The sequence below is a fragment of the Enterococcus malodoratus genome (assembly GCF_027659535.1).
GTDB lineage: Bacteria > Bacillota > Bacilli > Lactobacillales > Enterococcaceae > Enterococcus_A > Enterococcus_A malodoratus.
The window spans coordinates 172,401-230,071 of the sequence record NZ_JAQDPG010000003.1; the positions used below are offsets into that span (position 1 = coordinate 172,401).

General features: G+C 40.8%; 57 protein-coding genes (2 of these 57 cut by a window edge). 14 read left to right on the top strand and 43 right to left on the bottom strand.

Features of this window, described 5'->3' with window-relative positions; genetic code table 11:
• The 8 genes from PGP85_RS06755 to PGP85_RS06790 form a co-directional block, all read right to left on the bottom strand.
• On the bottom strand, nt 1–301 hold the start of the coding sequence (locus PGP85_RS06755) for an ABC transporter permease (protein WP_270326697.1). Its footprint begins 836 nt before the window's first position; 301 of the gene's 1,137 nt are visible here — the first part of the coding sequence; it begins with the start codon at nt 299–301; its stop codon lies off the left edge, out of view.
• A gap of 15 nt (nt 302–316) precedes the next feature.
• Nucleotides 317–1,246, bottom strand: coding sequence for an ABC transporter ATP-binding protein (locus PGP85_RS06760; RefSeq protein WP_010740747.1), 930 nt, complete (start codon nt 1,244–1,246; stop codon nt 317–319).
• A gap of 314 nt (nt 1,247–1,560) precedes the next feature.
• The gene (locus tag PGP85_RS06765; RefSeq protein WP_270326699.1) at nt 1,561–2,253 is read right to left on the bottom strand and encodes a winged helix-turn-helix domain-containing protein; all 693 of its coding nucleotides are present in this window, start codon (nt 2,251–2,253) and stop codon (nt 1,561–1,563) included.
• A gap of 18 nt (nt 2,254–2,271) precedes the next feature.
• Nucleotides 2,272–2,457 carry an LPXTG cell wall anchor domain-containing protein gene (locus PGP85_RS21315; RefSeq protein WP_333490235.1) on the bottom strand — a complete coding sequence of 62 codons (186 nt, stop codon included), beginning with the start codon at nt 2,455–2,457 and terminating at the stop codon, nt 2,272–2,274.
• A complete protein-coding gene (locus PGP85_RS06775) occupies nt 2,405–3,139 on the bottom strand; it encodes a hypothetical protein (RefSeq protein ID WP_270326701.1) in 735 nt (244 codons plus the stop codon). Before PGP85_RS06775 ends, PGP85_RS21315 begins: the two co-directional genes overlap by 53 nt.
• Nucleotides 3,140–3,160: 21 nt before the next feature.
• Nucleotides 3,161–4,330, bottom strand: coding sequence for an ABC transporter permease (locus PGP85_RS06780; protein ID WP_270326703.1), 1,170 nt, complete (start codon nt 4,328–4,330; stop codon nt 3,161–3,163).
• Nucleotides 4,327–5,403 (bottom strand): ABC transporter permease, encoded by a 1,077-nt coding sequence (locus tag PGP85_RS06785; RefSeq protein WP_270326706.1) that lies wholly within the window; start codon nt 5,401–5,403, stop codon nt 4,327–4,329. The genes PGP85_RS06780 and PGP85_RS06785 overlap by 4 nt, the downstream gene beginning before the upstream one ends.
• A 1-nt stretch (nt 5,404) precedes the next feature.
• On the bottom strand, nt 5,405–6,340 hold the full coding sequence (locus PGP85_RS06790; protein ID WP_270326709.1) for an ABC transporter ATP-binding protein: 936 nt from the start codon (nt 6,338–6,340) through the stop codon (nt 5,405–5,407).
• 126 nt (nt 6,341–6,466) lie between these two features.
• Between PGP85_RS06790 and PGP85_RS06795 the strand changes: the two genes are divergently transcribed.
• Nucleotides 6,467–7,561: a sensor histidine kinase gene (locus PGP85_RS06795; RefSeq protein WP_270326710.1), complete on the top strand. Its 1,095-nt coding sequence runs from the start codon at nt 6,467–6,469 to the stop codon at nt 7,559–7,561.
• Entirely contained in the window at nt 7,558–8,196 is a 639-nt protein-coding gene (locus tag PGP85_RS06800; protein WP_270326711.1) for a response regulator transcription factor, read from the top strand. Before PGP85_RS06795 ends, PGP85_RS06800 begins: the two co-directional genes overlap by 4 nt.
• Nucleotides 8,197–8,298: 102 nt before the next feature.
• Here the strand turns inward: PGP85_RS06800 and PGP85_RS06805 are convergent, their stop codons facing one another.
• The 8 genes from PGP85_RS06805 to PGP85_RS06840 all read right to left on the bottom strand — a co-directional run bounded on the left by PGP85_RS06805 (nt 8,299) and on the right by PGP85_RS06840 (nt 17,396).
• A complete protein-coding gene (locus PGP85_RS06805) occupies nt 8,299–9,363 on the bottom strand; it encodes a DUF2922 family protein (RefSeq protein ID WP_270326713.1) in 1,065 nt (354 codons plus the stop codon).
• Nucleotides 9,364–9,716: 353 nt separating this feature from the next.
• Nucleotides 9,717–10,982 carry a D-alanyl-lipoteichoic acid biosynthesis protein DltD gene (gene dltD, locus PGP85_RS06810; RefSeq protein WP_270326715.1) on the bottom strand — a complete coding sequence of 422 codons (1,266 nt, stop codon included), beginning with the start codon at nt 10,980–10,982 and terminating at the stop codon, nt 9,717–9,719.
• Complete coding sequence (dltC, locus tag PGP85_RS06815; RefSeq protein WP_010740760.1) at nt 10,982–11,215, bottom strand: D-alanine--poly(phosphoribitol) ligase subunit DltC; 234 nt, start codon at nt 11,213–11,215, stop codon at nt 10,982–10,984. Before dltC ends, dltD begins: the two co-directional genes overlap by 1 nt.
• Before the next feature lie 188 nt (nt 11,216–11,403).
• Entirely contained in the window at nt 11,404–12,657 is a 1,254-nt protein-coding gene (gene dltB, locus PGP85_RS06820; protein ID WP_270326716.1) for a D-alanyl-lipoteichoic acid biosynthesis protein DltB, read from the bottom strand.
• Nucleotides 12,657–14,168 carry a D-alanine--poly(phosphoribitol) ligase subunit DltA gene (gene dltA, locus PGP85_RS06825; RefSeq protein WP_270326719.1) on the bottom strand — a complete coding sequence of 504 codons (1,512 nt, stop codon included), beginning with the start codon at nt 14,166–14,168 and terminating at the stop codon, nt 12,657–12,659. The genes dltB and dltA overlap by 1 nt, the downstream gene beginning before the upstream one ends.
• Before the next feature lie 45 nt (nt 14,169–14,213).
• Complete coding sequence (locus PGP85_RS06830) at nt 14,214–14,363, bottom strand: teichoic acid D-Ala incorporation-associated protein DltX (RefSeq protein ID WP_010740763.1); 150 nt, start codon at nt 14,361–14,363, stop codon at nt 14,214–14,216.
• 263 nt (nt 14,364–14,626) lie between these two features.
• Nucleotides 14,627–16,639 carry an FtsX-like permease family protein gene (locus tag PGP85_RS06835; protein WP_270326721.1) on the bottom strand — a complete coding sequence of 671 codons (2,013 nt, stop codon included), beginning with the start codon at nt 16,637–16,639 and terminating at the stop codon, nt 14,627–14,629.
• On the bottom strand, nt 16,629–17,396 hold the full coding sequence (locus tag PGP85_RS06840; RefSeq protein ID WP_270326723.1) for an ABC transporter ATP-binding protein: 768 nt from the start codon (nt 17,394–17,396) through the stop codon (nt 16,629–16,631). Before PGP85_RS06840 ends, PGP85_RS06835 begins: the two co-directional genes overlap by 11 nt.
• A gap of 428 nt (nt 17,397–17,824) precedes the next feature.
• Here PGP85_RS06840 and nrdD point away from each other — a divergent pair, with 428 nt between their 5' ends.
• Together nrdD and nrdG are read left to right on the top strand one after the other, a co-directional pair.
• A complete protein-coding gene (gene nrdD, locus PGP85_RS06845) occupies nt 17,825–20,017 on the top strand; it encodes an anaerobic ribonucleoside-triphosphate reductase (protein ID WP_010740766.1) in 2,193 nt (730 codons plus the stop codon).
• Nucleotides 20,018–20,136: 119 nt separating this feature from the next.
• Nucleotides 20,137–20,739, top strand: coding sequence for an anaerobic ribonucleoside-triphosphate reductase activating protein (nrdG, locus tag PGP85_RS06850; RefSeq protein ID WP_251866759.1), 603 nt, complete (start codon nt 20,137–20,139; stop codon nt 20,737–20,739).
• On the opposite strand, the gene dinB is transcribed toward nrdG, so the two are convergent.
• From dinB to PGP85_RS06890, 8 genes are all read right to left on the bottom strand, one after another.
• Complete coding sequence (gene dinB, locus PGP85_RS06855; protein ID WP_270326727.1) at nt 20,731–21,852, bottom strand: DNA polymerase IV; 1,122 nt, start codon at nt 21,850–21,852, stop codon at nt 20,731–20,733. The genes nrdG and dinB overlap by 9 nt on opposite strands.
• A gap of 634 nt (nt 21,853–22,486) precedes the next feature.
• Complete coding sequence (locus PGP85_RS06860) at nt 22,487–23,017, bottom strand: hypothetical protein (RefSeq protein ID WP_010740769.1); 531 nt, start codon at nt 23,015–23,017, stop codon at nt 22,487–22,489.
• A gap of 183 nt (nt 23,018–23,200) precedes the next feature.
• The gene (locus tag PGP85_RS06865; RefSeq protein ID WP_270326730.1) at nt 23,201–24,238 is read right to left on the bottom strand and encodes an HTH domain-containing protein; all 1,038 of its coding nucleotides are present in this window, start codon (nt 24,236–24,238) and stop codon (nt 23,201–23,203) included.
• Nucleotides 24,239–24,349: 111 nt separating this feature from the next.
• Nucleotides 24,350–26,449 carry a heavy metal translocating P-type ATPase gene (locus PGP85_RS06870; protein ID WP_270326732.1) on the bottom strand — a complete coding sequence of 700 codons (2,100 nt, stop codon included), beginning with the start codon at nt 26,447–26,449 and terminating at the stop codon, nt 24,350–24,352.
• A 64-nt stretch (nt 26,450–26,513) separates the two neighbouring features.
• A complete protein-coding gene (locus tag PGP85_RS06875) occupies nt 26,514–28,688 on the bottom strand; it encodes a heavy metal translocating P-type ATPase (RefSeq protein WP_270326733.1) in 2,175 nt (724 codons plus the stop codon).
• Complete coding sequence (gene copZ / locus PGP85_RS06880; RefSeq protein ID WP_010740773.1) at nt 28,689–28,898, bottom strand: copper chaperone CopZ; 210 nt, start codon at nt 28,896–28,898, stop codon at nt 28,689–28,691.
• 23 nt (nt 28,899–28,921) lie between these two features.
• Entirely contained in the window at nt 28,922–29,362 is a 441-nt protein-coding gene (locus tag PGP85_RS06885) for a CopY/TcrY family copper transport repressor (protein ID WP_010740774.1), read from the bottom strand.
• 177 nt (nt 29,363–29,539) lie between these two features.
• Nucleotides 29,540–31,597 (bottom strand): heavy metal translocating P-type ATPase, encoded by a 2,058-nt coding sequence (locus PGP85_RS06890; RefSeq protein ID WP_270326734.1) that lies wholly within the window; start codon nt 31,595–31,597, stop codon nt 29,540–29,542.
• A gap of 248 nt (nt 31,598–31,845) precedes the next feature.
• Between PGP85_RS06890 and PGP85_RS06895 the strand changes: the two genes are divergently transcribed.
• From PGP85_RS06895 to PGP85_RS06910, 4 genes are all read left to right on the top strand, one after another.
• The gene (locus PGP85_RS06895) at nt 31,846–32,484 is read left to right on the top strand and encodes a TetR/AcrR family transcriptional regulator (RefSeq protein ID WP_270326735.1); all 639 of its coding nucleotides are present in this window, start codon (nt 31,846–31,848) and stop codon (nt 32,482–32,484) included.
• Nucleotides 32,485–32,558: 74 nt separating this feature from the next.
• Nucleotides 32,559–32,810, top strand: coding sequence for a hypothetical protein (locus PGP85_RS06900; protein WP_270326736.1), 252 nt, complete (start codon nt 32,559–32,561; stop codon nt 32,808–32,810).
• Between the two features lie 42 nt (nt 32,811–32,852).
• Nucleotides 32,853–33,053 carry a hypothetical protein gene (locus PGP85_RS06905; protein ID WP_010740778.1) on the top strand — a complete coding sequence of 67 codons (201 nt, stop codon included), beginning with the start codon at nt 32,853–32,855 and terminating at the stop codon, nt 33,051–33,053.
• 18 nt (nt 33,054–33,071) lie between these two features.
• The gene (locus PGP85_RS06910) at nt 33,072–33,272 is read left to right on the top strand and encodes a hypothetical protein (RefSeq protein ID WP_270326738.1); all 201 of its coding nucleotides are present in this window, start codon (nt 33,072–33,074) and stop codon (nt 33,270–33,272) included.
• A 49-nt stretch (nt 33,273–33,321) separates the two neighbouring features.
• Here PGP85_RS06910 and asnS read toward each other — a convergent pair whose 3' ends face one another.
• The 6 genes from asnS to PGP85_RS06940 all read right to left on the bottom strand — a co-directional run bounded on the left by asnS (nt 33,322) and on the right by PGP85_RS06940 (nt 40,966).
• Nucleotides 33,322–34,620 carry an asparagine--tRNA ligase gene (asnS, locus tag PGP85_RS06915; protein ID WP_251866775.1) on the bottom strand — a complete coding sequence of 433 codons (1,299 nt, stop codon included), beginning with the start codon at nt 34,618–34,620 and terminating at the stop codon, nt 33,322–33,324.
• A 38-nt stretch (nt 34,621–34,658) separates the two neighbouring features.
• Nucleotides 34,659–35,846, bottom strand: a complete 1,188-nt coding sequence (locus PGP85_RS06920) for a pyridoxal phosphate-dependent aminotransferase (protein WP_270326741.1) — start codon at nt 35,844–35,846, stop codon at nt 34,659–34,661.
• A 27-nt stretch (nt 35,847–35,873) separates the two neighbouring features.
• Nucleotides 35,874–36,377 (bottom strand): cell wall elongation regulator TseB-like domain-containing protein, encoded by a 504-nt coding sequence (locus PGP85_RS06925; RefSeq protein WP_010740782.1) that lies wholly within the window; start codon nt 36,375–36,377, stop codon nt 35,874–35,876.
• Nucleotides 36,378–36,431: 54 nt separating this feature from the next.
• Nucleotides 36,432–39,185, bottom strand: coding sequence for a helicase C-terminal domain-containing protein (locus tag PGP85_RS06930; protein ID WP_270326743.1), 2,754 nt, complete (start codon nt 39,183–39,185; stop codon nt 36,432–36,434).
• A gap of 285 nt (nt 39,186–39,470) precedes the next feature.
• A complete protein-coding gene (locus tag PGP85_RS06935; RefSeq protein ID WP_010740784.1) occupies nt 39,471–39,671 on the bottom strand; it encodes a cold-shock protein in 201 nt (66 codons plus the stop codon).
• A 191-nt stretch (nt 39,672–39,862) separates the two neighbouring features.
• Nucleotides 39,863–40,966, bottom strand: a complete 1,104-nt coding sequence (locus PGP85_RS06940) for a baeRF6 domain-containing protein (protein WP_270326744.1) — start codon at nt 40,964–40,966, stop codon at nt 39,863–39,865.
• Nucleotides 40,967–41,362: 396 nt separating this feature from the next.
• On the opposite strand from PGP85_RS06940, the gene PGP85_RS06945 reads away from it, so the two are divergent.
• Complete coding sequence (locus tag PGP85_RS06945; RefSeq protein ID WP_270326746.1) at nt 41,363–41,902, top strand: PH domain-containing protein; 540 nt, start codon at nt 41,363–41,365, stop codon at nt 41,900–41,902.
• Nucleotides 41,903–41,944: 42 nt separating this feature from the next.
• Here the strand turns inward: PGP85_RS06945 and PGP85_RS06950 are convergent, their stop codons facing one another.
• The 11 genes from PGP85_RS06950 to dnaX all read right to left on the bottom strand — a co-directional run bounded on the left by PGP85_RS06950 (nt 41,945) and on the right by dnaX (nt 50,749).
• Nucleotides 41,945–42,289, bottom strand: coding sequence for a P-II family nitrogen regulator (locus PGP85_RS06950; protein WP_010740787.1), 345 nt, complete (start codon nt 42,287–42,289; stop codon nt 41,945–41,947).
• A 24-nt stretch (nt 42,290–42,313) separates the two neighbouring features.
• Nucleotides 42,314–43,528, bottom strand: coding sequence for an ammonium transporter (locus PGP85_RS06955; RefSeq protein ID WP_090403015.1), 1,215 nt, complete (start codon nt 43,526–43,528; stop codon nt 42,314–42,316).
• A gap of 150 nt (nt 43,529–43,678) precedes the next feature.
• The gene (gene rsmI / locus PGP85_RS06960) at nt 43,679–44,533 is read right to left on the bottom strand and encodes a 16S rRNA (cytidine(1402)-2'-O)-methyltransferase (RefSeq protein WP_270326749.1); all 855 of its coding nucleotides are present in this window, start codon (nt 44,531–44,533) and stop codon (nt 43,679–43,681) included.
• A 201-nt stretch (nt 44,534–44,734) separates the two neighbouring features.
• The gene (locus tag PGP85_RS06965) at nt 44,735–45,082 is read right to left on the bottom strand and encodes a DNA replication initiation control protein YabA (RefSeq protein ID WP_034709502.1); all 348 of its coding nucleotides are present in this window, start codon (nt 45,080–45,082) and stop codon (nt 44,735–44,737) included.
• Nucleotides 45,082–45,894, bottom strand: a complete 813-nt coding sequence (locus PGP85_RS06970; RefSeq protein WP_010740791.1) for a PSP1 domain-containing protein — start codon at nt 45,892–45,894, stop codon at nt 45,082–45,084. The genes PGP85_RS06965 and PGP85_RS06970 overlap by 1 nt, the downstream gene beginning before the upstream one ends.
• A gap of 26 nt (nt 45,895–45,920) precedes the next feature.
• The gene (gene holB, locus PGP85_RS06975) at nt 45,921–46,859 is read right to left on the bottom strand and encodes a DNA polymerase III subunit delta' (RefSeq protein ID WP_090403019.1); all 939 of its coding nucleotides are present in this window, start codon (nt 46,857–46,859) and stop codon (nt 45,921–45,923) included.
• A 1-nt stretch (nt 46,860) separates the two neighbouring features.
• Entirely contained in the window at nt 46,861–47,190 is a 330-nt protein-coding gene (locus PGP85_RS06980; protein WP_010740793.1) for a cyclic-di-AMP receptor, read from the bottom strand.
• Nucleotides 47,191–47,202: 12 nt separating this feature from the next.
• A complete protein-coding gene (gene tmk, locus PGP85_RS06985; RefSeq protein ID WP_251866785.1) occupies nt 47,203–47,847 on the bottom strand; it encodes a dTMP kinase in 645 nt (214 codons plus the stop codon).
• Nucleotides 47,848–47,910: 63 nt separating this feature from the next.
• The gene (recR, locus tag PGP85_RS06990; protein ID WP_010740795.1) at nt 47,911–48,507 is read right to left on the bottom strand and encodes a recombination mediator RecR; all 597 of its coding nucleotides are present in this window, start codon (nt 48,505–48,507) and stop codon (nt 47,911–47,913) included.
• A gap of 162 nt (nt 48,508–48,669) precedes the next feature.
• Nucleotides 48,670–48,984 carry a YbaB/EbfC family nucleoid-associated protein gene (locus PGP85_RS06995; protein WP_251866786.1) on the bottom strand — a complete coding sequence of 105 codons (315 nt, stop codon included), beginning with the start codon at nt 48,982–48,984 and terminating at the stop codon, nt 48,670–48,672.
• A gap of 16 nt (nt 48,985–49,000) precedes the next feature.
• Nucleotides 49,001–50,749, bottom strand: a complete 1,749-nt coding sequence (gene dnaX / locus PGP85_RS07000) for a DNA polymerase III subunit gamma/tau (RefSeq protein WP_270326753.1) — start codon at nt 50,747–50,749, stop codon at nt 49,001–49,003.
• A 182-nt stretch (nt 50,750–50,931) separates the two neighbouring features.
• Here dnaX and PGP85_RS07005 point away from each other — a divergent pair, with 182 nt between their 5' ends.
• The 4 genes from PGP85_RS07005 (at nt 50,932) to PGP85_RS07020 (ending at nt 55,489) form a co-directional block, all read left to right on the top strand.
• On the top strand, nt 50,932–52,167 hold the full coding sequence (locus tag PGP85_RS07005; RefSeq protein WP_270326754.1) for an SPFH domain-containing protein: 1,236 nt from the start codon (nt 50,932–50,934) through the stop codon (nt 52,165–52,167).
• A 27-nt stretch (nt 52,168–52,194) separates the two neighbouring features.
• Nucleotides 52,195–53,265 carry a hypothetical protein gene (locus PGP85_RS07010; RefSeq protein ID WP_010740799.1) on the top strand — a complete coding sequence of 357 codons (1,071 nt, stop codon included), beginning with the start codon at nt 52,195–52,197 and terminating at the stop codon, nt 53,263–53,265.
• On the top strand, nt 53,262–54,053 hold the full coding sequence (locus PGP85_RS07015) for a TPM domain-containing protein (protein WP_270326757.1): 792 nt from the start codon (nt 53,262–53,264) through the stop codon (nt 54,051–54,053). The genes PGP85_RS07010 and PGP85_RS07015 overlap by 4 nt, the downstream gene beginning before the upstream one ends.
• A 143-nt stretch (nt 54,054–54,196) precedes the next feature.
• Nucleotides 54,197–55,489 (top strand): serine hydrolase, encoded by a 1,293-nt coding sequence (locus PGP85_RS07020; RefSeq protein ID WP_270326759.1) that lies wholly within the window; start codon nt 54,197–54,199, stop codon nt 55,487–55,489.
• Nucleotides 55,490–55,553: 64 nt separating this feature from the next.
• Here the strand turns inward: PGP85_RS07020 and PGP85_RS07025 are convergent, their stop codons facing one another.
• Nucleotides 55,554–56,039, bottom strand: a complete 486-nt coding sequence (locus PGP85_RS07025) for a GyrI-like domain-containing protein (RefSeq protein WP_010740802.1) — start codon at nt 56,037–56,039, stop codon at nt 55,554–55,556.
• Between the two features lie 162 nt (nt 56,040–56,201).
• On the opposite strand from PGP85_RS07025, the gene PGP85_RS07030 reads away from it, so the two are divergent.
• A complete protein-coding gene (locus PGP85_RS07030) occupies nt 56,202–57,395 on the top strand; it encodes a YdcF family protein (protein WP_010740803.1) in 1,194 nt (397 codons plus the stop codon).
• A 70-nt stretch (nt 57,396–57,465) separates the two neighbouring features.
• On the opposite strand, the gene PGP85_RS07035 is transcribed toward PGP85_RS07030, so the two are convergent.
• Nucleotides 57,466–57,671 carry the end of an ABC transporter ATP-binding protein/permease gene (locus PGP85_RS07035; protein ID WP_010740804.1) on the bottom strand. The gene runs 2,143 nt beyond the window's last position, so only the last 206 of its 2,349 coding nucleotides appear in the window; its start codon lies off the right edge, out of view; it ends in the stop codon at nt 57,466–57,468.

Below are 57,671 nucleotides of genomic sequence, written 5' to 3' on the forward strand. Positions count from 1 at the left end.
CAGAAATCTTATCATCCGCCAACTGCGCTTTCGCTTCTTGCTCAGTCATTTTTTTACTTTTAAAAATGACTTTCCCATCATCTTTGATTTCTTTTAATACCGTTTCAAATTGATCGGATTTAGTTTGGTCGGTGGAAACAATCCCTACTTTAGATGTCTCCAACCCCATGATCTCATCCAAATTTCCAAAGGCCAAATTGAACAGCAATCCTAAAACGATTGGGAAAGCGAATGTCCAAAAAAGCAGACTCCGATTTCTCAGCAAGACACGAAGCCGGTAAATAAATAAACGAATAAACATGTCGCGTCCTCCCTCCTAGTCTCTCAATTCTTTCCCGGTGATCTCCAAGAAGACATCGTTCAGCGTGGCTTCAAGGGTATGGATATTGGTGTAAGAAATCTTTTCTATTTCAAAATAATTTAGGATCGGCAGCAGCGTTTCCTTCATCGCTTTGGTCGTTACCGTCAGATAAGTCTCGTCATAAACGGCTTCGATCACATTAGACATCTTGCCGATCAGCTGAATCTGTTCCTCACGTAGTCCTGGTGCTTCGATCACCAGCTTCTCATTCTCACGAACCCGATTCTTCAGCTGTTCCTTGGTTCCTTCGGCAATGACCTTGCCCTGATCAATAATCACGATATTGTTGCAAAGGATCTCTACTTCTTCCATATAATGCGTTGTATAAACGATCGTCGCACCTTGGCGATTCAATTCTTTGATACTATCCAAAATCTTATTCCGACTTTGCGGGTCAACGGCAACTGTCGGTTCGTCTAAGAAAATCAATTCCGGTTTATGCACGATCCCGCAGGCAATATTTAGACGCCGTTTTAATCCCCCACTCAGCTGTTTAGGATAAAATTTGCGAAACTCTTCTAAACCAACTAATTGAATCACTTCTTCCACATATTGCTCCCGCTTGGCCTTTTCTTGAATGTAGAGTCCACAAAAATACTGAATATTATCCGTCACATTCAGCTCTTCGAAAAGGGCGATCTCCTGTGGGACGACGCCGATTTTTTGTTTGATATTGTACTTTTCTGGGCCCATCTCTTCCCCAAAAATCTTGATACTGCCGCTATCATAGGACAGCAGCGAAAGAACACAGTTGATCGTGGTGGATTTCCCACTCCCGTTGGGTCCTAACAATCCTAAGATGTCTCCTTTTTCTACTTGTAAATCCAAATGATCTAGTGCCTTAAATTTCCCGTAATGCTTGACCAAATTTTCGATTTTAATCATTTTCTACACTCCTCCTGCTATCAACCTCACACTTTTTAATAAAACTCTTTTGTTTTTTGATTCTTTCTTATACCTGCGTTTATGCTGATTTCCCAGCATAAACACGGTCTCATCTTAAAGATATAGTATAGCCTAATTACTACGACAGATAAAGTAAAATTAAAACAAATTGTCACTATCCTTCAAAAAAAATACATTTTATAAATACAAAACAAATAAAAAAGGAAATAAAAAGAATATCCAGTCATCAGACAACGCCCATCGATCAAAGATGTAGTTGAGAGATTCCTAGATATTCTTATGACTAGCTGCCGTTAATTGGCTTTTTCGAAAAAATGTCTTTCCGCTAAAAACGAAGAAAACTGACGATCAATAGTGTAGCCTTGACCCCAAATTGTTTTGATAGCATTCTCGCTAATGTCTGCCCGTTTGCATTTTTCTTTGATTTTATTAATCAATACAGACATTTGAGACAAATTGGAGTTGGTCGCTCCTGCTCGCCATAAATATTCGCACAGCGTATTGCGAGCGACACATTTGCCGGGAGATTCGTAAAGCGCTTCGATTACTTTTCGTTCATTTTTTGAGAAATTCAGGCGTTCAAACTCGACATTGCTGAAAAATAATTTTTCCGCCTGTTCAAAGTCTTGGCCGACTCGCTGCCGCTCTTGAAATTTTTCTCTTAATTCCTCAATCGTCGCTTCCGTGTGCAGGCTCTCAACCTCCTCAGCTTCTAACTCTTCATGAAGCTGCTCGACTTTTCTTAAAATCGTTATATCATATTTTTTTTGATTGAAAAAGCGGATGGTCTCGACACTTTCCCGCTGCGAAATTGTTTCGCTGATGACCACCGATTCAAAGATATTAAACAGCACCTTTGTATAGAGCGGATTAGTAAAATCGGCGACACTCTGCTGGGTACAAAAAACCTCGTGTCCTAAATACTGCAGCCGTTCCTGCAACTTTTGCTCCGCCGTGATATTCTTTGTTAAAATCAACACTTTCATACAGTCATTCACCTCTTTCTAGCTAGCCTGCTTCTTTCTTTTTCTGCGATACAAAAGAAAGAGCAGTAATACGATTAAAACAGCAGCCCCCACAATCAAATACATCTTTTGGTTTTGTTTTTGCTTGTTTTGTGCTTTCTTCGCTTTACTTTCAACGTATGGCACACGATGTCCGCGGACCAATAAACGATGCGAGTTCACCATATAGGGTGTGCAAGTAATCAACGTCGCGTAATGATTTCAAATTCAGATTTTTACTAACATCCAGAACTGAAACATTGGTGTTATCAAGATTGACTGCTTCCAACTTGGTATTCTTAGTAATGTCAATGCTATTAATACTCGTAGCTGGTGCTTCCAAGGTAATTAAGTTAGTCGCATATTCGATTCCTTTCAGACTGTCCATTCCTGTAAAACGATAATCGAATTTAATCAGAGTAAGCTCGGCCATCATTTCATCGGTTAGTTGATCTTGAGCCTTTCCATACCCGCTCCAACCGCCGCCCTTATCTTGAACGGACATATTGGTTCGCAGATAATGTGCAAATTTCGCATCGATATCCGTCCCTTCGATCAAGAACTTAGCTGCTCTTGGTTTAGGTGATAGCGTATCTGCCTCTTTTTTCGGTTCTTCTTCCGAATCGCTGGTGCTTTGCTCGGATTGTTCCGTTGCTTCGCTTGTCTTTTTGATTTTTTCTTCGCTGCTTATTTTCTCTGGCGGAATTGTCTCACTGCTTGCTGCCGTCTCTTTTTCGACCTTTTTTGTTGAACTAGCTGTCGTTTGATCAGATGACGTAGTTGTTTCCGCAGTAGCGATCAATGGTGCGATGTTTGCCAATACCATCAGCAATAAACACAGCAGTGTTGATAGTTTCCTCTTTTTCATAGTTTCCTCCTTTAGCAAAACTCATTCCTTTACTCCCATCCTTTTTAGTGATTGTTCTATGATTAAGACCCCTTTTTCTTTCAAAGTAATTAAGTAGATCACTCCAAAAAGAATTGAAAAAGCGGCCACAACCCCCAGATTGCTTAAAAAAGCTTTGTAAAATGTTTCATCAAATATTGAGACGGATTCGATCAATCGATTGTTTCTCGCAAACCAATAGACGGGCGTTAAGGATGCAATGTCCTGCACCCCTTTGGATAGGTAATCGATCGGTATTAACAGACCGCTGATAAAACAAATACCGGTAATATAGACATCCTTGATTCCATTCAAAATTTTGGCTTTAGAAAAAATACCGCAGATCATCATCGAGAAGCTGACGATACTGAAATAGAAAAACAAGGTATTTAACAAGTACAAAGGAAGTGATTGCCCATACTGAGAGTAATTAAGAAATAGCGTCAGCAGCGTGAAAACGATCAATAAGAAAAAGGAATAGAGAAAGACTCCTAATGAAAGTTTTGTAAAAAGCTGCTTAGCTGTCAGCCGTCCCTGTAAAATTCTTGCCTGCAGCTCGCGCTGATTAAAGGAAATACTGACGATGCAATAGCCAGAAAAGATCGTGAAGAACAAGCAATAGCCCAGAACATTCACATAGTTGCTGACCTCTACTTTTTTTGGCTTAGTCATTTTTTGTAACCCATCTGTTTTGCTTAACTCATTCACCGTCTGAGTCAATATGCTTTTTGAGTCACTCGCTGTTGTTTGATTTCGCTGATAAACCTGAATAAATTGCCCAACAGCTTTTTCGACATATTCTTTTGCCAGCCGGTTCGCCGTTGCTGTATACGTCAGCTCGATTTCCCGCTGCTGTTTCAAGCTCGCGGAAAAGTTCTGCGGAATCGTTAAGTAGTAATCGATTTCTTCAAAATAGTTCGCTTCGATTGTTTGAGCTTTTCTTGGAATTACTTTGATGTTGGCGTTTTCTTGCAAATAGTCTGTTAATGCAGCACTTTCAGCCGATTGGTCTTGATCCTGAAGACCAAGGCGCATGACCTCTTGCTGCGTTGAGTCACTATCAGGCAGTTCGAAGTGATAGAAAACAGTGACACCCAGCATAATCAGAATGCTGACGATCAATCGATATTTATTTCGGCTGAAGACTTTAAAAATCGCTTGATAAATCGTCATATCATCACTCTTTTCTGACAAAAGTAAGTACTCAGACTAAAAACAATAGTGAGTCCTAACAGATAGACTATATTTTTATAAAAAATGTCAGCCGTAAGAGAATAATTTAGATAAAAGAGACTTTCGCTGACTACGTTGACTAGATTGATCTTGCCTAAAATCTCAGCATTCTGATCAATCCAATTCTTTGCTCCCATTGAATTGAACATCCCGGCTAAACAGCCCATCCAAGTACTCAATGAGATTCCTAGAAAGATCGCCGCCTCCGTTTTGAATCGCCTCATGACTGTTCCTAACAGAGCGCCCAATGACAGGCTCGCGGCTATTGCTGTTATGCAAAGCAGTAATAGCTTTGTAAGAGACATCGTGAATTCGATTTGAAAGATGATCCTGAAGAAACCAATTAATAGTAGAACTTCCGTAAATAAAATAATGAAGGCTGCCGCTATTCGAGTGATCATCGCTTCGGTGTTTGATAAGCGCGAAGCTCTCAGTCTGCTTTGGAGACCCTTTTGTTTCAGATCATTGACCAAGTAGACACCCCAGACCATGCCGTATCCGATCGCCATTCCGATTAAAGTAAAAAAATAAAAATTGCGGTAATTGATTGTTCCTCTGGTTTCTTTTTTTGCCGTAAATGTCAGATTGGCACTTGTTTCATTCGATTGTTTCTCTTGCAGATACTGATCTCTTTCTAGCTTTAATTTTCTTTGGATCATGCCTTGAGCCTTTGTAACAAGTTGGATTGTCTGCGGACCTTCGATCTCAAAGTAACTGATCATTTTTCCCTGCCGCAGATTTTCCTCTGCTTCTTTTCTAGAAACAAACTGAAAATCATAAACAAAATTGGCGGACGTTTCCTTCGCTAGTGCCGTCGTAAAATCATTCGCGGTCATGGAATCTTCGCTCACAATCCCAATCGCATATTCATTGGAGATATCGCCCTGATACGTATTGGTTAGTCCCAAATAGAAAAGCAACCCTAGAAAAATGGGAAAGGCCAATGTCCAAAAGATCAATTCCTTTTGTCTGATCAGCAGCTTTAGACGGGCAGCTAATAAATAGTTAAACAATCTACCCCTCCTTAATCGAAATACCAGTCAATTCAAACAAGATTTCGCTTAATGAACTTTCCTGTATCTCTGGGTTAGAATAATAAATCTCTGCCTGTTCAAAATAATCCATAATTTGAAACAAGCTTTTATTCTTACTATTGACAGTAAACGTAATTTTTTCGGCTTCGTAATGACTGTCTAAAACACCGGGAAGAGCAGATAAGTTTTTAAGATCTTCTTCCGTTAACAATGAGACTTCAAAGAAAATTTTCTCCTTCTCCGTTACCATCCCCCGCAATTGTTTTTGTGTTCCTTCAGCAATCAGATTTCCCTGATTGATAATAATGATGCGATCACAGATTTGTTCAATATTGTCTGCGATGCTGGATGTACATAAAACAGCCTGCTTGCGTTGCTTAAACTGCTTGATCAGATGAATCACTTGTTTTTTATTTTCCATATCTAAACCTAGAAACGGTTCATCGAACAAGATCACCTCTGGTTTATGGACGATACCGCAAGCGATGTTCAGTAATTTCTGCTGATTCTTATCTAGCTTGGCCGCTTGACGATCCTTAATACTTTCCAGACCGGTCAGCTGCAATACGTCGTCTACGTTTTCTTTGCATTTATTTTTGTCATGAATATATAACCGGCAGAAGAAAGCTAAATTTTCCGCGACGGAGAATTCATAAAAGAAAGCCGATTCTTGGGGAATGAGTCCAATTTTATTTTTTAAACTCTTTTCCTGCGAAATTTTTTTATTAAAAAGTTTAATTTCGCCGCGATCGTATTTTTCATTTTCCAAAATGCATTCCAGCAAAGTTGTTTTGCCGCTTCCGCTAGGACCTAATAAAACCACTGTTTCTCCAGCATTTAGGCTCATTTCAAAATGATTCAGCACCATTTTATTGCTGATGCGTTTCGTTAAATTTACAACCTCAATAATTTTCATCTTAAAAACCTTTTGTTTTTCTTTTATTTTTTTAATATAATATGAATATAATGAAATTAATTGTTAATATTTAGCGAAAAAAGTCTAAATCGCCATGACATTTGTCACTTTTTTGGAGGATGTACTGTGAATTACAAACAGATTTTTTATTTCGAATACTCATTTTTGTTAATAACAGGTCTTATTCTGTTAGTTATAAAAGAATCCTTAGTCAGCTCTATCATTTTCTTATTGATCAGTCTGATCGTGATCGCTCCTAGTATCTTTTTCGAAAATGAGCGGAGTCGTTTTATTTCGCTAGTCTCGCTGCTTTTACTTAGCAGTATCTGGCCCAGCTTTTTATTCTTTCTGCCGGGAACACTAAAAATCGCTTTTCAAAGGAAATCAACACTTCTATTGATTGTTTGTTTCCTATTCATTGTTCCGCTATTTATTAGAGAGAGTTTCTCTCCGCTTTTTCAACTGATCATTTTCAGTCTCTCGATGATCGCCATTTTGTTGAACCTTAAGGAACAAAGCAATCGAACGTTAGAAAAGTCTTTGCTTGAGATGCAGGATGAGAGTTGGGAGAAACAAAAATTGCTCGAAAAGAAAAATGCGGAGTTGTTGGATTCTCAGGAAAGCCTGCTTAACCTGCAAATTTCTGAAGAGCGCAATCGCATCGCGCGAGATGTCCATGACAATGTCGGTCATTTCTTATCCAGTGCGATCATCCAAGTCAGTGCGATCGAAACGATTAATCAAAAACAGCAGCTGATTCATCCATTGAGTCAATTGAAATCGACGATCAACGATGGCATGAGCAACATTCGCGAGAGTGTTCATAACCTTCATCACGAGTCGGTCAATTTGGATGAGATCAGCAAGCTGTTGATTCAAGACTTTCATTTTTGTCCGGTAGAATTTACGGGAGAAATTCCTCGTGATCTCTCAAATCAGCAAAACAAAGTATTATTGATGGTGCTGAAAGAAGCACTCTCAAATATCATGAAACACAGTCAGGCGAGCTTTGTTTCAATCAGCTTTGAGCGCTTAACTGCTTTTTACCGCATTGAAATAAAGAATGATGGGGTGATCGCAACTAATAATCAGACAGGTTCGGGGATTGGTATTATGAATATGCGGCAACGAATGAATGAAGTGGGCGGAAAATTAAGTATAAATACACATGAAGATACTTTTTCATTGATTATCTTTTTATCGAAGGAGGAAAATATATGATTCGAGTCGCTGTCGTAGACGATGACCGTTTAGTAACGGAATCATTGTCAACGATTTTAGAATCAACGGGGGAAATAAAAGTGGTGGGCAGTGCTTACTCTGCGAATGAGGCGGTTTCTCTTTACCTAAAAGAAAAACCGGATGTCTTACTAACCGATATTCGAATGGGGGAAAACACCGGGATCGACGCCGCCAAAGAAATTTTTAAGCACCATCCAGAGTCAGCAATTCTTTTATTGACGACCTTTTCTGATGATAATTATATTCGCGAAGCCTTATCGATCGGGATCAAGGGGTATCTGATCAAGCAAGATTTGGCCTCGATCTTACCGGCAATCAAGGCCGTAAATAATGGACAATCGGTTTTTGGAACAGAAATCGTTGGCAAGCTAAATACCTTTTTGAGAGAAGGCCGTTCTGCCTTCAATGAACATGAATACCCGCTCTCAGAAAGAGAACGATCCATCCTGCTGCAAGTTGCCAATGGCAAGAACAACAAGGAAATCGCCAAAGAATTATTTCTAAGTGAAGGAACCGTACGAAACAATATCAGTCAGCTGCTGGAGAAATTGGAAGTTCGCGACCGCACCCAGCTGGCGATCTTCTACTACAAAAACTACCAGCAGCCAGTTTGACAGCAAAAATAACCTAGGGAGACAGCTCTCCTTAGGTTATTTTGTTTGTAAGTAATTAACACGAGCCAAAAATTAGTCACTTAAATGGAAAATGGTCTGCTATCACTGTTTCCATTTATTAATCAGATCTTGTACATAGGCTTGTTTATTCGTAAGCGGCCTATGCCGTTGCTTGGTACTTTTCGGCGGATCGGCAAGCCCGATAGTATTGGATTCTTTTGGTAGTTGTCCTTGAATTCGGGTCTGTGGGTGCGGGACAACAGAACTGGACGTAATTCCAGCGAGTCGACGTTGAATTTCTGCCTGCTCGATTGGCGGCTCCTCCTCTTCCTCCACAAAGACCACACGAATATCCGCTAAACTCCTCACTTCTGGTCGGACCACTTGAACCAATGCCAATACTTCCGCTTCACTCAATTTACTTGGATCAACACCTGCTGGCGCAATGATCTTTAATGTCTCAACAGTTGTTTCCTCCGCTTCAGAAATTTGAGCAGACTCCTTCACTGTTTCTTCTTGCTGTGCAACTTCCTGCAAGACTTCTTCCTCAAACGTATCCTTCGTTCCTGGGCGAGCGACTTTGACAAATTTTACAAAGCGGCGTACGCCATCCGCTTTTTTGAAAATGCTCAACATCGTTAGAATTTCTAAGATTTCAGCGACTTCGGCTTTTGTGCGTGTTTCGTCCGCATCTCGGATCGTCAGTGTATGTTTTTTGCCAGTGGCATCTTCAAAAACGGATACTAAACGCAGATCAAGCTCAGAATGCTTGCATGCTCTCGTTCCTGGCGTATCCAAAAGCTTTTTATATAAACGAGTTTCCTCAGAAAAACGATAGTATTCCTTCTTATTGCTAAATAGACGTTCAATGACTTTCTCCCATTGTCCGCCTTTTTCAAAATAATCTTTGAAATAACTACAATACTTGCGCAGCACATCGCTTGGCGCCGCGGTCATGAACAAATCACAAACTAACTCTCTGCATAAGAACGAATAGTCACCGCAAATTAACGCATTCCGCAACATGACCACAACCAGATACTCAATTACCGATGCCGTATCTTTTGTGTGTTGGAAATAGCTGATGATTTTTTGCTCTAATGTAGTGCTTTTCATACTGAATAGCTGTCTTTGAGTTAATGGTTCTGTCTGCGCTTTTACTTTCATGTCGTCCGCTCCTTTTATTTATGCACACGCTTTCTTTTATTCACAAAAACAGCATACCGTTAAACCTTAAAAATGGCGAGTTTTATATTTAACGTTGGAGATCACTAAATGTTCATGTACCCATTTTATGTGTTTTTCTTAATAATAATGAGTAAATTAAAATAACTAACAAAAATAATACAAGCTCAACTAATAATTATTCTATCTGACTCTTGCTATAAAAAAAAGAACAGTATTCGATCATTAAAAATCGAAATACTGTTCCTTTTCGTGTTTGTGAAACGTCACTTTCACGCTTCTTATTTTAGTTAAAAATCCAAGGTAAAAGACAAGATTTTGTTTCTATCGACTACTTACTTAATCTCACCCGGATTCATTTCTTGCCATTCTTTGCTTAAGAAATATTGGTTGTTGATTTGGTAATTTTCTGCTTGAGATTTGCGATCCTTCAAGAATGGGGCAACTTTTTGATCAGCCGCTAACCAGCCTTTCCAACCTAAGTGGATCGTATCTTGCATAAAGTATGGTGTATTCTGCTGATTGGTATAATCAGCAATATTCGTAAAGCCTTGAGACGTTAATTGATACTTGATCTTGTTAGAGAACTGTTGCAGCATCTCGTCTGAAAGTCCGGTAAATTTCGCCCAACGACCATTCACTGGCGGAATAATAAAGAGCGCATCCGTATGTTCTTTGGCTAGTTGATCCAGTGCCAATTGGAAATCAGAAAATTCTGGTGAATAACGATAATCCCAATTTTTTTGTGAATCAGCTAAAAGATTCATATGCGGTTTGATCCGTTGTTTGTAGAATCGTTGTTGTATCCCAAACTCATTTCCTTCGGTCGCCCGCTTGCCTGAGCGATTGGCCAACGTATTCAACTCATGCTGATCGTAGTTTTCAGGTAAAGCCGACACGTTTTTATCGATCGCATCTTGTTTACTGATCATACCGATCGTACTGAATAATTCGTCTTCTCGTTCCAGCATATTCAATTTCAATTTGCTGAAGGTGATATCGGTTTTGTCTGGCAATTGACCATCCATTACTGCATCCAGCATTCGTTCTAAACGTTCATCTTTTTTTACTACACCATAATGAGTCAAGCGATGCGCCAAATACTGATCACTTGCTTGAACTTTTTTCAAATTTAACAGCCAATTCAAGGTTTGTTCGGGAGAATAATACGCGTCAAAGTAATCTCGTTTGATCCCCTGTTTAACGAACCATTGCGGAGAAATGATGAAAACTACTTTCCGATCTTTCAGCTCATTTCCCAACGACTGCATCATCATAAATTGAGTCAGTGATTGCGTTCCTGGCGCCCCCATCAAGAAGGGAGTATAGCCGCGGTCATATTTTTCTGCTAAGACCGATGGATGAAACGGACTGATCCGGCTCAATTCAGAAGAGCCAAAGAACGGTACATAGTTGTCGGTACTTAGAGCTTCCTTTGTAATACTGTTTCCTCGTAAAACGTTTCCCGCCATCGAACTTGAAGCAGCTTTGATCAGCTTCGGATCATTGCTGTTGATTTTGAATGGTGAGAAAAACAGAAGAACCAATAAGACCGTCGCCAAAAGAATCGGCCCAAAGATACCGAAAAGTTTCTTTTTCATTAAGCTTGCAAAGCCTTCACTTGTTCAATGATTTTATTGGGTGTATTCCATTGAGCACGGTCAAACTCTGAAACTGGAACTTGTACGCCTAATTGTCCTTCGATCTCAACTAATAGTTGAACCGTTGCTAAAGAGTCCATCAATCCTTCTTCAAACAAATCTACATCGGGATTGTCTCTTACTTCATCTGTACCTGTGATATCTTCTAAAATACTAAATAATGTGTCTTCCATGTTAATCGCTCCATTTCGTTTTTTGTTTAATTTATTAGTTGATAAAAGCTAAATCATTTTTCTTGTTTTAGTGCGTAAAGGCTAGCTCATTTTATAGTATTCATTTTTTCAAAAACCTAAAAAATGAGTTTTTTTTCGTACGCATACCATCCAGCTAAACGGTTCACGCCTCGTACTTTTTTAAAGCATTACATCAGCTTGAACTTTAGCAAACTGTGAAAAGCTGGACTGGCAAATATATTATGGAACCATAATTTATCCAAGAAGCCTGAGAAGATCAAAAAGCTCAAGCAGACAGCGTTGAAGGTTAAGAAGATCGCCAACGCATGGGTAAATTTATTTGATGGCAGTTGTTTCTTATGTTTTTTCTTGAAGCGCAGCCACGCGTCGGTCAAACAAATCAAAGCCGCGTGGTAGAAACCGTACAAGATATAATACCAAGTCAACCCGTGCCAAACGCCCATGATCAGGAATAAGGCGAAGTAGCCGACATTTGAGGCCACGATCCGGCTCTTGAAGGTTTTCTTTTTGATCAAAGTGAACATCAAACGCATATAGATGTAATCACGGAACCAGAAAGACAAGGTCATGTGCCAGCGATTCCAGAATTCTTTGATGTTCCAGGATAAGAACGGCTTGTTGAAGTTTGGCGGTGTTTCGTACCCCATCAACTTGCTGGTACCAACAGCGAACAAACTATACCCGGCAAAGTCGAAGAACAAATACATGCTGTAAACATACATGTAGCCGACTAGCCCCCATGAGAGACCGCCGTTATGCATCGCAATGCGATCCACAATTGGCAGCAGGACTTGACCAAAATAATAGCCGATCACGAATTTGTATAAGAAACCGACGAAAATATCGTGAACACCAGAACCTAGCAGATCTACATATTTTTCTGGGGTTGGCGGTTCATTCAAGTCTTTTTCAAAGCGGCGGTAACGATCGATCGGACCAGATGAGATCGTTGGGAAGAACAGCAGGAACTTAATGTAATTCAACGGGCTGTATTCCTTGATCATACCGTCGCGCATTTCCATGATGATCTGAACGGATTTGAAGGTCAAATATGAAATTCCTAAAAAGCCGACGATCGAGTTTTGTCCATCGAGAAACGGTGTTACCTTCACAAGAATCAGCGGTACGATACTTAAGAAAACCGCGAGGTAAAAAATGTTCGCTTGATTCTTGTTTTGACGATAGTGGTGATAGCACCAAACCAAAATACTTTGGAAAATCACGTAGCCGATCAATGCTAATCCTTGGCGATAATCTTTCCCGCCAAAGGAGATAAATAGAAAGAACAGTGTGATCAGTGATTGATACCAATTGATTCGTTTGCCGCGAATCAGCAAACTCAAAATCAATGGCACCAATGTCACGAATAGAATGACAAAGTAAATTGGCGATGCATAAGGTACCATATGAGGGATCAGCATCAACTATTCACCTCATTGATTAGTCTCTTGCGATCGATCTTGCCATTCGCGGTCAGCGGCAATTGATCTACATAAACAAATTTTTGCGGAATCATGTAATCCATGACGCCTTCTGACAGCTCTTCCTTAATGGCCTTTGTCAGTTGATAAGCCTTTTCAAAGTCATTTTCATTAGCAACGACATACGCAACTAATTGTTGGACCTTGTGCTCTTGATACTTCGGAACAACAGTCGCTTGTTTCACATAAGATACCTTTTCCAAATGGTGATCGATATCTTCCAATTCGATCCGGAAGCCATGTAATTTGACTTGGAAATCGATTCGTCCTTCATAAAGCAGCAACCCATCCGCTTGTAAACGGCCAGCGTCTCCGGTGTGATAGGCAGGAACCCCATCGATCTCGAAGAAAGCCGCGGCAGTTTTCTCTGGATTGTTCATATAGCCTTTTGAAACACTTGGACCCTTGATGATGATTTCGCCGGCTTCACCGGCCGCTGCTTCTTGGTCTTCATCGTAAATCAAGACTTCAGTGTCTTCTTTGATATAACCGATTGGTACCCGATCATATTTTGCTAAGACATCTTGTGTTACTTCGATTTGTGTCATCGCAACCGTTGCTTCGGTTGGGCCATAAGTATTGAAGACTTTGGCATTTGGGAAGCGTCGCAATAATTCCTCCGCCGTTTTGCGCGGAAGCTCTTCCCCGCAGAATTGGAAAATCTTTAGTGACGGAACATGTTCGCCGTCGAATGTTTTTTCCATCAAACAGATGTCCATGAAAGAAGGAGTCGAAACCCAGACTTCCAACGCTAGATTCGGCAAGAAGCTGAATAATTTCTTGAAATCATTGATTACCGCTTTTTCCATCGGAACCAACGTCCCGCCGCTGCACAATGCGGGATAAACACTCATTACTGATAGATCGAATGAATACGGTGCTTGCGATAAGAATCGCATCCCTGATTCGATTCCAAAATCCTTCAAATCCCAATTAGTGAAGCTTAATAGATTTTTGTGGCTGATTTGAACACCCTTTGGTACGCCGGTCGTCCCAGAAGTAAAGATAATATAGAACGTCTCATCATCTGTAACTGGCTGCAAGTCTTTTTGTGCTTGCTGCGTAGTAAAGATTTGTGCTAATTCTGTCGGTGCCACGACTGGAATCTCTGCCGTAATTTCTTCCGGCCAAGGCAAAACACTCAAAATCATCGCCGGTTTTGCCACCTCTAAGATCAATTGAATCCGATCTAACGGTGTATTCGATTCAATCGGAATATACGCATGCCCGCTTTTAGCTGCCCCGATGAAGCTGGCGATCATTTCAAATTCCAGCTCGCCGAAGACTACGATCGGTGTTTTGGCTGTCGTATTTTGGTTTAAGTACTGTGCTAAATTATCTGACCACTGACGCAGTGTTTGATAATTGAATTGTTCTGTTTCTGATTGATACGCAATGGCATCAGGCTTGTCACTGGCCCATTGATCAATTGCTGTAATGATATTTTGCATAACTAACTATCCCCCGTTCAGTACAAGAACGTACCCTTAATTTCACTAAAATTCGTTATAGATAAAATTGCCGCCTTGAATGCTCTTATAATGGTATAAGTAAATCAGAATCAAAAGAACAGCAAAGTAGAACACCGTCTTTCCAATAAAACTTAACCAATAACGAGTAGCGGGACGCTTAAAAAAATCTTTCATCTTAGTGCCCTCTCCCTTTTATTTAGTGCAATTATAGTTCGTTGTAAAAAAATTTACCATTTTATACCCTTACATATAACGTTTTCAAACGAACAGTTTTGTCACATCTAATAATCCTAACCGTGAAAAAGCCCTCAATGCTATGAGACGCAAGCGTTACAAGGTTCGACCAGCTTTTTTGCCTAATTATTCCATTCGGAAAAAATCGTCAAAAAATGTAAAAAGGAGCGGCATGGATTTTTAAACCATGCCGCTCCTCTTACCTATAATATTTTCTTCTGATACACACATGTTACCCAATAGAATAGCGCATAGACGATCAGCATCAAGCCGCAGAAGAGATAAACAAAACCATAATTGGCATTTTTTGCGATGTGAGAGAATACCGAGATTGCCAGCATACTGTGAATCAACGCTAAAATCGCTGGGATGAAGAACACCACTCGATTCTCATGATTGATTTCGCGGTAAATGGCTTTATCGGGAATTCCCATTTGCCGCAGCAACCCATATTTTTTCCGTTTCTGCTTGAATTCCGAAAGCTGCCGCAACGTAACCATACTGGCCGTCGTAATGATGAAAGTGGTCGTTACGAAGGTCACTACGAATAGGATCAAACCGAGACTGCTGCGTGTCGATCGATAATTTTCCTGATGCGACGTATATTCTGATCGATAAATCGTCGATCCATCCTTTTTAGGTCCTTCTCCTGCTGTGATCTCCCCGACGATCTGTTTATTCTTCCATGATAGATCATAATGAATCGGATAATCCCAATCCCCCTTAAGATTTTGACGAATCAGATGATTCAATTTGTTCTCATTCTGAGGGGCAACGTCAATCGCTTCGATCGTATAGGAAAGCCCAGGTGTTTCATTAAAAATTTCATCCGAAACAACGATCATTCCGGTTCCATACCGCAGGCTCATATCACCAAAGAAGTTCGGATGCGTTCTTTGCACCGTCAGCTTGCCTTGTTTTAAATAAATACTCTTGCTGTAACGGGTGTAATCATTAAAGTAGCGCTGGTACGAACTCAAAACAACGGCCGAACGAGCAGACTTTAATTGAATATCCTCCAATGTAGGATTTATCTTTTGAAAGGCACGATAATCCGAGATAGAAACCATGTCCATAATTTCCGGTTGCGAATTCGTCCCTTCACCCGAAATTTCGACATTTTGTTTTCCCGGTACTGCTTTGAAGTGAAGTGATTGCCGCTGATACGGTGCCACGCTTTGCAATTTTGGTGCAAGCTTTTCATAACTTTGCCGTGTGATCATTAATGAAGTCGGGGCAATCTCGTTTACCGAACGCATTTCCAGCGAGGCGACCGCTGCCATCCCACCTAAAAATGCTAAAGCCAACCCTAAGGCGACTGTAATGGACCCGAAGAAGCGCCATTCACTAAAAAGCCGCAGCTGCCATTCACTTCTTGATAATATACCAAGATTTTTGTTTAAGCGTTTGGGGCGGTAAGAATTGTACCAGCGTAATGTAAAGGCAAAGAACAAATAGCTGCCGATCACACATAGCACAAAAATGAGACCCATCAGCAACGCATTTCCTTGAAACAGGCCAAAATAATCACTGGCTTTGCGGGCAAGAATAATATAGGTGATCGCCATTAGCCAACCGCTCAGTAAAAATAGTGCACCAATCGAGCCAAAAACCTTCTGCCACAATGGAATCTTCATAGCCTGAATCTTACGCAGTCGAAGTTTTTTTAAATGTGAGAACTTAGAACCCGATACCAGCCATAAAATCTGAAAAGAAACTACCGCCAGAATAAACAGAATAACTAACCCGGTTGCCAGGATCGCATCTGTTGAGAAAAAGAAGTGAACCTTCAGCGGCAGATCCATTGCTTTGACAAGAATCATACTAAAGAGCTTTGACAGCAAAACACCCAAACTAATGCCTACCGCAAAAGAAAAAATCCCAATGAACAGAATCTCTAAAATAAACCACAGACAGATCTGATAGTAATTTAAGCCATATAAATGAAAGATGCTGATGTCCTTGCGGCGATTTTCAATAAAAAAGCGGTTCGTATTGACCATAAAAAACAGCAAGATCACGACCACCGCAAAACTGCCGAAGCCCAACATCCCAACCAACTGAGTATTCTTGCCGGCACTGCGGATCAGCGGCTGCTCATAGGTCATCGCTGTGAAGGAATAATAAACCATTACCGCAAAAATCAGACTGAAGAAAAAGATCAAATAGTTCGACAGTTGTTTTTTAAAGCCGCGCCAAATGATGCTAATCAGCATTGGCCTTCCCTCCTCCGCCGATCGTTGCCTGCATATCGATAACTTTTTCAAAGAAATCTTTACGAGAAGAACGCCGCACGATTTCAGAGAAGAAACGTCCGTCTTTAATAAACAAGACCCGATTACAATAACTGGCAGTGTATGGATCATGCGTTACCATCAGAATCGTCGTCTCTTCATGCAGATTGACTTCGTCCAAGTAATTCAAAAACTCCGTTGCCGCCTTCGAATCCAATGACCCCGTCGGTTCGTCCGCAAAAAGAACCTTGGGCCGGCTGATCAATGCCCGCGCAGCCGCGGTACGCTGCTGCTGTCCAATCGATATTTCTTCCGGATAGCGATCCAAAATCCGATCGATTTTTAAAATTCTCGTCAAACGAGCTACCCGTTCTGCAATCTCGTCATTTGAAAGCTTGCTGACTGCCAGCGGCAAAATAATGTTGTCCTTCACAGTCAAACTATCGACCAGATTGAAATCTTGAAAAATGAAACCCAGATTTTCTCGTCGGAAATCAGTCAGCCTATTTTCACGCATCTGAGTAATATCCGATCCGGCAATTTTTACAGACCCCATCGTGGGTAACAAGATCGTCGAAAGAATATTCATCAAAGTCGTTTTTCCGGCTCCGCTCGGCCCCATGATACCGACAAACTCGCCCTTTTCTACAGAGAAGTTCAGATCGTTCAGGACCTTCACTTTATTGTTTCGCGAACCATAACTTTTACTTAGATGCTGGACGTTGATAATTTTCTCCATGTGGTCCTCCTATCTCGGATTCAAAGATTTATTTTTGATACTCCGCACATGCTGCAAATTCCGGCAGATATTCTTAAGTGAACGCCTGCGCAAAGAATGAATTTTTCTGAGTTAAAAATTTAAAGGAAATCCTTTTTTTGTATCCAAATTTTTTTCTTTTATGGTATCATAGTTGAGTCGGATTCTTATGTGAAACGACCTTCAATAATCTTACATTTTTTTCACTTTTCTGGAAAAATATTTTTAAGTTATTTTATCTTATTTGGAAGCTTGCCCTTATCAGCTTTCTTTTATCTTTCAGTAAACCAGCACACTATATATAGTGTGTTTTTCTTTTTTGCCGAAAAATAAGTACCATATATCGTTGCAACCACATCAGAAATACTATATGATTGATAATGAACTTTAAAGGAAATGGAGTGTTTGTAATGATGGAAATCCATACTAAGGATTCGTTAATTAACGAATATCAGCCGTCGCTAAAAAATATTAAGGTCGTAAAACGTGATGGTCGTCACACAGCGTTTGATGATCAAAAAATTTATGATGCCTTGATCAAAGCAGAAACTAAAATTAAGGGATCAATCGACCCATTGGCTCATGAACGTATCCAATCAATCGTTGAACGGGTAGATGCAGAAATTTCAGAACGTTTCACCAGCGACATTAAAATTTATGAAATCCAAAACATCGTGGAGCATATCCTATTAGAACACAATGAATATGGATTGGCTGAGGAATATATCAATTACCGGACACGTCGTGATTTCCAACGCAGCAAAGCAACTGATATCAACTTTACGATTGGGAAATTGATCAATAAGGATCAAACCGTCGTTAATGAAAATGCGAATAAGGATAGTGATGTTTTTAACACACAGCGTGATTTGACCGCCGGAATCGTCGGTAAATCCATCGGGTTAAAAATGTTGCCGCCGCATGTCGCAAATGCCCATCAAAAAGGCGACATCCATTATCATGATTTGGACTACCATCCATATACACCAATGACTAACTGCTGTTTGATCGATTTCAAAGGGATGCTAAACGACGGTTTTAAAATCGGGAATGCCGAAGTAGAAAGCCCTAAATCAATTCAAACTGCGACTGCACAGATTTCTCAGATCATCGCGAATGTGGCATCAAGCCAATACGGCGGCTGTTCTGCGGATCGTACGGACGAACTATTAGCTCCTTTTGCGCGCCTAAATTACGATAAACACTTAAAGGACGCTGAAGAATGGATCGATAATCCTGAAAAACAAAAAGCTTTCGCTAAACAAAAAACACGTAAAGATATTTACGATGCGATGCAAAGTTTAGAATACGAAATCAACACATTGTTCACTTCAAATGGTCAAACACCGTTCACCTCTTTAGGTTTCGGTCTTGGCACGGATTGGTTCGAACGTGAAATCCAAAAAGCGATTTTACAAATTCGGATTGAAGGACTAGGCAGTGAAAAACGGACAGCGATCTTCCCTAAACTAATCTTTACCTTACGTCGCGGTACAAACCTAGAACCAACAGATCCAAACTACGACATCAAAGAATTAGCGTTAGAATGTGCAACTAAACGGATGTATCCGGATATTTTGAATTACGATAAATTGATTGATTTAACTGGAAGCTTCAAAGTACCAATGGGCTGTCGCTCATTCCTACAAGGCTGGAAAGATGAAAATGGCGAAGAAGTTAACGCGGGCCGTATGAACCTTGGGGTTGTTACCTTGAACTTACCGCGGATCGCTTTAGAAGCAGCCGGGAACAAAGAAAAATTCTGGTCATTGTTGGAAGAACGCCTGCAAATCGCTAAAGACGCGTTGGTTTTCCGGATCGATCGTTGTAAAGAAGCAACTCCGGCGAATGCGCCGATCCTTTATCAATACGGGGCTTTCGGCAAACGTTTGAATCGGACGGATTCAGTCAACGAACTATTCAAAAACAAACGGGCAACGATTTCTTTAGGCTATATCGGTCTTTACGAAGTGGCTAGTGCCTTTTACGGCGGCGAATGGGAGAATAACCCAGAAGCCAAAGAATTTACTATCGACATCATGAAAGACTTAAAGGAACATGCGGATACTTGGGGCAACGAATACGGCTATCACTTCAGTGTTTATTCAACACCAAGCGAAAGTTTGACTGACCGTTTCTGCCGTTTAGATACAGAACGTTTTGGGATTGTTGAAAACATTACGGACAAAGACTACTATACAAATAGTTTCCATTACGATGTTCGTAAAAACCCAACACCGTTTGAAAAATTGGACTTCGAAAAAGATTATCCTAAATATTGTTCCGGCGGTTTCATTCATTACTGCGAATACCCTGTCCTTCAACAAAATCCAAAATCATTGGAAGCTGTTTGGGATTACGGCTATGACCGCATCGGTTACTTAGGCACCAATACACCGATCGATCACTGTTATGAATGCGGCTTTGAAGGAGATTTCAAACCAACTAAACTTGGCTTTGAATGTCCGCAATGCGGCAACCACGATCCAAAAACGTGTGACGTTGTTAAACGGACTTGCGGCTACTTAGGAAATCCTCAAGCACGTCCAATGGTTCATGGTCGTCACGAAGAAATCGCTTCGCGCGTAAAACACATGAAATAAAAAAGACTTCACGAATCCGCTCAACTTTTTGTAAAGCGTGTTGGTAAAGCCAAACAGAAATACGATTGACAGGGACGGCGCTCTTTGCCGCTCCCTGTTTTACTTGAAAGGTGAAAAATATGCGTAATCCTAAACCAAAAGAATGGCTGGCAAGTGATTTGAGCCAGCAATATATCGCCGACTATAAACCCTTTAACTTTGTCGATGGTGAAGGTGTCCGCAATAGTTTATATGTCAGCGGCTGCCCCTTTGCTTGCGAAGGCTGCTTCAACGCCGCGGCGCAAAACTTCCATTACGGCAAACCTTTTACTCAAGAAATAGAAGATCAGCTGATTGCTGATACTGCCCACGATTATGTCCAAGGAATCACCCTCTTGGGCGGCGAACCCTTTTTGAATACCCAAGTCTGCTTACGAGTGATCGATCGGATTCATGCGGAGTTCGGCGACAGCAAAGACATCTGGTCTTGGAGCGGCTACACCTTCGAAGAGCTGCTGCAGGACAGCGAAGATAAGCTTGAAATGTTGAGTAAGATCGACATTCTCGTTGATGGCCGCTTTGAAATTAGCCAAAAGAACCTGATGCTGCAATTCCGCGGCAGTGCCAACCAACGGATCATTGATGTTAAAAAATCTTTAGCCCAAGGTGAAGTCGTCATCTGGGAAAACCTGCATGATTCAGAAAAAGCTTTTGAACAAATCAAAAAGAGCGATCTAATTTGATCGCTCTTCCCATAATGGCAGTACAATATTTTCATAGGCAACGGGATCTAGATTGGTCAAGGTAATACCTACCAAGCGGATCCCTTTTTCTACGCCGCCGATCTCCTCCCAAATCAAACTCGCTTGAGAAAACATTTCTTCCTTCTTTTCTATGTAATAAGGCAACGTCACACGCCGAGTTACCGTCGTGTAATCAGCATAACGAATCTTGACCACAACAGTCTTACCATGCTTCTGCACCCGCTTCAACGAACCTTCAACTTTCTCCGCCAACTGCCGCAGCTGACTCAATACCTCATCCTCTGTCGATAACGGCCGGCCATACGTATGTTCTTTGCCGACAGATTTCCGCTCACGCGTGATATTCACTGGTGAATCATGAATCCCGCGAACCTTTCGGTATAAAGAATACCCCATCTTGCCAAACTCTTGAATCAAAAACATTTCACTTTTATCATACAGATCCGCTCCGGTAAAAATCCCCAAATCATTCATTTTCGGTACGGTCTTCTTTCCGATACCATGAAATTTTTCAATGGGCAGACGCTTCAAGAAAATGACGGCTTCATCTGGTGAAATCAATGTCATCCCCTGCGGCTTTTGATAATCCGAGGCTAGTTTAGCTAAAAATTTATTGTAGCTGACACCAGCGGAACACGTCAGCTGCAGCTCTTGCCAAATATCCTGTTGGATCAAGCGAGCGATTTTTATTGCTGAACGAGCATCAATTTTATTTTGCGTCACATCAAGATACGCCTCATCAATAGAGACCGGCTCGATAATATCCGTATAGCGATGAAAAATTTCACGCACCTGCTTTGAGACCGCGCTATATTTTTCATGATCGCCAGGTTTAAAAATTGCCTGGGGACACAATTCATAGGCCTTTTGCGCACTCATCGCCGAATGAATCCCATAGATTCGCGCTTTGTAATTGGCCGTTGTCACCACGCCTTTGCCGCCAGTATCTGAAGGGTGGCGAGCAATCACTAAAGGATGCTTCGCCAGCTCTGGATCATCACGTTCTTCGACTGATGCAAAAAAAGCATCCATATCAATATGAATAATTTTTCTAGACGTATCATTTTTCAAAGGAAAAACCAACTCAGCCATCCTGCTCTCTCCCCTCTAACTAGTAGTCATTTCTCTCTTTCATTATAACCGAACATCTGTTCACAGACAATTATTCATGCCGAAAGTAAGAGGATTTTAAGAAGGCTGAAGCAATTATAAAGATCTTGCGATTTGAGCAGCTCGCAGCTAGCTCGCTAGTAGTGTGAGAATTTTTCTAGTCACGCTAATTGAGGTAAGTTCGACAGCTAGTTCATCTTAAGGGATTCATTTTTCTAACGAAAAATGAGTTCTATCTTCACTGCGCATACGATTCAACTATATATCTTGTAAATTTAATATATCTGAATAACTAAGATATCTTCTCATACATGAGCAAACTGCAAAAAGTTGAACTCGCAGCTAACTCACTAGCAATGTGAGAATTTTGCTTCGACAAAATTCTTATAGTTTTCGTACGCATATCATTTTTCTAATCACGCGAATTGTAGAGCTATTTAAAGCTAGTTCAGTTTAAGGGATTCATTTTTCTACCGAAAAATGAGTTCTATCTTCACTGCGCATACGATTCAACTATACATCTTGTAAATTTAATATATCTGAATAACTAAGATATCTTCTCATACATGAGCAAACTGCGAAAGTTGAACTCGCAAAAATAGACAGTTTGCACTGTCTATCGTTCGATCAGATTCACTTTTCGGATCATTAGCTTGTCGGCGGAGCCGCGTTGGAATTCTTGCGGTTCGCCATGGATTTCTGCATAAATGACTTTGTTGTGTTCGCGGCGACGTAGTTGATAGATAATTTTTCCAGTATCCTCCAACTCTTTCATCATTTCTGTGACACCGCCGAATCCGGTTTTTTTAGTGATAAAGCCGGTCGCAACCATGCGTTCATCTAAGTACCGCGCAGAAATAACTGACCCTTTGGCTAGTGTCGTTCTTAATGCGGTTGCTAGTTCTTCCAACTCTTCGGGAACTGGTAATTCTCGTTCCACTGGCTGGTACAAGGTGTCTCGCAATGTATTTAGTTCTTCCACCAATGCTTCATATTGTTCTTTTGTCAGCATCACACCGGCAATTTTTTCACGGTTGAAAATATAAACCCCGGTCTCGGCTTTACGAGCTTGAGCAAAAACATCCATAGGTGATTTTTTTACTTCTGTAATCGAAGATGTCGGAACATCTAATTTTCGTAATCCCACTCTGCTCTCCTCCTACTTCATATTAATGTAATTCAGTTTTTTCATTGGAAAAAACCAAATTCTGTTTTTATCCACATACCTTTTTACTAATCAACAAAAGTAGAAAGTGAAACTAGTAAACTGGCATCCCCAATGTAGTCTTCACCATTATAGCATAACCTTTCTTGAAGCAAAATCTACACCTTAGATTCCTTCATGAGAAGAAAAATATGCCTGATAGCCTTCTTGAATCACTAAAGAAGTTTTTAAATTAGGATTCAACGATAACGCTGTTTTGTAGCTGACATGAAGAATATTTTTCAATGCAACCGCCAAATCATCTACCCGGCAATTACTTAGTACAGGCAGTCTTCGTTTCAGTTCCTTGCCTAGAAAATAAAAGTGGGGTGGAATGGCGTCCTGCTTCCATTTTAGATTGAAGAATGTAACTGGAAGACCTTGATGAATTCCAAAAAATAATTCGAATAATTGAGCCGTCGCTATTTTTTTCATCAGATGTATTTCCCACGATCGTGTCTCTTCTATAATCGAAATCACCTGTTGAATCTCTTGATAAATAATCGTTTGATGCTTTTGATGTGAATGATAAAAATCTGAGCGGGCACGAAAATGATAACGAATATAGTCGGAGAAAAAGAATTCAACAAACTCCGTCTGCAGACCAAATTCATTCGTAAATGCCGTTACCATCTCCTGATCGGGAAATAGATTCTCTGTTACTGGAAAAGCTGCCCGTTCTGCGTAGTACTCATCCAACTGCTGATAAAGCTCCTGTTCATCAAAATAGTAGAAATCTCTCAAATAGCGCAATTGTAACAGGAAAATTATCGTTGGCTCTCCTCTCAAACTGCCTGTTCGCCGATTGGCTGAAAGGTTTAAACAAATCAACTGCCTGTTCAATTGCCTCAACTTTGTATAATTTATTTTTTCAGGTCCCAAATCCCAAAGATATCGACGAAAAAGCTGAAAATGCGGGTCCTCAAATAAAATTTTTCGACAAAGTTCTAGATAACTTGTTTCATAACGCCAATCGATTCGCCAATAGTTGTCCTTTGTCACATATTTCTTTCGCTGCAATTCATCTAGATATCGTAAAATGGTTCTTCTGCTCACCTTGGTCTGTTTGGCCAACTCAGCTACCGTGTAGCGTTCCTTTTTTAATAATTCAATCAACTGCAAATGCCGTTGACACTTTTTCATTGTTATAAATCGCCAGATCATACGTGGAATCCTCTTTTCTGCTCATCGCAATTTCCTCTAATTCAAAAATAGCACAAGTTAACAGAAAGTTTTTTCTCAATTTTTTACCGAAAAAAAAAACGTCTGAATATATCAGACGTTTAAAGTCATCGCATTGATCGCTACAATGATCGTACTTAAGGACATTAAAATCGCGCCAACTGCTGGGCTTAAAAGGATTCCAATCGGTGCTAAGACGCCGGCAGCTAATGGAATTGCCAAAATATTATAGCCTGCTCCCCACCATAGATTTTGAATCATTTTACGGTGCGTTCTTTTCGCTAACCGAACAAATTTCAAAATATCCTGCAAGTTGCTGTTGGTTAAGACGACATCGGCCGAATCAATCGCGATATCCGTTCCAGCACCAATCGCCATTCCGATAGACGCTCTGGCTAACGCTGGTGCATCGTTGATTCCATCGCCGACCATCATTACCTTTTTCCCTTTATCGGTATAGTCTTTGATGATTTTTTCTTTATCATCCGGCAATAGTTCGCTGTAAAACTCCGTGATATTCAAATAATTTGCGACTGCTTTTGCCGCCTCTTGATTGTCCCCGGTCAGCATCACAGGTTCAATCCCAGCATCACGCAAGTTCTTGATAAAGTCTTGGGCTTGATCCTTTAACGTATCACCCATTGCGAAGAAGGCAATTAATTGATCATCAACTAATAGGAAGGAAATCGTATTGCCTTGTGCTTGATAATCCTTTAATTTTTCTTGATCAAAGTTTAATCCACGTTTTTCGATCTCTTTTTGATTGGCTAAAATCACTGTATGACCTTCAACTGTTCCGCTTACACCGATTCCCTTTAAGGTCGAAACATCTTGGGCTTGATAAGCATCGATCGCTTCAGTTTTTAAGTAGTTCATGACGCCGACAGCCAATGGATGATTGGTTTGTGCTTCCAAACCACCAATATATTTCAAGGCATCAGCTTTGTCCATGTCAGCCAAAACTTCCACACCAGTCACGGTAAACTTGCCTTCAGTCAATGTTCCGGTCTTATCAAGGAACACATAATCCAATTGATTTCCTTGTTCCAATGCTTGGCGGCTCTTCAACAGCAAACCATTTTTAGCCGCTAAAGAAGTAGAACGCGCGATAACTAATGGAATCGCTAGTCCCAAGGCATGCGGACAAGCAATCACGAAGACTGTTACCATTCGATCCAATGCTTGCGGCAGATCCGCCACGATCAGCCAAGCGATAAAGGTTAAAATACCGGCAGCCAATGCAATATAGAACAGCCATTTCGCTACTTTATCCGAAATTGATTCTAATTTTGATTTTTCCTGTTGGGCTTCTTTTACCATCGTCATAACTTTGGCTAAATAGCCGTCTTCACCAGTGCCTGTAACCTTTAACTGAATAGTGCCATCACCATTGACGGAACCTCCGATGACAGAATCACCAACCGCTTTCTGGACACCTTTTGATTCGCCAGTCACCGCTGATTCGTCTACGATCGTCGAACCATCGGTAATCTCGCCATCCGTCGGCATCTTATCGCCTGCACGAACGAGTAATAAATCGCCACGATGGATTTCCTGCAATTTGACTTGTTTAGTAGAACCATCTGCTTCAATCTTATTAACTTCATCAGGCAATAATTCGGCCAGCTTCTTCAATGCGTTACTAGCATTTGAAACGGCGTTCATTTCCACCCAATGTCCCAGCAGCATGATCACAATCAAGGTTGCCAATTCCCAGAAGAAATCCATCACATGTTCATGGGGATTCACTTTGTTAGCAATAAATGAATACAAACTATAAATATAGGCGACCGAGATCCCCATTGCGATTAAGGTCATCATCGCCGGGCTCTTCATTTTCAATTCCATTTTGGCGCCGCTCAAAAATGGCTGACCACCATAGATGAAAAGAATCGTCGCTAAAACCAATACGAGCCATTCAGAACCCGGAAAAGTAAATTGGAAAGGCAGTTGCATCCCCATCATCGGTGAAAGAACGATGATCGGGATCGACAAAACAAGCGAGAGCCAAAACTTCTGTTTGAAATTTCCCATATGCATCGAATGATCCATACCTCCATGATCCATCTCATGATGATCATGCCCGTTCATTCCGTGATTCATATCGTGATGGTCGTGTCCGCTCATTTCATGATGTTCATGCTGAGAGTGATCCATCTCCATCGATTCATCCATTTGTTCTCCTTGCTTCATTACAAACGCCTCCTAATTCATTTTGATACAATTCACTTTTCTTCCGTAAAAGAAAAGAGTGAGCTTACAATTTTTTCTGATTTAAGCTGAGCGAGTTCAGCAATACACTGACCGAACTAAAAGCCATCGCGCCACCGGCAATGATTGGATTCAAGAAACCGAATGCGGCAAATGGAATTCCGATCACATTGTATAAAAATGCCCAGAATAAATTTTGTTTGATTTTTCTTAGTGTGAGTTTGGATAAACGAATACTTTTTTCAACCGACAAGAGATCGCTGTTCATCAACGTAATGTCCGCTGTCTCCATCGCAATATCCGTTCCACTGCCCATCGCGATGCCGATATCCGCTAAAGCTAGTGCTGGTGCATCATTGATTCCGTCACCAACCATACCTACGGATTCGCCGTTGGCTTGTAGCTCTTTAACAACTTGTGCTTTATCCTCAGGTAAGACTTCCGCAACAATATCTGATGCTTGCAGTCCAACTTGTGCGCCTATATAACGGGCAGTCTGGGGATTGTCGCCAGTCAGCATCTTCACCTTAAGCCCTAACTGATGCAAGGCTTCGATTGCCGCTTTAGAAGATTGCTTGACTTGATCCGTTACCGAGATCAATGCAAGAACATTTACTTGGTCGGTCAAAAACATCACTGTTTTCCCCTCTGCTTCTAACGCTAACACACGTTCCTCAGCAAATGAAATTTTTCGCTCTTTCAAGCCGCGCTTTGAGCCAACAAAGTATTGCTTGCCTTCAATCATCCCGGTGACACCTTGTCCGGTTAAACTTTCAAAATTTTCAACAGGCAAAATATCGGCCTGATCTTTCCCATATTGATAGATCGCTTTGGCCAAAGGATGTTCTGAATGCTGTTCCAAACTCGTCAAGTAAGCCAAAGCCTGCGGATCAAATGCCTCAAAATCCGCCACCACTGGTTTTCCTTCTGTGATCGTGCCGGTTTTATCCAATACGACCGTTGTCAAATGAGCAATTTTTTCTAACGCTCCGCCGCCTTTGATCAAAATACCCGACTTAGCACCCAAACCAGTTCCTACCATAATAGCTGTTGGTGTCGCTAAACCTAATGCGCACGGACAGGCAATCACTAGAACAGAAACACTATGAACGATCGCTTGCTGCCAGTCGCCGGTCAATAACCCGGTCGCGATCAAGGTAATCAAAGCGATCCCTAAAACCGTCGGTACAAAGATCTTTGAGATTTTATCCGCGATTTGTTGAATCGGTGCCTTTTCTCCTTGCGCATCTTCTACCATTCGAATGATCCGTGAAAGAACCGTCATGCTGCCGACTTGTGTCGCGTTGAATTGAATACTGCCGGTCGTGTTGACCGTTCCGCCAAAAACTTGATCCTCGACATTTTTGTCTACTGGCAAACTCTCGCCTGTCAACATACTCTCGTCAATCGTCGTCTGTCCACTAAAAATCTTTCCGTCGACAGGAATCTGTTCTCCTGGACGAACCCGCAAAAGATCGCCAACCTGCACGTCTTCGATTGGTACTTGCTTTTCTTCACCCGCAAGAATAACTGTCGCTGTTTTGGCTTGCAGACTCATCAATTGTTTGATAGCATCACTGGTTTTTGTTTTAGCCTTTTGCTCTAAATACTTGCCCAACAAAATCAACGTAATGATCATGCCGCTGCTTTCAAAATATAAGTCCGAATTGTGAGGATTGAAAAAGCCGTTATAAACACTTAATGCGAAAGCCGCTGATGTTCCCATTGCTACCAAAACATCCATATTCGGTGCTTTCGTTTTCAATGCATGATAGGCACCACGATAGAACCGCAGCCCGACACCAAACTGCACAGGTGTAACTAGAATCAGTTGTACAAGCGGTATGTGAATGAAGTGAACCCAGCCCGCATGACTGCCTAACAACATCGCAATCATGGCGATCATCAATGGTGCGGTTAAAATAGCACTCAAAATCAAGTCGCGTTTCATCCTTTTAAGATAGGCTGCTTTTTCTTGTTCGATTTTTTGCTTATGTTCCTCATCAAAGAGAATCGCACCATAACCGATTGCTTCGACCCGTTGGATCAAATTATCCGCAGTAAGAGACTCATCAAACTGAACCGTAGCCTTTTCTGTCGCTAAGTTGACATTGGCTTCCAACACGCCGTCAGTCGCTTTGAGTTCCTTTTCCACCCGCGCTGAACAGTTGGCACAGGTCATGCCGGTGATCGCGAATGTTTCTACTGTTGCCTCTGCCAATTAAATCACCTCAGTTTCATACCCTGCTTCGGTCACTGCCGCTGCAATTTGGTCTGCTGATACTTTTGCTTCATCGAATTTCACGACACCATTGTTTTTCTTCAAATTGATTTTCACTTTATCGATTCCGTCCAATTGACCGATCGCTTTCTCTACGTTTGCCACACAGTGGTTACAGCTCATTCCGTTGATTGCAAATTGTTTTTTCATGTTATTCCGCCCCTTAATATTTTTTATTTATGATGATTGCATTCACATTGACCGGGAATACAATTACATTCGATTGTTTCAACTGTCTTCTTATTAACTAGTTGCTCTTTGATCAATTCCACATCTGCATCCGTCAACGCTGCTTCAGCTACCAACTCCGCGATTGTTTCTCCGATCCGTTTGGCACAAATGTGAGAAAATAAATTCTCCGTTGCACTTTTGACTGTTTCGCCTTCACTGATCGCAGGATAATAAATATATTTTTTCCCGGACTGCTCTGTTCGAACGGCTTCCTTTTTTACCAAGCGGCCCAACAGTGTTTTGATCGTCGCCGGTTTCCAGTCCATCGTTTGTCCCAAAATATTGATAATTTCTTGTGCGGTAGTGGACTCTTGTGTCCAGATTACCCGCATGACTTCCCATTCCGAATCACTGATCTTGATTGGCGTAATTGTCATCGACATCTTCTTCACCTCTTTCGTTTACATTTGTAATCTACATTTTTAAGTTTACAGTTGTAATCATCATTCGTCAACCAATATGGTCAATAAATTGTCTATTTCTTTTAAAAGGTCATTTTTCCATAGGCGGTGAAACAAAAAAGGACCTGCGGCAAGCCTTGCCGCAAATCCTTTTCATTACTATTTTATTCTTAAGCAACGCATCGCATTCAAGACTGCGATCACTGTCACGCCGACATCAGCAAAGACAGCCGCGTACATCGTAGCAAATCCTAATGCACCTAGAATCAATACTAAAACTTTCACACCGATTGCAAAGACGATATTTTGTTTAACGATCCCCATTGTTTTACGAGCAATTCCAATCGCTACTGGAATTTTAGCAGGCTGGTCGTCCATAATCACCACGTCAGCCGCTTCAATCGCAGCATCGGAACCAAGTCCGCCCATAGCGATTCCGACATCTGCTCGTGCCAATACTGGGGCATCGTTCATGCCATCGCCAACAAATGCGGTTTTCTGTCCGCCTTTTAATTCATCCTCTAAATGAGTGACCTTATCCTCCGGCAGCAATTCACTGTACACTTGATCGATCCCGATTTTCTTGCCTATGGCATCGGCGATTCCGCGATTGTCTCCTGTCAGCATCACTGTTCGTTTGACACCAAGATTTTTCACCTCCGTCAAAGCATCAGCGACATGATCTTTCAACTCGTCAGCGATCACTAAATGGCCGATATATTTTCCATCCATTGCCACATAGACGATCGTTCCTATCTCATTGACCGCTTGGAATGGAATGTCATATTTAGCTAACAGTTTTTCATTTCCGACTAAGAAATGATGCCCTTCAATTTCAACAGAAATCCCAAATCCAGCAATTTCTTCTAGTTGACTGACTGCCGACAACGGTTGATCTACATAGTTAACGATCGATTGCGCGATCGGATGACTGGAACTTTGTTCTGCACTAGCTACATAACGTAGAAAATCATTTTGGTCGATTGTTGTTTCAACCTTCTGAACTTCAAAGACGCCCTTTGTCAACGTTCCTGTTTTATCGAAGACCAAGGTTTCCACATTGGCTAAGGTTTCAATATAGTTGCTTCCTTTAATCAACACACCTGCTTTGCTTGCACCGCCGATCCCGCCGAAGAAGCTCAACGGAACAGAAATAACCAAGGCACAAGGGCATGAGATCACTAAGAAAGTCAAAGCCCGGTAGACCCAATCATAGAATGGTTCGCCAGTTACAAGCGGCGGAACAACTGCTAACAAGACGGCCAACCCAACAACGATCGGCGTATAGTAACGAGCAAAACTAGTGATAAAGTTTTCAGCCGGCGCTTTCTTACTGCTGGCATTTTCGACTAAATCTAAAATCTTGCTGACGGTTGATTCACCAAAAGTGGTTGTGACTTCAACGGTTAATTGACCGCTTTGATTAATGAAGCCGCTAAGAATCTGCTCATCTGGATGAATACTGCGAGGAACGGATTCACCAGTTAATGCCGAGGTATCCAGCATCGAGTTTCCTTCTTTAACGATTCCGTCCAACGGAACCTTCTCACCTGGCTTAATCAAAATGCGATCGCCGACGTTGATCGTTTCCGGCGCAACCTTCTTAACTTCGCCGTTTTGAATCAAGTTGGCTGAATCGGGCCGAATGGCTAATAAGGAACTAATAGATTTTCTCGATTTCGCCACTGCGTAATCTTGGAAGAATTCACCAACTTGATAAAACAGCATCACGGCTACGGCCTCTGGATATTCCCCAATCGCAATCGCTCCTACCGTCGCAATCGCCATCAAAAAGTTTTCATCGAAGATCTCCCCATGAAAAATATTGGTAATGGCGGTCTTCAATACGTCGTAACCAATCCATAAGTACAAAATCAAATACGCGATCATTTTCCATGGCATTGCCGGTGTAAAGATAGCCAGCAGCCCTAACGCGATAATTGCCACTGCAATCTGAATGATCTTGCCTTTCGAGCTTTCTTCCACTTTCTCTGTCTGGACACTATTGACTTCAACATCTGGTTCCAATTTATTCACGATCTCTTTCGCTTCGCCGCTGATTCGTTCAATTTCCTTTTCTGGTGCGACGATCGTGAGCTTGGTGCTCATAAAATCGACCTGTGCTTGCTCCACACCTTTGATTTGTTGGACCGAACGTTCAATTTTGGCTGCGCAATTCGCGCAATCTAACCCATCTAACCGATATACTTTTTCCATGAGATACCCTTCTCTCTAAATTACATATGAATGTTTCTTCATGTATATTATATATGAATGGTCACTCATGTGTCAAGTATAAAAAGAAAGCTTTTTCAAAAAAATATGGTCGGGAAAACGTTGATTTAAAAGGCTTCGCTAAATAATATAAAATTTAATTCAAAAAAGTGTTGACAACTAGACCGCCGGTCGGTAATATAAGGGTATAGAAAGCGACCGACAGTCGGTTTAGAGAAAGGAGAGAAGATATGCGCATCGTAAAAGAGCATGATGAACGAAGAAATGAAATTATCACTACTGCCGAAGAATTTTTTTTAACCAAGGGATTCAATAAAACGACCATCAATGATATTTTGAAACGAGTCGGCATCGCCAAAGGGACCTTCTATCATTATTTCGTTTCTAAAGAAGAAGTGCTAGACGCGGTCATCGGTCAAATCATCGATCAAGAAATCTTACGAGTGAAAGAAATTCAAAAATCAGATGTCCCAGCATTAGAGAAACTGATTGTCTTCCTTTCCCAAGATAATTCAAAAGATGAACGCAAAGAAGAAATCGTCGACAAATTTCAAATGCCAGAAAACGCCTTAATGAAACAGCGAGCGTTGGAAGGAACGATCAACCAAGTTTGTCCCCTCCTAGCAGAAATTATTGAAGAAGGAAAACACCAAGGCGAATTTAGAACCGAGTATCCGCTTGAAAGCATTCAGTTCTTGATTGCAGGGATTCAAACAATGTTTGATACAACTGAAAATTTATCCGCTGAAACAATTCAAAACAGAGTTCTTGCTGCTACCGACCTGATTTTTAAAGTGCTCGACATTAATCCAAGCGTCCATCCCTATGACCAAACAAGATCACAATTACAAACAATTTTTAACTCATAACTCAACTGCATCTGTTGAGTTTAACTATTAAACTAAAATAGACCGACAGTCGGTCAAGAAAAGAGGAAAACATCATGAACAACACACAAACAATCAAAACTTTAGTCGGACAAACAAACGAAAGCATTCAAACAGTAGAAAGCATCTTACAAAGCTATGAAAACTATTGCGATAAGAACATTACCCGCTACTCGAAAAAACATTTAGCAGCAATCACAGATTTTATCGCCAACGAAACACGTTTACCTGAAGAAACCTGTACAAAAGTAATGACCCAGTTCTTTGGCTTAGTGAAAAGTGAAATCGAAGGAAAATTTTTTAACTAATCGAACCTAAAAAAAATACAAACTCTAAAGGAGAAATTTAAAATGAAAAAAATTACTATTATCGCATTGGCACTAATCACTCTAGGTGCAACTTCTCAAATCGTCGAAAAGAATATCGACAAAGAAGAAGTAAAAACTGTTGTTACTACCAACCTCAAAGAACATGACGAAAAAGACAACGACATTGATTTTGGCCATGACAACGATGACGAACATACTTTAGCCGAAAAAATCGGATTTTAATTTAGGAGGATATTTAAAATGAAAAAACTTACTATTATCGCATTGGCATTAATCACTCTGGGAGCAACTTCTCAAATCGTCGAAAAGAATATCGACAAAGAAGAAGTAAAAACTGTTGTTACTACTAATCTCAAGGAAACTGACGAAGGCAATGAACAGATTTATTTTCAACATGATGACGACAAGCACAGTTCTTTAATAGAGAAAATTGGATTTTAAAAGCAAAAAAACGCCGAGACGATGCTCGGCGTTTTTGAATTCATTGCAATTATGGATAAATACGGTTTAACAAACGTGGGAATGGAATAGCCTCACGGACATGATCGATCCCTGAGATAAAGGTAATCGTCCGTTCAAGTCCTAAACCAAAGCCTGAATGCGGCACAGTCCCATATTTACGCAAGTCTAAGTACCACGAATATTCTTCTTCATTCAAGCCTGCTTCACGAATTTGTTCCAACAAGTAATCATAATCCGTCGCACGTTCTGACCCGCCAATGATTTCACCATAACCTTCAGGTGCGATCAAATCGGCACAGATCACTACATCCTCACGGGTTGGATGTGGTTTCATGTAGAATGGTTTGATTGCTTTTGGATAATTCAAGATGAAGACTGGACGATCAAATGAGTTAGCGATAAAGGTTTCATGCGGCGAACCAAAATCATCGCCCCATTCAATGTCGTCAAAATCGTTTTTCTTCAACAGTTCGATCGCGTCATCATAAGAGATTCGCGGATAAGGAAGTTTTGTATAGTTTTTCAAAATTTCTTTATCACGACCTAATACATCTAAGGCGTAATCGCAATTATCAAGAACACTTTGCACTAAATAAGCAACATATTGTTCCTGAACTTCCAAACTATCCTCCTGATGCATGAAGGCCATTTCTGGTTCAATCATCCAAAACTCGATCAAATGACGACGTGTCTTTGATTTTTCAGCTCGGAAAGTTGGCCCAAAGGAGAAAACTTTGCCTAAAGCCATAGCTGCCGCTTCCATATATAATTGACCACTTTGAGAAAGATAAGCTTTTTGATCGAAATAATTTGTTTCAAATAAATCACTTGTTCCTTCAGGTGCTGAACCTGTTAGAATCGGCGGATCAATTTTCACAAAGCCATTATTATTGAAGAATTCGTAAGTCGCACGAATCACTTCGTTACGAATCAACATAATCGCGTGTTGTTGAGAAGAACGCAACCATAAATGGCGATGATCCATCAAGAAATCAACCCCGTGTTCCTTCGGTGTAATTGGATAATCATGACTTTCACCGATTACTTCAATGTCGGTTACACCCAACTCATAACCGAATTTTGAACGTGTGTCTTCACGGATTTCTCCAGTTACGATGATTGATGTTTCTTGTGTCAATTCTTTTGCTAAATGAAAGATTTCTTCTGATACTTCACTTTTGACAACAACTGCTTGGAAATAAGCTGTTCCATCACGTAATTGTAAAAATGAGATCTTTCCGCTTGAACGCTTATTAGCCACCCAAGCACCGATTTTTACTGTTTCGCCAACATGATTCTTGGCATCAATGATTTGAATTTGTTCCACAAATGTCTCTCCTAACTTATTTATCCCGAATTGATGTCTTACTTCTTACTATTTTCAATAAAGCGGCGAATCCGCACGACTGCTTCTTCCAAGTCTTCCATGCTGGCTGAATAACTCATCCGCACACTATCAGCTGATCCGAACCCTTCGCCTGTTACTAAAGCAACATGTTCCTGAGCTAACAAATCGTTCACCCAAGTCGTCACATTGTCGTACCCGCCCATTTCCATCGCTTCCGCGATATTTGGAAACAGGTAGAAGGCGCCCTGAGGTTTTTTCAATTTGAAACCAGGTAAATCAGCAACTTTTGGATAGATTGTATTCAGCCGTTCTTCAAAGGCCTGACGCATTTTTTCCGCAGTCTCTTGTTCACCAGCTAAAGCTTCCACAGCCGCTACTTGGCTGACCGACGTCGGATTGCTTGTCGCTTGAGAAGCGATCGATGTCATTCCGCCAATAATCTCAGCATTCCCAATCGCATAACCGATTCGCCAACCGGTCATAGAATAGGTTTTTGATACTCCGTTGATGATCACTGTTTGATGGAAAATCTCGTCAGATAAAGAAGCAATATGCGGCGCTTCGTTCCCATTATAAACAAGATGATCATAAATATCATCTGAGACAATCAGCAAATCATGACGAACCGCCCATTCACCAATTTCCCGCAATTCATTTTCTGTATAAATCATTCCCGTTGGATTTGATGGTGAATTAATGATGATTGCTTTTGTTTTTTCTGTTCGTGCATCTTCCAACTGGTCAACCGTGATCTTATAGTCGTTGCTTTGAGCCCCCGTAATGAAGACGGGATTGCCTTGTGCTAATTTGACTTGCTCTCCGTAGCTGACCCAATAAGGAACAGGAATGATCACTTCATCCCCCGCATCCAAAATCGTTTGGAATAACGTATACAACGCAAATTTCGCACCGCTGGTCACGATGATGTTTTTGGGTTCAACCGTTAGATCATAGTTTTTCTTGGTAAAATCAACGATCGCTGTCTTCAATTCTGGTGTACCGCCAGAAGCAGTATAAAAGCTGACCTTGCCGCTCTTGATCCCATCAATCGCTGCCTGCTCGATATTTTCCGGCGTAGTAAAATCCGGTTCTCCGACAGTCAAACTGATGACATCTAATCCTTGGGCTTTCAACTCTTTGGCTTTGGCGGTCGCTGCTAAAGTGACGGACGGTTCTAAGTTTGTTACACGCTCTGATAATTTCATAACTGATAACTCCCCTACCAAGATTTTTTAGATTTTTTTGATGACCTTAATCGTCTTGCCGTCATTAAATGCCAGCAAGTAATAATAAATCGTCCCTTGATCGTCTTTTGCGGTAATCTCCCATGTTGTTTGATCACGGTAAATTCCTAAATTCGCTTTTTCAAAAATAAGATCTGGGTTGTCGCTTTCAAAACGTTTTTCTGCCTGCTGTTCAGTCAGACCATCTTTTTGGTTTAAAACACGGATTTTCTCTCCCGATTTTGGAACAATTACAATAATTTGTTCGCCAGTGTTATTTTCACCAGTGACGGTAAAGTAAGTCTTTTCACGATTGAACCAATAAAACTGATCCACCGTTTTTAAATCGGCATATTTCTCTGCCATTTGAACAGCTTCTCTTTTGGCTTGATGCATCGGACGATTCGAACGGATGAAAATCATGGTCGCTGCCACGATAATAATCAGTAGAAAAGCCACGATTCCTAATAGCCAACGATTGAGTTTCTGTTGTCTTGCACTATTCGTATCCAAAATCATACTCCTCTCAGACAAGCTACATTATACCAAAAGAAGGGACTTCCCTCATTAATTCTCTACACTTTTGTCAGAATTTAAAAATTGATCCGTCTCCGCTAAAATTTCTTCCAGCGGCAATTGTTTGATCGGCAATTCTTTTGGCAATGCCTTACGCAGCTTTTCACCATATTTAGCAGTGATAAAGCGTTGATCTAATAGGAGCATGACGCCCTTATCCTTTTCTGAACGAATCAAACGGCCCAACGCTTGGCGCAAACGCAGCGCGGCATGGGGAACAGCTTCTTGGAAAAAGGGATTAATCCCTTCAGATGCCAAAAAGTCATTCCGTGCTTTCACCTGCAGCCGTTGCGGATTTTCAAACGGAAGTCGAGTGACAATCAAAATCTGCAAGATCTCACCCGGCAAATCGATCCCTTCCCAAAAACTGTCAGCCCCAAATAAAAGTGCATCTTTGGATAATAAGAATCGTTTCAGCAATTTCTCACGACTGCCGCCGATTCCCTGTGCCAAGACTTCTCTTCCTTGATTTAACAAGGGGACACGTACCCGTTGGTAGACACGATTCAAAATATCATGGGACGTAAACAAGACTAAAATCGGTCGTTGCTGCTTCTCCGCCATTTTTTGAACAACGTTTGCAACATATTGCGCATAATGGTCCGGCGAAGTCGACTGAATGCTGATACTGTTCGTCGGCAAATACAAACGCGCTTGCTCCGCGTAATCATACGGACTGCTGATGATCTTCAAAGCCGTTTCCGGAATTCCCCAGCGTTTCGCAAAATAGTGTCGGTCGCTGCCGATCTTTAACGTTCCGCCTAAATAAAGAATCTGTTGATAGCGTTCGTACCACGTCGTTTCACGAATTAGCGAAGCCTCTAAATCCTGGACTTGGAATGTTTTACGTTTCGCATTGAACCAGTGAATATAACGCGCATCCCAACGCTCACTAAACAGTTCAAACGCGGTTTGCTGCTGAGCCAAATTATCTAATAATGCTTGCAGATTGCCCCATTCGGCTTGCTCCTTAATACCGAATGTTTCTTTATAAATCGTAAAGTACGTTTGCAGCTGTTCACCTAACGTCAAGGCATCTTGATACAATCGTCCGATCCGCTGTAAAACCTGTTCACCAGCTAATGACAATTGATCAATCATCTCTTTTGTAATCAAACGATCCTCTTCAGCAGGATATTCTTCCTTGAAAATTTGATAAAAATCAGTCAAATCTTCATCCAACTCTTGCAACACATCTTGTAAAATTTCAAGAACATGTACCGTCTGCTGGTCTTTTTGAACCAAAACCTGCCAATCTGCAAACTTTTGATTATCCTGCAGCTGATGAAAAGCTCGTTGAACTGCTAGAAGATTAAACTGTTGCGTACTGATTTTTTCTAATACTCGATTTAAGTGATGCGCCTCATCAATAATCAAGTAAGGACTTTTCGGCAATTGCGGAAATTTCCGTTGATCCTCTTGTGCCAAATAAGCATGATTCGTGACGATCAAATTACTCTGTGCCAATTTTTCTTGACGATGCCGAATAAAATCTACGCTAAAAAAGGGACTCTTAGGATTCAACGTATGCGTGCCTAAATGAGCCACTTCATGCCAAAAAGCATGCTTCAAGCTTGTCATATTCAACTCATCGAAGTCGCCGGTCTCGGTCTGAGTTAACCAAACAAGTACCGCCATCTGATAAAAAGTATATTGCTTTTGTTCAGACTGCTTTTCAAAACTTTGATAGAAACGCTCCAAATCAATATAATGCCGACTGCTTTTCATCACTACAGCTTGCAGCGGATGATCCAATAAACGATTGATTAACGGCAAATCGTGATTCAAAATCTGTTCTTGCAGCAGCAGTGAAACCGTACTGACCACCAACGGCTTTTCCGGTGTCGCCAGAAAACTCATTGGCAGCAAATACCCCAGCGTCTTGCCAATGCCTGTCGCAGCCTCTACCAAAACATTTTTGTCATCCTTCTTGTTGAAAAAATCATAGACTAGATTCATCAATCGAGCTTGCTCTTTACGAAAGTCTAATTCGTTATGGTAGACCTTTTCCTTTGCTTTGCGAGAACGCGGATAAGCCTTCGTCCCAAAATAATTCTCAGAAAAGAGCGGAACATTTTTTTTGCGCAAAGCCAAGCCATGTATAATAACTAGACCTTTTGATAATGGCTGGGGATCGGCTTGCATCTCTACCAAACAGTCTTGCAAATACTCTTTCGTTTGAAAAGCCATTTGATCAGCTACACCAATAATTTTTTTCAGTGTAATGATTGGCAACTCTTTTATCTTTGATTCTAAGTGCAATAGCAGCTGCGCCGTCACATCCGCATCACTATCAGCTTGATGCGGATTTTCATGTACCAAATTCAATTCCTCCGCCAAATCTCTCAAACGAAAACTCAAGGAGGTTGGCATGAACACTTGTGCCAGTTCTACTGTATCAATACCAGGAATAGTTAGCGGAGGCATGCCGCAACGCTCCAGCTCATTACTCAAAAAGGGATAGTCAAAGTGTATATTGTGGGCCACAAAGATCGTGTCTGCCAATAAATTAGAGATCGTCTGAGCCACATCTTCAAAATAAGGGGCCTTTCGAATTCGCTGATTGCTAATCCCAGTCAGCGTCTGAATCTGCGCCGGAATATTTTGATCGGGGTTGATATCTGTCGAAAAATGCGTCACAATTCTGCCTTCTTCGATCAGTACACAGCCAAATTGAATGATTCGATCCGTCTTCGGATCTGTACCAGTCGTTTCGATATCAACAACCGCATAATTTTTCTTCACATTCGCCCCTCCTTCCTCTAGTTTTGCAAAAAAATTTGCACCTAACTCATAGAGTACGGATTTCCTTTTCCACAAGTCGCGCCTTCATTTTCGAGAATACTATTTCAATCAAAATGTATACCTGACAAAGCGTGAGGAGAAATCAGAAAACTCGCATCCTTCCTCACGCATTATATCTGAATAATACCACTTTCTACAAGGAAGTTCTTAGTTTAAAACGTTTCCAATAAAACTTGAACAACAAAAAAGCCAGATGCTTTCGCACCTGGCTGAAAATTCGACTAATTAAGCTTTGTTAACGTTTGTAGCTTGAGGTCCACGTTGACCGTCTTCTACGTCGAAAGTCACTGCTTGACCTTCTTCTAAAGTTTTGAAGCCGTCGCCTTGGATTGCTGAGAAATGTACGAATACGTCGTTTCCGTTTTCAGCAGTGATAAATCCATAACCTTTTTCTGAGTTAAACCATTTTACTGTACCTTGTTCCATGTTAAACATCCTCCTAGGATAAAAATTAATTTGTAATTACTTGAATGGTGAAATAGGAAAGATGTTGTCTGAAACAAACTTGCCAATATTACCGTACAAAAACTACAATTAGAAGTATAACATAGATAAAGCGATAACACTAGGTTATCGCTCAAAAAGTTTTTTCTTAATATATTTGAAATATTTAGTCGCTAATACCGTAAAATAGCCAATAAGCTTTTCTCATCCGGCGCATCCTTTTGGTCTAGAACAAAGACTTGTCCGCCATTTTTGATAACATTGTCGGCAATTTCATTGAGTACCTGACGACGATCGTATTCAATATCCGGGTCTTCCCCATAACCGTCTACAAGGTTGGACGTTGCAATAAACAAATGAGAAATTTTTCCTTCCTTTGTAGCCGGTACGATATCGACTAATTGATCAACAAATTTTCTATCGATTAATTTTTTATACGTCTGAGTTTCGACCGCAGCAAGTTGATCAAAGATTTTTTGTGTCTCTTGTTTGATCTCATTTATCCCCGCTTGTGCCGGTGATCCGCTAATCGCCGCTTTATCCGAATAATAAGGATTTTTCGCGATCTTTTTAAATTGTGTTTGGTTTTCTGGCAATGCAAAAAGATACAAAGGCAAATGCTCTGGATTATCTAATTCTTTTAAGAAGTTATCAACGGCCTGATAATAATTTACCCAGTCAATCTCGACTTCTTCATCCTTCGTATTTACACCATGGAAACTGCCGACTTCGCCGCCGCGGGCTGAGACATTCAAGTTTCCACCAGTCAATTCATCACCAAGTGCCGTCACAATATCCTTTGGTGCACCTTCTGGAAGTTCGATCGCTTGGACTTCTTTATTACGGACAAGATAAAGTTTCATAGAATCTCTATTCAAAGCCATCAAATAATAAGGATAGTTGAATTGCATATTCTTGATGATCGCCAATAAGTAAGGCAAATCACTCACGTAGTATTGATCATCCACTGCAATGCTTAAGCGATGGATATGAGTTTCATTCGCGCTCAAAATTACCGCAACACTTTTTGTTCCGCTACGCCAAAAGTCTCCATCTGCTAATAAGTGATCGATTTTTTCTTGGAATGGTTCAAAGCTGTGATCAGTGTATTTCTTCTCAAAGCGTGTTTTCGCTTCTTTAGCAAAGTTTTTAAACATGATTTGATCTTTTTCAACATCTTGATGCGCATGGTGTGTGTTCAACATAAACGTGATAAACGGACCTGTTGCTTCTTCTGAAGTCAATTCAGTTAGTAACTTTTTACTGATATTTGCCATAAATGTACCCTCCTATTTAAATCTTCCAACCCAAGTGTAACATAGCTCTTAAATTCCTTAAAATGAAATGCAACCCTTACATTTTGAAATATGCTGTAAAATTTCACCGAAATTTGCATAAGTCTTTTCTAATTCATTTCTTATTGATTAACAAACAGCTATTCATGAATTCATTGACTGTTTGCTTTATCATGAAATCATACCAATTATCCCGAATTGGTTTTTCATACTTACTCCTACCAAGAGTAAATAACAACCTTCATTTCCACCATAGTGACGGCTATGGTGGTTTTTTGTGCCTTTACTCGCAAATGAGACACGAGCTCTGTTAGAAAACTATTTGTTTGCGTTTCCATGTTTTGCTAAACTAAGACTAACAAATAAAAGGAGCATACCATGAAGACTGCCGAAGAAATGTATCAATTTTGCCAAGACACCGGATTCTTTTCAGGTTCCGATCGCCAGTGGAGCGTAAAACTTTTTTCAGTATTAGAAAAGCATTTAGGGCCCGATGAAGAAATTTTAGTTTGCTTTATCGGGCTGCATAACCGAACATCTGCCACTAAAAATGATGGCTTTTATGCCTACGGTTTAACCAATCAGCGTTTTGTCATGGGGCAAAAGAAAATGATCGGCGATGATTTCAAAGTCATTCCTTTAGCAAATATGCAGGACCTGCGTTTAATAAAAGAAACAAGTTTAGATCTATTGGAAATAACCTCTCTACAAGGAACTACTAAGATCGTCTTAACCGAAGAGGAAGCGCCAAAAGTTCTGGCAAGATTAAAAGAAACTATTCAACTAGTTACAGAAGAGAGCAAGTCTGAAGAACCATTAAGCAAAGCAGAACAGCTCTTAAAGATGAAGGACCTATTAGATCAGGGTATCTTAAATGAGGAAGAATTCGCCAAAATAAAAGAAGATATTCTTAAATAGAAAAAAGATTCTGCCTAAGAAATAATCTTAGGCAGAATCTTTTTATTGGATTGCTGCTTTGCCTGTTTCCCGTGTACGAATACGAATCGCTTCTTCAATCGGATAAACAAATATTTTTCCTGTTCCACATTCTTCCGACTGACAAGTCTCCAAAATCAAATCAACCACCCGCTCGACATCCTCATCAGCTAAAATAAAGCTAACCGATACTTTGGGCAATAATGTGGTAATAATTTCCTGCCCTCGAACATGGGTTTTCTGACCTTTTTGTAATCCGCAACCTAATACTTGACTAACCGTCATACCATTGACTTCTATTTCTTGATCAATTGCTGCTTTGATCGCCTCTAATTTTTCTTGTCTAATAATCGCTTCAACTTTTTTCATTGCGTCCTCCTCTTGCTGTCGGTTTTAAGAATCCATTCCCATAAATGTCGGATAAGCACTTTCATCATGCTCAATCTGATCTAAACCTAATGCTTCTTCTTGCTGCGACACTCGAATTGGCATGAAGACTCTAATCAAGGAAATGATTAAGTAACTAGCTACCCCGGCAAATACCAGAGTAAATAGTACGCTTTCGATTTGAGCGATAAATAGATGCGTTTCACCATAAATCAAGCCCGTTCTTCCACCGACTGAAGGATCGGCAAAAATCCCCGTCACGATACCGCCAAAAATTCCGCCAACTCCATGACAGCCAAACGCATCTAACGCATCATCAAAACCGAGCTTCTGTTTGATTACTGAAATAAAGAAGTAACAAAACGGACTCACTAAAGCGCCGATCAGCAAACTCGACCAAATCGATACAAAGCCCGCCCCTGGTGTTATGGCAACTAGTCCTACAACTGCTCCTGTACAAGCACCAACAACAGTAGGTTTGCCATTTAGAACTTTCTCAATCAACATCCAAGACAGCATCGCACAAGCCGCTGCTGTATTTGTAGTAATCATCGCGTGAATTGCCAAGCCATCGGCCGCTAATGCTGATCCCCCATTAAAGCCAAACCAGCCAAACCATAAAAGCCCAGTTCCCAAAACTACAAAGGGAACATTATGTGGCCGATAGTCTCCAAGGTGATACTCGCGACGACGTCCTAATACGATTGCTAATACTAAACCAGAGATTCCTGAACTGATATGAACAACGTTTCCTCCAGCAAAATCAATCGAACCGATTTTATCCAGAAAACCGCCGCCCCAAACCATATGCGCCATAGGGAAGTAAACTACGACTAGCCATATTGCAATGAATAGAAAAATTGCTGAAAAACGCATTCTGCCAGCAACTGATCCCGTCAAAATTGCCGTCGTGATCAAGGCGAACATCATTTGAAAGAAAGCGAAGAGCCCCTCAGGAATCCCATCTCCTTTACTCATGGACACACCATTGAAAAAGAGCTTATCTAAGTTGCCAATAAAATCTCCGCCGCCGCTGAATGATAAAGAGTACCCAATCGCCACCCAGATAAAGGAAGCCAAACCCATTGTACAGATTACCATCATCATCGTGTTCAAAATATTTTTCCGTCGTTCCAGCCCGCCGTAGAAAAAAGCTAATGCGGGGGTCATAAGAAAAACCAATCCTGAACAAATCAAAATAAATGCAATATTTGCTGCCATCGAACCACTCCATTTCTCTTTATGTTAAGTATTCTAACATCAAATTCAAATAAAAAAAGAGTTTTTACTCATTTTTTTCATCTTTCTCTAATTTAGTAACTTTTTATGTAAGAAAACATCACGCAAAAAGAGCAGGAACAATTCCTGCTCTTATAACTCGTGGTATTCTTTATAAACATCTTGTTTCTTTAAATTATGTCGTTTAGCAACAGATTTAATCGCTTCTTTTGAGGTTTGTCCCTCTGATATCAATGCTTCGACCTGTTCCTTTAAAGTCCCTTCGAAAACTTCCTCTTCTGCTATCTCTGTTGCCCCCGAAACTAGCAAACAACATTCGCCTTTCAATGAATGCTCCGATAAGTATTCTATTAACTCTTCTGCAGTCCCTCGCAGATACTCTTCATAAAGTTTAGTCAGCTCACGACAAATTACCACTTCACGATTACCAAAGACTTCTGCAACGTTTTTCACTGTCTCCTTAACTCGATGAGGTGACTCATAAAAAATCAAAGTCGCCGTTTGATTTCTTAAATCTTCCAATTCTTTCTTTTGAGAACTTTTCTTCCGTTGCAAGAATCCATAAAAATAAAACGGCTGTGGAAGTAAACCAGAAGCAATCAGCGCTGTCATGCCAGCAGTGGCTCCCGGCAAAGCAACAACTGGGATATCCGCTGCAATGCAGGCTACAACCAACTCATGGCCAGGATCACTAATCGATGGCATTCCAGCATCGCTAACTTGAGCAATTGACTTTCCATCTCTTAGAAAATCAAGTAATTCCGGAATACGCTCATTATAATTATGTTCATGCAAACTTTTTTGCGGCACTTTCACTTCAAAATGGTTCAATAACTTTTGTGTATTTCTGGTATCCTCACTAGCGATCAAATCAACCGTTTGCAATGTCTTTACTGCACGAAACGTCATGTCTTCCAAGTTTCCGATCGGTGTAGGTACTAAATACAGTGTTCCAACTGATTGCGCGAAGCTTTTCTGAATTTTCACAGTTATTCTCCTAACTTAATTTTAGGCTATGTTTTTTCACTAAAAATACAACACATTCAAGGTATCTTTGGCAATATTCGCTGCATACTTTAACAAACTCCCAATGGAATTCACAAAAAAAGCGGGTGTGACCATAAGCAGCGTCATACCCACTAGTTCTGAATAATCAGTCTTACAAAAGCAGCGGCTTCTGGAGAGACTTTACTTTTGTTTGCTTTCTCGATAAATGACATCTAAGCAAAAAGCACAGGGCTCATCTTGTTCACGCCTTGATCCATAGAGCAGATTGCAGACATGGAACCCGTCTTCATAGATTTTTTCAAGATTTAAACGAGATTCTGACAGTTCTTGTCGTTCATCTAAAATTGGTGATTTTTTTTCATCAATTTCACGAATTCGTTCCCGTAAACGTTCATTCTCCATCTCTAATGTAGCATTTTTTTCAACGAGCTCTAACAGCGTCTCTTTCATCGAAACCAAGTCATCAAGATTTTTATGCATGTCTTGCTCCAATTGATTCAAGCCATCATATAAAGAACGCCGATCCATCATGATAAATCACCCGCTTCAACTAGTTCTTGATAATCAAAATCAATCGTTGCATCACGACCAAACAAGCGGACCTTCACTACCTTACTCAGCAGATTCAAGCCAATCACTTTACCGCGTCCTTCTGGCGTATTGATTTCTTTGCCATAATCCGGCATCTCTTTTTTGGCTGCTTCATATTCGCCATTTTCGTATTTCAGGCAGCACATCAAGCGACCGCAAAGTCCAGAGATTTTTGTTGGATTTAGTGACAGTCCTTGGTCTTTTGCCATCTTAATGGAGACAGGAATAAAATCACCTAAGAAAGTCGAACAGCATAATGGCCGTCCACATGGACCAATCCCGCCAAGAATCTTCGCTTCATCACGAACACCAATTTGACGCAATTCGATCCTTGTTCGAAAACAACCTGCAAGGTCTTTGACTAATTCTCGGAAATCAATTCGGCCATCCGCAGTGAAATAGAAAATCATTTTGCTGCGATCAAAGGTATATTCTACTTGGATTAATTTCATTTCCAACTCATGTGCGCGAATTTTTTCTTTTGCGGTCTTGAAGGCCGCTTCTGCATCCGCTTCATTTTGAGCCACTTTCTTCAGTTCTTTGTCTGATGCCTTATGTAAAATCACTTTTAAATCATCGGACAAATCTTTCTTTGCTATTTCAATTTTTGGAATTGCCACTGTCGCAATCTGGTGCGCCTGTTGTGACTCGACCAAGACTTTATCATTATAAAAATATTCGTTTTTACCTGGTGCATAATAATAAACATGCCCAGCGTCCCGAAAACGAACACCCACAACTTCAACCATGGTTTTCCCTACTCTCTTAAATAACGTTAAGCAAAAACGATATGTAACGTTATTTGTTCTGCGATATTTTGAAATGATACGTTCGCTTCTAGTTTCTGACTGGCTGATAAAACTTCTTCTAACAGGTAATTGTATTTTCCTAAACCCGTTTGATTTTGTTTCATCACTTGATCACGTTTTTCTTTAACAAAATACGCCAACATTTCAAAAGCAAATTGTTGTTGTGTTTTGTCCTTAAACGTCTTCACCAATTTTTTCTGAACATAGATAAACGCTTGTGAATCATTTTTTTCGAGATAATTAAACCATTGAATAACAACATCTCTAGCTTCATTAAACCATTCATCTTTTGAGATTTCAACAGCTTTTCCATAACTATTTGTTAAATTCGCTAAGAGTTTTGCAGTTTTTGTAGGGATTTGATCCGCTTCTAAACGGGACTGCAAGCGTCCTGTAGACAACGCTTGGAAGTGAATGATCTGACACCGAGAGCGAATTGTTGGCAAAATTTTTCCCAACGATTGGCTTTCTAAAATGATCATAAAGTTGGCTGGTGGTTCTTCCAAAAATTTCAATAAACTATTGGCCGAGTTCAAATTCATCTTTTCTGCTTGGTGAATAATCACGACTTTTTTCGCAGATTCAAAGCCGCTCTTCGTTAATTCACTTTGAAGCGCCCGAATTTGATCAACCTTGATGGATTGTCCATCTGGCTCGATTTCAACGACATCGGGATGATCTTTGCTGGTTATCCGCAGACAATTGTTGCACTTTTCGCAAGGCATCCCCTCTTGCAGATCTAAACAAAACAGATGCTTCACGAACCACAAAGCTAATTCGGCTTTTCCGGTCCCTTGATCTCCCTCAAAAAGATAAGCATGGGCCATTCGCCCATGCTCAAAACTGTTTTGTAATTGACGAAAAACAATAGGTTGAATTGTCTGAAGCTTTTTTGCCTCTTCCATCTTAATACTGGTGGAAGCCTTCGACTGGCAAGACAAAGACTGTCGCACCGCCGACTTCAACTTCAACTGGATAAGGGACTTGTCCATCTAATGAAATATCTAAGGTCACTGGTGTCGTGACATATTGCGTACGTGCTTGGCAGGTTTCCTTAATCAAAGCCAAAGCATCCTCCACGCGTTCGTCTTCGATCCCGATGATAAAGGTACTGTTCCCAGCCTTCAAAAAGCCCCCGGTAGAAGAAAGTTTCGTTGCTCGAATGTTCGCATCAATAAATTCATTGGCCAAACGATTAGAGTCTTTGTCTTGAACGATCGCTAAAATAAGTTTCATAGTTTACACCTCTCATGATTGGAAATAGTCTGGATAACGCGTCAACAACTCGTAAAAACAATCATTTACGACTTCATCTAAACGTTTCCGAGCATCAATTTTTATGATTCGATCTGGATTTGCATCCGCCAATTTTAGATAGGCGTGTCGAACCCTTTGATGAAATTGTAACCCTTCTGAGTCCAAACGGTCAATTTGATTGGTTCGGTTCTTCATGATTCGCTGCAGTCCAGTATCTGAATCTACGTCTAAATACAGCGTGACATCAGGCGTTGTGCCTTCAATCGCAAATTCATTGATCTTTGCAACTTCCTCCATGCCGATCCCTCTGCCAGCTCCTTGATAAGCCAATGAACTATCGACAAAACGATCGCACAGAACAATCTTATCTTCATCAAGCGCGGGCCATACTTTTTCAATCAAATGCTGACGACGCGCTGCCGCATATAGCAAAGCCTCTGTTCGATCATCCATTCGATCATTGCTAGGGTCGAGGATCACGTGACGAATTTTTTCAGCGATCGGAATGCCTCCAGGTTCTCTTGTCTTGACGATGGATCGTTTCGCCGTTAATTGTAATCTTGGATAAAGCTCATTTAGCACACTGGTTTTCCCAGCACCGTCTGGCCCTTCAATCGTAATAAATAATCCGTTCACGTTCTTGTCCCCCAAAATAATTTTGATCTTATGGATCTTTTTCAAAAAGACACCGCGAAATTCTTATAATTCACGGCGTCCTTCCACTGCTTTTAACAAAGTGATTTCATCGGCGTACTCGATGTCGCTGCCGACTGATAAGCCATGAGCTAATCGTGTAACTTTAATACCTGCTGGTTTTATTAACCGCGATAGATACATTGCGGTTGCTTCGCCTTCTGTCGTAGCGTTTGTCGCGATAATGACTTCTTTGATTTCATCATCATGCAGACGTTTAATCAATGGTGCGATATTGATATCTTCCGGCCCCGTACCTTCCATCGGTGATAACACACCGTGAAGCACATGATACAAGCCATGATATTCACGTACTTTTTCCATTGACATCACATCTTTTGGTTCTTCTACGACTAAGATTGTACTGCGATCTCTAGTTGCATCTGAACAGATCTCACAAGGGTCTTCTTCAGTGATATTTCCACAAATACTGCAAAAACGCAAATCACGTTTTACACTGATCAACGATCGTGCAAATTCATTAACCGACTCGTCTTTCATATCAATCGTAAAAAAGGCTAACCGAGTTGCAGTCTTTTGTCCAATTCCCGGCAACTTCATGTAACTCTCAATCAGCTTTGCAATTGGTTCTGGATATTGCATTCTGTCCTTCCTCTCTTCCAGAAAGGCTCACGGACTTGTTCAGCTTTTTAGCAATAGGCAAAAGCGCAAAAGCTAGTTCGTTAAGCCGAACATGGATAATACTATTAGCATAAACTTCATATTTGAAAAATTAGTTTCTATTCTTAATCAAGAAAAAATGACTTACATTCCAGGTAGTCCTTTAGTGTACTGACCCATTGTTTGATCTGTCTCTTTTGTGATCTTTGCAATCGCATCATTGACAGCTAAAACGATCATATCTTGCAGCATCTCTGGGTCTTCAGGATCAATCAAATCAGGATTGATAGCCATAGCTTTCATACTTTTATCGCCGGTAAATGTCACTGTCACTAAATCATTAGTTGAACGGCCAGTAAATTCCTTGGCATTCAATTCATCTTGAGCTTTTACCATTTCTTTTTGCATTTTTTGCATTTGTTTCATCATACCTTGCATGTTTCCCATTCCGCGCATCATTATACGTTTCGCTCCTTTAATCTTCCTTAATCGTTACAAGATCGCCAAACAGGCTTTTTGCTTGTTCAACGACTTCATTCGTTTCTTCTGGTGGTAATAGACTAATTTCATCTTCTGTATCGTTTGTTTCTACCGCTACAGGACGATCCTGATGTTGGCTAACAAAAGCTTGGCGCAAACGCGGCCAGCTTTCGCGAGTAATGAAGACAAAATCAGGTGAGTAATCTTTGATCATCATACTTAAACTATTCTGCATATTCAAGCGTAACTCATCACTGCTGTCTGCTCGTTGACAAACAATCTCATAATCAAACGCAATCAGCAATAAACCAGGTCCTGCGGCCATCGGTTCGCTGGCCTTCAACATCGCCCGCTGAGTTACTGATAGAGCCATCAATAGATCTTCCCAAACATTCTTCACATTAAGTAAATGGTCTTTGGTCGCCTCGCTCAATACTTGATAGACGCGCTCCGTTGGTACTCGATAACTGCTAGCTGTTTTCTTCGGCGCAATTTTGCGTTCTTCTTTTTCAGCCGTCGGGTTATTTTTTATTTGCTGCATCTCATTTTGCAACTGTTGCAGCTGCGTTTTTAGTGCCAATAACTCCGATTGTTCGGCAGGCTGTATTGCTGCTAGTGTCTCCGTATTACTCGACTGAACCACTGTTGCTGACTCAGTAGTAGTTTGCGGTGTCGCTAATTTCACCGTTGCGACTTCTAAGTAGATGTTAGCATGATTTGTAAAACGAATCTCATTTTGCGTTTCACTCAAAATCTTGATCATGCTATACAAACGTTCAGAAGCCGTTGTTTCGGCTAATTGTTTGAAGTTTTCCGTCAAATAAGCCGCTCGATTTTCTAAAAGTTTTGGTGCTTGCTGATAAATTAACAGGTCTCGACAATACAACAGTAAATCTTCAGTTAATCGACGAGCCTCTTTACCTTCCGCCAAAATATTTTCTAAAACTTCCAAAGCACCGCTGACATTTTGTTGGAGACATGCTCCTATAAAATTGTCCATCATTTCAGTAGTCAAACTACCGGTCACGGCTAAAGCATCTTCTAAAGTAATCTTTTCATTACTGAAGGAAATAGCTTGATCCAAAATACTTAAAGCATCCCGCATCCCGCCTTCTGCCGCTCTTGCTATAACAGACAATGCCTGCTCTTCATAAGGCTGGTTGCTTTGTTCAAGAATGTACGCCATTCGTCCGATGATCGCTTGCACATCAATTCGTTTAAAATCAAAACGTTGAGTCCGTGAAATGATTGTCGCCGGAATCTTATGCGGCTCGGTCGTCGCTAAGACGAAAATCACGTGCTCTTTGGGTTCTTCTAACGTTTTTAACAAAGCATTGAAGGCCCCAGTAGAAAGCATATGAACTTCATCGATAATATATACTTTATATTCAGCTGTAGTCGGTGCATAATTTGCACGATCGCGGATAAAGCGAATTTCTTCCACACCATTGTTACTTGCAGCATCAATTTCAATCACATCTTCTTGTCGCCCCTCGGTGATCGAACGGCACATTTCACACTCATTGCAAGGTTCCCCATCTACACTGTTGGGACAATTGATGGCTTTGGCAAAAATTTTCGCCGCACTGGTTTTCCCTGTTCCGCGGGGGCCGGTAAATAGATAGGCGTGGGAAGTTTTTTGTTGTTGGATCGCATTCTTCAACGTTTTCGTGATTGCTTCTTGCCCGACTAAGTCATCAAAACGTTGTGAACGCCAAACGCGGTAAAGTGCTTGATACGCCATAATTCTCCTCTTTTCTTTCAAAATCACTGCTTTTTATTATACGTGATTTCACGTAAAAAAACTATAGAAACCGATCATCCAGCGCAATTGTTTAGCACCTTTTAATTTGTTGGACTGCATCCTTTCTAATTCAAAAAAGGCCTGTGGTATAATGAGAAAAACGTTTTTATGGAGGGATATTCATGGGACTATTTAAAGCAGCAACTAGCAGCATCGGCGGCGGTCTAGCCGATCAATGGCTAGAGGTGATTGAACCTGCCGATATGGGACAGACAACAGTCATGTCAAAAGGAGTGGCTGTACGAAAAGATGATAAACGCGGAAGTAACAAAAAAGGAACCAGCGATGTGATAACGGATGGCTCCGTCATTCATGTCTATCCAAATATGATGATGCTCTTAGTGGATGGCGGAAAGATTATTGATTATACCGCTGAAGAAGGATATTACACGGTGGAGAATAACTCCGCACCGTCAATGTTCAATGGTTCATTAAAAGATGCCGTTGCTGAAACCTTTAGTCGTTTCAAATTTGGCGGTGCAACACCGCAGAAGCAACAAGTTTTTTATATCAATCTGCAAGAAATCAAAGGAATCAAATTTGGTACCAGCACTCCTTTGAATTATTTCGATAATTTTTATAATGCGGAATTATTTTTACGAGCACACGGATCCTACTCTATTAAGATAACTGATCCAATTTTATTTTTTGCCAATGCGATTCCAAGAAACATGGTTCAAGTTGATATCAGCGACATTAATGAGCAATACTTGCAAGAATTTCTGACTGGCTTACAAGCAGCGATTAATCAAATGTCTGCCGATGGGCAGCGTATCTCTTACGTGCCTTCAAAAAGTCTGGAACTAAGCAAGTATCTGTCTGATGCGCTAGATGATAGCTGGAAAGAGTTACGCGGCATGGAAATCGTTGCCGTTGCTGTTGCCAGTATCTCTTACACAGATGATTCCACAAAATTAATTAACATGCGGAACGAAGGCGCAATGTTAGGCGATCCAAATGTCCGTGAGGGCTATGTCCAAGGCTCTGTTGCCCGCGGCATGGAAGCTGCTGGTAAAAATGACGCTGGTGCTGCCACTGGTTTCTTCGGAATGGGTATGGGAATGAATGCCGGCGGAGACTTTCTCAATCAAGCATCGCAAAACAACAATCAGCAGATTCAACAAAATCAGCAAGCACAGCAGAAATCTGCTGGCGATCACTGGACTTGTCCAAAATGCGGAGAAGAGAACTCTGGTAAGTTCTGCAGCAACTGTGGCGAACCGAAACCCGCTCCAGCTACGGCGGCAAAAATTCAAATGAAGTGCAGCGAATGTGGTGAAGTTGTTGACTTAAGCAATGGTGTGCCAAAATTCTGTCCACATTGTGGCAAGCCCTTCAAAGGTGTTCCATTAGACTAAACTATTACGAATTAGGAGGAGCCTGCAATGGCAGATGTATTAACACATCATTGTCCCAACTGCGGCGGTCCTTTAACATTTAATCCAAGTGATCAAAAATTTCATTGTGATTATTGCTTGAGCATTTTTACTGTGGAAGATATCGAAAAATTTGAAGCCAAGAATGCAGATCCAACTGCGGATGCACAAACAGAAACTGTTAGTTCAGAAAAGACGGGCAGCGATGACGTTGACCTCTTTCTCTGTCCCAGTTGCGGCGCTCAAATTGTTACCGATCACACCACCGCCGCCACCTATTGTTACTTCTGTCATAACCCTGTCGTACTGTCAGGACGTTTGACTGGAGAGTTTTTACCTAACAAGGTCTTGCCTTTTAAGATTGATCGAAAAAAGGCTGTTGCTGATTTTTTAGCATGGACACAAAAGAAACGCTTCATCCCGAAAGATTTTTTTAACGAACAGCAAATTGAAAAAATGACAGGTGTTTATTTTCCCTATTGGGTAGTTGATGCTGAAACCGATGGTAACTTAACCGGCAAAGGGACTTCACTACGTGTCTGGATCGTGGGAGAAATTGAATATACTGAAACGAAAGTCTATCAAATTTTTCGCAAAGGTAAAGCCAAAATCCAACATCTGACCAAAAATGCGTTGAAAAAAAATCTACAGCAAAAAATGGTGGAAGGCGTACAGCCGTTCCCAATCGATCAGGCCGTGGATTTTCACACAGAATACTTGTCTGGGTTTCAAGCGGAAAAACGCGATATTGAAATCAAAGATCTCGCTGAACAAATTGATCATGAACTGACCGAATATACGGAAGATTTGTTACGCGATACAGTTTCTGGCTACACAACGTTTACGCCTAGCAGTCAATCAGTTGATGTTGAAAAGCAAGACAACCATTACATGCTGTTACCTGTTTGGCTGGTAACCTACCAAGATGCGTCAAACAAAACTTATTATTACGCGATGAATGGACAAACCGGCAAAGTCAGCGGGATACTCCCTATCAGCAATAAACGCTTAGGCTTATTCTCCGGTGGAATTTTCGCCGTAATTATGATAATAGCAATGATCGTGGGGTATTTTCTATGAAAAAAATCCTCTTACTTTTAGGCTTTTTAGCGCTCTTTAACCCGTTGAAAGTTTTGTCTGCTTCAGATACAGTAGACGACCAAGCAAATTTGTTATCGCCAGAAGAACGAACAGAACTCTCAAAACAGGCTGATGCGATCAATCAGAAAATTAAAGGCCATGTTTTTATCTTAACAACCAATACCAATACAGAGGAACCTCGAGAATTTGCGAATACTCAACTAAAGGCTCGTGTCGGAAAAGATAATAACGGAGCCCTGCTTTTATTAGATATGAACCAGCGGGAAATTTATCTATCCACATCCGGGAACATGATTGACTATGTGACTGATAAACGGCGGGATAGGCTATTAGACGATGTGGAAGCGGCTATGAAGGATGGCAACTATTATCAAGCCAGTGCAGATTACTTGTCTAACGCAAAAGATTTTGTTGATGACGGAGTCCCAAGCGGTTCGTATCGAATTGATGAAAAGACTGGTAAAGTTACTTATTACAAATCCATCACTCCGCTTGAATTTACGATTGGCTTAATCGTTGCAGCGGTGGCAGCAATCGGTTTCTTCATCTCTGTACGCTTGCGCTATCAATTAAAAACTGGCACTTATCGTTACCCCTACCGGCAAAATGCTCAATTAGACCTGACTGAACGTCAGGATCAATTGGTTAATTCTTTCGTCACAACTCGTCGTATCCCGAAACCTTCTAATAATGGCGGTGGTGGAGGCGGCAGCACTACAAACTCCAGTGGTGGCGGAACATTTGGCGGCGGCGGACGCAGTTTTTAAGTAAATAAAATAAAAAATGTTATCACTATGCACCAGAGTCTTTCAAAACTAATGAAAAACTCTGGTGTTTTCATGTATTTTCTTGAATTCACCCTATGATTTTGCTAAACTTTTGGGGTTAATAGAAATAAAGGAGCCCATCAATGAATAAAAAGAAAAGATTTCCCCTCGTTTTGGTTGTCCTAGTAATTTTTTTCCAAAGTCTCATAGGAATCACCGCCCATGCGGCAGATGAATTTTCTGTCAATGCGAATGCAGGATACGCCATTGACGCTGACTCGGGAAAAGTATTTTTCAACCAGGATGGGGACACCCCAAAAGGCATTGCTTCCATCACTAAAACGATTACGGCATACCTCGTTTTAGATGCAATCAAGCAGCAGAAAATTTCTTGGGAGCAAGAAGTACCGATCTCGGAGTACGCTGAAAAATTGAGCACCGTCCCTGATTTATCAAATGTTACGTTAGTACGTGGGCAAAAATACACTGTTAAAGATCTTTTCGAAGCCATGATCGTCCAGTCAGCCAACGCATGTGCAGTCGCTCTGGCTGAATTAATTGCTGGAAGTGAGCATACTTTTGTAAATCAAATGCGTGAACAACTTACAAAATGGGATATTAAAGACGCAACTATCATTAATGCTTCTGGATTAAGTAATGTTTATCTTGGTGAGCACGTTTACCCAGGCACCCAAGAAAACGATGAAAACTTGATGTCTGCTCGTGATGTAGCGATCGTTGCCCAACACTTGATCAAAGATTTCCCTGAGGTTTTAGAAACTTCTAAAATCACCGAAAAAACTTTCGCGCCAAACACTTCTCAACCTGATGAGATGAAAAATTGGAACGTCATGCTATTTGATGGTCCTAATTATAAAGAAGGCGTAGATGGATTAAAAACTGGGACCACCGATTTAGCCGGGGCATGTTTTGTCGGTACGATTCAAAAGGACGGGCGCCGTGTCATCACCGTGATTCTGAATGCTCTAAACCAGGACAATGATGAAAATGCACGATTTGCAGAAACAGATAAATTAATGGATTACTGTTTGAATAATTGGAGTCAGCAGGATGTAACCGCCGCAGGACAAACTCCCACCGATAAAAAGAGCTTAAAAGTCACTGAAGGTAAACAGAAAACTGTTTCCTTGGCCATGGAGAAACCTGTAAAACTTTGGGTACGAAGCGATATGGATCCAACTAATCTGACGATCAAAACAACATTAGATCAGTCCTTGTTAGATAACAATGCCATCATCGCACCTGTTCACAAAAACGAAAAAATTGGTACTGTCAGTGTTTCATTAGCTCAAGACACTTTAGGTTATGTTCAAAAAGGTGAAGGTGCTACAACCGATCTTGTAACAAATAATGAAGTTGAAAAGGCCAATACCTTTGAACTGATCTGGCAAAAAATCACTAGCTTATTCGCATAACTTTGAAAGTCTAGTGTATTGGACAAGATAAATAAAAAAACTTTCGACTCGAGTCGAAAGTTTTTTATTTTGCTTTGAAAGGAAAATATAATTCGACTTCTCCCTCCGCAAAATGCGGTAAATAATGTTCATGAATTGCACCTGCAAGTTCTACTTGTTCTAGAGGAAAAATTTCTCCTAACATTAGGTTGGTCGCATCTTCAATTTTTTCTGCACTGGCCTTGACTGTCAGATAACTCATTGGCGGGATTTCCCACCGTACCCAACCATCAGGTGCCTCTGCTGTCTCCGGTACTTGGACGCCTGCAAGATAGCGTCCCTCTTGCTGCCACGGTTCCAACCAATGTTCACCATCACTCATTAATCCCCATAAATGCAGATCCTTCATCTCTTGTCCTGCTAAAAGTTCAATCAACTCTTCAAAATGGGTATTCATTTGGTCCCATAATAACGGAACCCACGATGGCCCATCTTCTGCTAATCCACGTCCTTCTTTACCAATTACAAAAAATGTCGGCAAATCAACACGATCGACTCCTTTGATTTCCATCCGCATTCCTCCTCCCCATAATTTTACTAATCTTCTACAAGAAAACCAACTAATAGTTCTTAACTGCGTGTTTCTCATTTTATTTGCTATACTATCAAAGAAAGATACTGCTGAATTGGCAGGAGACTTAACCCTAAAGAATATATAAAAAGGTGTGATGGAATGGACATACAACGAGATTTACTTGCTTTAGCCATTTATTTTATTATTTTGATTGGTTTACTGGTTCGCTTTAGACATAAGAAACTTCGCTATTTTTCAATGTGGACGGGAATATTTTTGGTTTTATACTTTTGTGCGATTGAGATTCAAAAGAAAACCTTTTTCATTTTGATTCCGCTCTTGTTTTTTTCACTATTCTGTTTTTTCTATTTCAAAGAAAAATGTCGCCTACGGAATGGATGGCTGCTCAATCTTTTCCTGATCAGTTTTATGGGATACGTAGGTCTTGTTACAGCAACTTCTAGTTCATTGATTGGTGCGGGAATTCTCGCTGTTTTACTGATCTTGTTCTTAGTAACGATTTTATTTGGATTATATGCAGCAATTATATTTCTGATTGGGAACAGCTTTATTGTTCTGCGGCATGAGTCGCGTAAACTTCCTAATCTATTAACCCTGATTTTAGGGCTGGCGATTATTGCACTGATTATCTTGCAGAGCTTCGGACCAAAAATTTTACCAAACTGGTCCGTCATCCTGTTGTCGATTCCGACAACTATCGCAGTTTATTTCTTTATCGTATTTTGGAATTTTCTATCGATTTCATTACTCTACCAGTTCAATCATCCAAAATATAATCAAGACTTCATTATTGTCTTAGGTGCTGGTTTAATTAATGGGGAAAAAGTCACTCCCTTGTTAGCAAAACGCATTGACCGTGCAATCCAATTTTATCGCAAACAAAGCGAAGAAACATTATCTCCGCCACAACTTTTAATGTCTGGCGGACAAGGGGCAGATGAAAAGGTTCCTGAGTCCCAAGCGATGCGGGAATATGCGTTGGAGCAAGGAATTCCTGCTGAAGATATCCTTATGGAAGCTCAATCTACCAACACACTCGAAAATATGCGCTTTAGTAAAGAGATCATGGAACGTGAAAAACCTTCCGGTTACCATGCTATATTTACCTCGAACAACTACCATATTTTCAGAGCTGGAATGTACGCAGAAGATGTTGGACTGAAAATTGATGGCATTGGTTCAAAAACTGCCCGCTATTATTTACCGAATGCTTTTTTGCGGGAATTCATTGCCGTTGCCCTAATGAATAAACGTCTACACCTTTTCATCTGCGGACTGATCACTTTAGGTTTCGTTGCATTAGCTGTCATTAACTATTTTTTTGTTGGATAGTTTTTCCAATTATAGAACTACGAAAAATGGATTCAAAAAATCGAGCAGAGAATTCTCTGCTCGATTTCTTTTATTCTGCTCGTAATGCAATAGCGGCATCTTTCTTCGCTGCCATCTTCGCTGGGATATGTCCGCCAATCATTGTCAATACGGTTGATACGACAATCAAAATGATGCCGTGAACCGGATTTAGCTGCGCAACATTTTTCAGCTCGGTCATGTTATACAAAATCGCATTGATTGGGAAAGTCGCCAAGTAAGCAATGACTACACCCA

What these genes read in the sequence shown, in the direction of transcription:
- PGP85_RS06760 (WP_010740747.1), bottom strand. Translation starts at nt 1,246, where the DNA reads ATGATTAAAATCGAAAATTTGGTCAAGCATTACGGGAAATTTAAGGCA.
- PGP85_RS06765 (WP_270326699.1), bottom strand. Translation starts at nt 2,253, where the DNA reads ATGAAAGTGTTGATTTTAACAAAGAATATCACGGCGGAGCAAAAGTTG.
- PGP85_RS21315 (WP_333490235.1), bottom strand. Translation starts at nt 2,457, where the DNA reads ATGGTGAACTCGCATCGTTTATTGGTCCGCGGACATCGTGTGCCATAC.
- PGP85_RS06775 (WP_270326701.1), bottom strand. Translation starts at nt 3,139, where the DNA reads ATGAAAAAGAGGAAACTATCAACACTGCTGTGTTTATTGCTGATGGTA.
- PGP85_RS06780 (WP_270326703.1), bottom strand. Translation starts at nt 4,330, where the DNA reads ATGACGATTTATCAAGCGATTTTTAAAGTCTTCAGCCGAAATAAATAT.
- PGP85_RS06790 (WP_270326709.1), bottom strand. Translation starts at nt 6,340, where the DNA reads ATGAAAATTATTGAGGTTGTAAATTTAACGAAACGCATCAGCAATAAA.
- PGP85_RS06800 (WP_270326711.1), top strand. Translation starts at nt 7,558, where the DNA reads ATGATTCGAGTCGCTGTCGTAGACGATGACCGTTTAGTAACGGAATCA.
- PGP85_RS06805 (WP_270326713.1), bottom strand. Translation starts at nt 9,363, where the DNA reads ATGAAAGTAAAAGCGCAGACAGAACCATTAACTCAAAGACAGCTATTC.
- dltD (WP_270326715.1), bottom strand. Translation starts at nt 10,982, where the DNA reads ATGAAAAAGAAACTTTTCGGTATCTTTGGGCCGATTCTTTTGGCGACG.
- dltC (WP_010740760.1), bottom strand. Translation starts at nt 11,215, where the DNA reads ATGGAAGACACATTATTTAGTATTTTAGAAGATATCACAGGTACAGAT.
- dltB (WP_270326716.1), bottom strand. Translation starts at nt 12,657, where the DNA reads ATGCTGATCCCTCATATGGTACCTTATGCATCGCCAATTTACTTTGTC.
- dltA (WP_270326719.1), bottom strand. Translation starts at nt 14,168, where the DNA reads ATGCAAAATATCATTACAGCAATTGATCAATGGGCCAGTGACAAGCCT.
- PGP85_RS06830 (WP_010740763.1), bottom strand. Translation starts at nt 14,363, where the DNA reads ATGAAAGATTTTTTTAAGCGTCCCGCTACTCGTTATTGGTTAAGTTTT.
- PGP85_RS06835 (WP_270326721.1), bottom strand. Translation starts at nt 16,639, where the DNA reads ATGCTGATTAGCATCATTTGGCGCGGCTTTAAAAAACAACTGTCGAAC.
- PGP85_RS06840 (WP_270326723.1), bottom strand. Translation starts at nt 17,396, where the DNA reads ATGGAGAAAATTATCAACGTCCAGCATCTAAGTAAAAGTTATGGTTCG.
- nrdD (WP_010740766.1), top strand. Translation starts at nt 17,825, where the DNA reads ATGATGGAAATCCATACTAAGGATTCGTTAATTAACGAATATCAGCCG.
- nrdG (WP_251866759.1), top strand. Translation starts at nt 20,137, where the DNA reads ATGCGTAATCCTAAACCAAAAGAATGGCTGGCAAGTGATTTGAGCCAG.
- dinB (WP_270326727.1), bottom strand. Translation starts at nt 21,852, where the DNA reads ATGGCTGAGTTGGTTTTTCCTTTGAAAAATGATACGTCTAGAAAAATT.
- PGP85_RS06865 (WP_270326730.1), bottom strand. Translation starts at nt 24,238, where the DNA reads ATGATCTGGCGATTTATAACAATGAAAAAGTGTCAACGGCATTTGCAG.
- PGP85_RS06870 (WP_270326732.1), bottom strand. Translation starts at nt 26,449, where the DNA reads ATGAAGCAAGGAGAACAAATGGATGAATCGATGGAGATGGATCACTCT.
- copZ (WP_010740773.1), bottom strand. Translation starts at nt 28,898, where the DNA reads ATGAAAAAACAATTTGCAATCAACGGAATGAGCTGTAACCACTGTGTG.
- PGP85_RS06885 (WP_010740774.1), bottom strand. Translation starts at nt 29,362, where the DNA reads ATGTCGATGACAATTACGCCAATCAAGATCAGTGATTCGGAATGGGAA.
- PGP85_RS06890 (WP_270326734.1), bottom strand. Translation starts at nt 31,597, where the DNA reads ATGGAAAAAGTATATCGGTTAGATGGGTTAGATTGCGCGAATTGCGCA.
- PGP85_RS06895 (WP_270326735.1), top strand. Translation starts at nt 31,846, where the DNA reads ATGCGCATCGTAAAAGAGCATGATGAACGAAGAAATGAAATTATCACT.
- PGP85_RS06900 (WP_270326736.1), top strand. Translation starts at nt 32,559, where the DNA reads ATGAACAACACACAAACAATCAAAACTTTAGTCGGACAAACAAACGAA.
- PGP85_RS06905 (WP_010740778.1), top strand. Translation starts at nt 32,853, where the DNA reads ATGAAAAAAATTACTATTATCGCATTGGCACTAATCACTCTAGGTGCA.
- PGP85_RS06910 (WP_270326738.1), top strand. Translation starts at nt 33,072, where the DNA reads ATGAAAAAACTTACTATTATCGCATTGGCATTAATCACTCTGGGAGCA.
- PGP85_RS06920 (WP_270326741.1), bottom strand. Translation starts at nt 35,846, where the DNA reads ATGAAATTATCAGAGCGTGTAACAAACTTAGAACCGTCCGTCACTTTA.
- PGP85_RS06935 (WP_010740784.1), bottom strand. Translation starts at nt 39,671, where the DNA reads ATGGAACAAGGTACAGTAAAATGGTTTAACTCAGAAAAAGGTTATGGA.
- PGP85_RS06940 (WP_270326744.1), bottom strand. Translation starts at nt 40,966, where the DNA reads ATGGCAAATATCAGTAAAAAGTTACTAACTGAATTGACTTCAGAAGAA.
- PGP85_RS06945 (WP_270326746.1), top strand. Translation starts at nt 41,363, where the DNA reads ATGAAGACTGCCGAAGAAATGTATCAATTTTGCCAAGACACCGGATTC.
- PGP85_RS06950 (WP_010740787.1), bottom strand. Translation starts at nt 42,289, where the DNA reads ATGAAAAAAGTTGAAGCGATTATTAGACAAGAAAAATTAGAGGCGATC.
- PGP85_RS06955 (WP_090403015.1), bottom strand. Translation starts at nt 43,528, where the DNA reads ATGGCAGCAAATATTGCATTTATTTTGATTTGTTCAGGATTGGTTTTT.
- PGP85_RS06965 (WP_034709502.1), bottom strand. Translation starts at nt 45,082, where the DNA reads ATGGATCGGCGTTCTTTATATGATGGCTTGAATCAATTGGAGCAAGAC.
- PGP85_RS06970 (WP_010740791.1), bottom strand. Translation starts at nt 45,894, where the DNA reads ATGGTTGAAGTTGTGGGTGTTCGTTTTCGGGACGCTGGGCATGTTTAT.
- holB (WP_090403019.1), bottom strand. Translation starts at nt 46,859, where the DNA reads ATGGAAGAGGCAAAAAAGCTTCAGACAATTCAACCTATTGTTTTTCGT.
- PGP85_RS06980 (WP_010740793.1), bottom strand. Translation starts at nt 47,190, where the DNA reads ATGAAACTTATTTTAGCGATCGTTCAAGACAAAGACTCTAATCGTTTG.
- recR (WP_010740795.1), bottom strand. Translation starts at nt 48,507, where the DNA reads ATGCAATATCCAGAACCAATTGCAAAGCTGATTGAGAGTTACATGAAG.
- PGP85_RS06995 (WP_251866786.1), bottom strand. Translation starts at nt 48,984, where the DNA reads ATGATGCGCGGAATGGGAAACATGCAAGGTATGATGAAACAAATGCAA.
- dnaX (WP_270326753.1), bottom strand. Translation starts at nt 50,749, where the DNA reads ATGGCGTATCAAGCACTTTACCGCGTTTGGCGTTCACAACGTTTTGAT.
- PGP85_RS07005 (WP_270326754.1), top strand. Translation starts at nt 50,932, where the DNA reads ATGGGACTATTTAAAGCAGCAACTAGCAGCATCGGCGGCGGTCTAGCC.
- PGP85_RS07010 (WP_010740799.1), top strand. Translation starts at nt 52,195, where the DNA reads ATGGCAGATGTATTAACACATCATTGTCCCAACTGCGGCGGTCCTTTA.
- PGP85_RS07015 (WP_270326757.1), top strand. Translation starts at nt 53,262, where the DNA reads ATGAAAAAAATCCTCTTACTTTTAGGCTTTTTAGCGCTCTTTAACCCG.
- PGP85_RS07020 (WP_270326759.1), top strand. Translation starts at nt 54,197, where the DNA reads ATGAATAAAAAGAAAAGATTTCCCCTCGTTTTGGTTGTCCTAGTAATT.
- PGP85_RS07025 (WP_010740802.1), bottom strand. Translation starts at nt 56,039, where the DNA reads ATGGAAATCAAAGGAGTCGATCGTGTTGATTTGCCGACATTTTTTGTA.
- PGP85_RS07030 (WP_010740803.1), top strand. Translation starts at nt 56,202, where the DNA reads ATGGACATACAACGAGATTTACTTGCTTTAGCCATTTATTTTATTATT.